At 72.7% G+C, this 57671-nt stretch carries 46 protein-coding genes (1 of these 46 cut by a window edge); 27 read left to right on the top strand and 19 right to left on the bottom strand.

Annotation, left to right across the window (positions count from 1 at the left end; genetic code table 11):
• Positions 1-458: the 3' portion of a ribonuclease E activity regulator RraA gene (gene rraA, locus ACWIX6_RS08800; protein ID WP_448616466.1), read on the top strand. It extends 19 nt beyond the left edge of the window; the window shows 458 of its 477 coding nt (coding positions 20-477); its start codon lies beyond the left edge, outside the window; the stop codon is at positions 456-458.
• Positions 459-1552: 1094 nt separating this feature from the next.
• Here the strand turns inward: rraA and ACWIX6_RS08795 are convergent.
• Both ACWIX6_RS08795 and ACWIX6_RS08790 read right to left on the bottom strand, forming a co-directional pair.
• A complete protein-coding gene (locus tag ACWIX6_RS08795) occupies positions 1553-2518 on the bottom strand; it encodes an alpha/beta hydrolase (protein ID WP_448616465.1) in 966 nt (321 codons plus the stop codon).
• A 2-nt stretch (positions 2519-2520) separates the two neighbouring features.
• Entirely contained in the window at positions 2521-3240 is a 720-nt protein-coding gene (locus ACWIX6_RS08790; RefSeq protein WP_448616464.1) for an alpha/beta fold hydrolase, read from the bottom strand.
• A gap of 14 nt (positions 3241-3254) precedes the next feature.
• Between ACWIX6_RS08790 and ACWIX6_RS08785 the strand changes: the two genes are divergently transcribed.
• Together ACWIX6_RS08785 and ACWIX6_RS08780 are read left to right on the top strand one after the other, a co-directional pair.
• Complete coding sequence (locus tag ACWIX6_RS08785) at positions 3255-6461, top strand: helix-turn-helix transcriptional regulator (protein ID WP_448616463.1); 3207 nt, start codon at positions 3255-3257, stop codon at positions 6459-6461.
• Positions 6462-7351: 890 nt separating this feature from the next.
• Positions 7352-7588 (top strand): hypothetical protein, encoded by a 237-nt coding sequence (locus ACWIX6_RS08780; RefSeq protein ID WP_448616462.1) that lies wholly within the window; start codon positions 7352-7354, stop codon positions 7586-7588.
• Between the two features lie 215 nt (positions 7589-7803).
• Here ACWIX6_RS08780 and ACWIX6_RS08775 read toward each other — a convergent pair whose 3' ends face one another.
• The gene (locus ACWIX6_RS08775) at positions 7804-8238 is read right to left on the bottom strand and encodes a potassium channel family protein (protein ID WP_448616461.1); all 435 of its coding nucleotides are present in this window, start codon (positions 8236-8238) and stop codon (positions 7804-7806) included.
• Between the two features lie 352 nt (positions 8239-8590).
• Between ACWIX6_RS08775 and ACWIX6_RS08770 the strand changes: the two genes are divergently transcribed.
• Complete coding sequence (locus ACWIX6_RS08770; protein ID WP_448616460.1) at positions 8591-9355, top strand: hypothetical protein; 765 nt, start codon at positions 8591-8593, stop codon at positions 9353-9355.
• A 185-nt stretch (positions 9356-9540) separates the two neighbouring features.
• Complete coding sequence (locus ACWIX6_RS08765) at positions 9541-10269, top strand: dienelactone hydrolase family protein (protein WP_448616459.1); 729 nt, start codon at positions 9541-9543, stop codon at positions 10267-10269.
• A gap of 86 nt (positions 10270-10355) precedes the next feature.
• Here ACWIX6_RS08765 and ACWIX6_RS08760 read toward each other — a convergent pair whose 3' ends face one another.
• Complete coding sequence (locus ACWIX6_RS08760) at positions 10356-11678, bottom strand: PP2C family protein-serine/threonine phosphatase (RefSeq protein ID WP_448616458.1); 1323 nt, start codon at positions 11676-11678, stop codon at positions 10356-10358.
• 435 nt (positions 11679-12113) lie between these two features.
• On the opposite strand from ACWIX6_RS08760, the gene ACWIX6_RS08755 reads away from it, so the two are divergent.
• Positions 12114-12521: a cupin domain-containing protein gene (locus ACWIX6_RS08755; RefSeq protein WP_448616457.1), complete on the top strand. Its 408-nt coding sequence runs from the start codon at positions 12114-12116 to the stop codon at positions 12519-12521.
• 835 nt (positions 12522-13356) lie between these two features.
• Here ACWIX6_RS08755 and ACWIX6_RS08750 read toward each other — a convergent pair.
• The 3 genes from ACWIX6_RS08750 to ACWIX6_RS08740 form a co-directional block, all read right to left on the bottom strand.
• Positions 13357-14061 carry an STAS domain-containing protein gene (locus tag ACWIX6_RS08750; RefSeq protein ID WP_448616456.1) on the bottom strand — a complete coding sequence of 235 codons (705 nt, stop codon included), beginning with the start codon at positions 14059-14061 and terminating at the stop codon, positions 13357-13359.
• Between the two features lie 413 nt (positions 14062-14474).
• A complete protein-coding gene (locus tag ACWIX6_RS08745) occupies positions 14475-15191 on the bottom strand; it encodes a GAF and ANTAR domain-containing protein (RefSeq protein WP_448616455.1) in 717 nt (238 codons plus the stop codon).
• The gene (locus ACWIX6_RS08740) at positions 15178-16017 is read right to left on the bottom strand and encodes a GAF and ANTAR domain-containing protein (protein WP_448616454.1); all 840 of its coding nucleotides are present in this window, start codon (positions 16015-16017) and stop codon (positions 15178-15180) included. The genes ACWIX6_RS08745 and ACWIX6_RS08740 overlap by 14 nt, the downstream gene beginning before the upstream one ends.
• A 445-nt stretch (positions 16018-16462) precedes the next feature.
• Between ACWIX6_RS08740 and ACWIX6_RS08735 the strand changes: the two genes are divergently transcribed.
• Positions 16463-16891 (top strand): hypothetical protein, encoded by a 429-nt coding sequence (locus ACWIX6_RS08735; RefSeq protein WP_448616453.1) that lies wholly within the window; start codon positions 16463-16465, stop codon positions 16889-16891.
• Positions 16892-16954: 63 nt separating this feature from the next.
• On the opposite strand, the gene ACWIX6_RS08730 is transcribed toward ACWIX6_RS08735, so the two are convergent.
• On the bottom strand, positions 16955-18409 hold the full coding sequence (locus tag ACWIX6_RS08730; protein WP_448616452.1) for a sugar porter family MFS transporter: 1455 nt from the start codon (positions 18407-18409) through the stop codon (positions 16955-16957).
• 325 nt (positions 18410-18734) lie between these two features.
• Here ACWIX6_RS08730 and ACWIX6_RS08725 point away from each other — a divergent pair, with 325 nt between their 5' ends.
• Entirely contained in the window at positions 18735-19976 is a 1242-nt protein-coding gene (locus ACWIX6_RS08725; protein ID WP_448616451.1) for an FUSC family protein, read from the top strand.
• Between the two features lie 464 nt (positions 19977-20440).
• Here the strand turns inward: ACWIX6_RS08725 and ACWIX6_RS08720 are convergent, their stop codons facing one another.
• Positions 20441-21178, bottom strand: a complete 738-nt coding sequence (locus tag ACWIX6_RS08720; protein WP_448616450.1) for a GntR family transcriptional regulator — start codon at positions 21176-21178, stop codon at positions 20441-20443.
• Between the two features lie 214 nt (positions 21179-21392).
• Here ACWIX6_RS08720 and iolC point away from each other — a divergent pair, with 214 nt between their 5' ends.
• The 10 genes from iolC to ACWIX6_RS08670 all read left to right on the top strand — a co-directional run bounded on the left by iolC (position 21393) and on the right by ACWIX6_RS08670 (position 31917).
• The gene (gene iolC / locus ACWIX6_RS08715; RefSeq protein ID WP_448616449.1) at positions 21393-22358 is read left to right on the top strand and encodes a 5-dehydro-2-deoxygluconokinase; all 966 of its coding nucleotides are present in this window, start codon (positions 21393-21395) and stop codon (positions 22356-22358) included.
• The gene (locus ACWIX6_RS08710; protein WP_448616448.1) at positions 22351-23274 is read left to right on the top strand and encodes a class I fructose-bisphosphate aldolase; all 924 of its coding nucleotides are present in this window, start codon (positions 22351-22353) and stop codon (positions 23272-23274) included. Before iolC ends, ACWIX6_RS08710 begins: the two co-directional genes overlap by 8 nt.
• An 88-nt stretch (positions 23275-23362) precedes the next feature.
• Positions 23363-24298 (top strand): 5-deoxy-glucuronate isomerase, encoded by a 936-nt coding sequence (gene iolB, locus ACWIX6_RS08705; protein WP_448616447.1) that lies wholly within the window; start codon positions 23363-23365, stop codon positions 24296-24298.
• Entirely contained in the window at positions 24295-26244 is a 1950-nt protein-coding gene (gene iolD / locus ACWIX6_RS08700; RefSeq protein WP_448616446.1) for a 3D-(3,5/4)-trihydroxycyclohexane-1,2-dione acylhydrolase (decyclizing), read from the top strand. The genes iolB and iolD overlap by 4 nt, the downstream gene beginning before the upstream one ends.
• Positions 26245-26272: 28 nt before the next feature.
• A complete protein-coding gene (locus ACWIX6_RS08695; protein ID WP_448616445.1) occupies positions 26273-27235 on the top strand; it encodes a TIM barrel protein in 963 nt (320 codons plus the stop codon).
• Positions 27232-28314, top strand: coding sequence for a Gfo/Idh/MocA family protein (locus ACWIX6_RS08690; RefSeq protein ID WP_448616444.1), 1083 nt, complete (start codon positions 27232-27234; stop codon positions 28312-28314). Before ACWIX6_RS08695 ends, ACWIX6_RS08690 begins: the two co-directional genes overlap by 4 nt.
• Positions 28311-29186: a sugar phosphate isomerase/epimerase family protein gene (locus ACWIX6_RS08685; RefSeq protein ID WP_448616443.1), complete on the top strand. Its 876-nt coding sequence runs from the start codon at positions 28311-28313 to the stop codon at positions 29184-29186. Before ACWIX6_RS08690 ends, ACWIX6_RS08685 begins: the two co-directional genes overlap by 4 nt.
• Before the next feature lie 31 nt (positions 29187-29217).
• Positions 29218-30216, top strand: coding sequence for a sugar phosphate isomerase/epimerase family protein (locus ACWIX6_RS08680; RefSeq protein WP_448616442.1), 999 nt, complete (start codon positions 29218-29220; stop codon positions 30214-30216).
• A gap of 7 nt (positions 30217-30223) precedes the next feature.
• A complete protein-coding gene (locus ACWIX6_RS08675; RefSeq protein ID WP_448616441.1) occupies positions 30224-31000 on the top strand; it encodes an SDR family NAD(P)-dependent oxidoreductase in 777 nt (258 codons plus the stop codon).
• 62 nt (positions 31001-31062) lie between these two features.
• Positions 31063-31917 carry a mycofactocin-coupled SDR family oxidoreductase gene (locus ACWIX6_RS08670; protein WP_448616440.1) on the top strand — a complete coding sequence of 285 codons (855 nt, stop codon included), beginning with the start codon at positions 31063-31065 and terminating at the stop codon, positions 31915-31917.
• 344 nt (positions 31918-32261) lie between these two features.
• Here the strand turns inward: ACWIX6_RS08670 and ACWIX6_RS08665 are convergent, their stop codons facing one another.
• The 6 genes from ACWIX6_RS08665 to ACWIX6_RS08640 form a co-directional block, all read right to left on the bottom strand.
• The gene (locus ACWIX6_RS08665; protein WP_448616439.1) at positions 32262-32972 is read right to left on the bottom strand and encodes a DUF4386 domain-containing protein; all 711 of its coding nucleotides are present in this window, start codon (positions 32970-32972) and stop codon (positions 32262-32264) included.
• 158 nt (positions 32973-33130) lie between these two features.
• The gene (locus ACWIX6_RS08660; RefSeq protein ID WP_448616438.1) at positions 33131-33910 is read right to left on the bottom strand and encodes a DUF4386 domain-containing protein; all 780 of its coding nucleotides are present in this window, start codon (positions 33908-33910) and stop codon (positions 33131-33133) included.
• Positions 33907-34206 carry a hypothetical protein gene (locus tag ACWIX6_RS08655; RefSeq protein ID WP_448616437.1) on the bottom strand — a complete coding sequence of 100 codons (300 nt, stop codon included), beginning with the start codon at positions 34204-34206 and terminating at the stop codon, positions 33907-33909. The genes ACWIX6_RS08660 and ACWIX6_RS08655 overlap by 4 nt, the downstream gene beginning before the upstream one ends.
• Before the next feature lie 282 nt (positions 34207-34488).
• Positions 34489-37245, bottom strand: a complete 2757-nt coding sequence (locus ACWIX6_RS08650; RefSeq protein ID WP_448616436.1) for a LuxR C-terminal-related transcriptional regulator — start codon at positions 37243-37245, stop codon at positions 34489-34491.
• Positions 37242-37925 carry a response regulator gene (locus ACWIX6_RS08645; protein ID WP_448616435.1) on the bottom strand — a complete coding sequence of 228 codons (684 nt, stop codon included), beginning with the start codon at positions 37923-37925 and terminating at the stop codon, positions 37242-37244. Before ACWIX6_RS08645 ends, ACWIX6_RS08650 begins: the two co-directional genes overlap by 4 nt.
• A complete protein-coding gene (locus ACWIX6_RS08640) occupies positions 37922-39091 on the bottom strand; it encodes a sensor histidine kinase (RefSeq protein ID WP_448616434.1) in 1170 nt (389 codons plus the stop codon). The genes ACWIX6_RS08645 and ACWIX6_RS08640 overlap by 4 nt, the downstream gene beginning before the upstream one ends.
• Before the next feature lie 175 nt (positions 39092-39266).
• Between ACWIX6_RS08640 and ACWIX6_RS08635 the strand changes: the two genes are divergently transcribed.
• Together ACWIX6_RS08635 and ACWIX6_RS08630 are read left to right on the top strand one after the other, a co-directional pair.
• Entirely contained in the window at positions 39267-39728 is a 462-nt protein-coding gene (locus ACWIX6_RS08635; RefSeq protein WP_448616433.1) for a hypothetical protein, read from the top strand.
• Between the two features lie 324 nt (positions 39729-40052).
• Positions 40053-42242, top strand: coding sequence for a SpoIIE family protein phosphatase (locus ACWIX6_RS08630; RefSeq protein ID WP_448616432.1), 2190 nt, complete (start codon positions 40053-40055; stop codon positions 42240-42242).
• Between the two features lie 55 nt (positions 42243-42297).
• Here the strand turns inward: ACWIX6_RS08630 and ACWIX6_RS08625 are convergent, their stop codons facing one another.
• Positions 42298-43044 (bottom strand): SDR family oxidoreductase, encoded by a 747-nt coding sequence (locus ACWIX6_RS08625; RefSeq protein WP_448616431.1) that lies wholly within the window; start codon positions 43042-43044, stop codon positions 42298-42300.
• Between the two features lie 14 nt (positions 43045-43058).
• On the opposite strand from ACWIX6_RS08625, the gene ACWIX6_RS08620 reads away from it, so the two are divergent.
• From ACWIX6_RS08620 to ACWIX6_RS08610, 3 genes are all read left to right on the top strand, one after another.
• A complete protein-coding gene (locus tag ACWIX6_RS08620; protein WP_448616430.1) occupies positions 43059-43838 on the top strand; it encodes a VOC family protein in 780 nt (259 codons plus the stop codon).
• Between the two features lie 299 nt (positions 43839-44137).
• Positions 44138-45871, top strand: coding sequence for a PHA/PHB synthase family protein (locus ACWIX6_RS08615; protein WP_448616429.1), 1734 nt, complete (start codon positions 44138-44140; stop codon positions 45869-45871).
• A 54-nt stretch (positions 45872-45925) separates the two neighbouring features.
• Entirely contained in the window at positions 45926-46432 is a 507-nt protein-coding gene (locus ACWIX6_RS08610; protein ID WP_448616428.1) for a hypothetical protein, read from the top strand.
• Between the two features lie 45 nt (positions 46433-46477).
• On the opposite strand, the gene serA is transcribed toward ACWIX6_RS08610, so the two are convergent.
• Together serA and ACWIX6_RS08600 are read right to left on the bottom strand one after the other, a co-directional pair.
• A complete protein-coding gene (gene serA / locus ACWIX6_RS08605) occupies positions 46478-47773 on the bottom strand; it encodes a phosphoglycerate dehydrogenase (protein WP_448616427.1) in 1296 nt (431 codons plus the stop codon).
• 26 nt (positions 47774-47799) lie between these two features.
• Positions 47800-48603, bottom strand: coding sequence for a PaaX family transcriptional regulator (locus tag ACWIX6_RS08600; RefSeq protein ID WP_448616426.1), 804 nt, complete (start codon positions 48601-48603; stop codon positions 47800-47802).
• Positions 48604-48756: 153 nt separating this feature from the next.
• Between ACWIX6_RS08600 and ACWIX6_RS08595 the strand changes: the two genes are divergently transcribed.
• From ACWIX6_RS08595 to ACWIX6_RS08585, 3 genes are read left to right on the top strand one after another with little or no spacing between them, the layout of a single operon-like run.
• Positions 48757-50349, top strand: a complete 1593-nt coding sequence (locus ACWIX6_RS08595) for an FAD-dependent monooxygenase (protein ID WP_448616425.1) — start codon at positions 48757-48759, stop codon at positions 50347-50349.
• Positions 50346-52427: an acetate--CoA ligase family protein gene (locus ACWIX6_RS08590; protein ID WP_448616424.1), complete on the top strand. Its 2082-nt coding sequence runs from the start codon at positions 50346-50348 to the stop codon at positions 52425-52427. Before ACWIX6_RS08595 ends, ACWIX6_RS08590 begins: the two co-directional genes overlap by 4 nt.
• Positions 52424-54124, top strand: coding sequence for a (2,3-dihydroxybenzoyl)adenylate synthase (locus ACWIX6_RS08585; RefSeq protein WP_448616423.1), 1701 nt, complete (start codon positions 52424-52426; stop codon positions 54122-54124). Before ACWIX6_RS08590 ends, ACWIX6_RS08585 begins: the two co-directional genes overlap by 4 nt.
• 126 nt (positions 54125-54250) lie before the next feature.
• Here ACWIX6_RS08585 and ACWIX6_RS08580 read toward each other — a convergent pair whose 3' ends face one another.
• Positions 54251-54445: a hypothetical protein gene (locus ACWIX6_RS08580; protein ID WP_448616422.1), complete on the bottom strand. Its 195-nt coding sequence runs from the start codon at positions 54443-54445 to the stop codon at positions 54251-54253.
• A gap of 362 nt (positions 54446-54807) precedes the next feature.
• Between ACWIX6_RS08580 and ACWIX6_RS08575 the strand changes: the two genes are divergently transcribed.
• Complete coding sequence (locus ACWIX6_RS08575) at positions 54808-57660, top strand: FAD-binding and (Fe-S)-binding domain-containing protein (RefSeq protein WP_448616421.1); 2853 nt, start codon at positions 54808-54810, stop codon at positions 57658-57660.
• The last annotated feature ends 11 nt before the right edge of the window (positions 57661-57671 follow it).

Here is a 57671-nt window from a genome sequence, read left to right as displayed (position 1 = left end):
ACCTGTACGACGAGCACGGCGACGAGCTGGCATCCTGCGACGTGCAGTTCCGCCAGTTCGGTGCCCACCGCAGCTTCGCCGGGCCGGTCACCACCGTCCGTTGCCTCGAGGACAACGCCCTGCTCAAGTCGATCGTGCAGCAGCCGGGCGAGGGCCGCGTCCTCGTCGTCGACGGCGGCGGATCGCTGCACCGGGCCCTGATGGGCGACAACATCGCCACGATCGCCGCTGACAACGGCTGGGCGGGAGTCATCATCCACGGTGCGGTCCGCGACGTCGCGGTGCTCGAGACCGTCCCCGTGGGCATCAAGGCGCTCGGCTCGAACCCGCGCAAGAGCACCAAGACCGGGTCGGGGGACCGTGACGTCCCAGTCACCTTCGGCGGCACCACGTTCCACCCCGGCGACCAGGTCTGGTCCGACGACGACGGCGTGGTCGTGCTGCCGGTCACTGTCTGAGAGGTCGAGCAACCGGCCCCTCCCCCGCCCCGCGACGCATCCCGGGACGACGGGCGCCCCAACCCACCATCTGTGGGTCCGGGCGTCCGGGATGTCGTGAGACATCACAACCAGGGCGCGAGAACTCGCCCGATAACCCACCCGCTCACACTCATGCGCGACCTGCGGCTTCACCGCCCTGGACAGCGCTTACGGGTCCCGCTCCCCGAAGATGCCTGGTGAGCCGATGCGGGTCCAGCCCAGCCGGGCCAGGCGTCCTGCCAGCGAAGACGCCTGATCCACGCCAAGCGCAGGGTAGGCACTGTGCTATTCGCCGGGAAATCCCGGTTCTCCAGTCATCCTTCAGAAGACCTCCAGTCAAGACCCGGTGGGGGAACCTGCGGACGTCCGAGAATGCCTATTGGACCCGGGCGCCCAGCCGGCCGGCTTCTCGGAGCCCGAGCGCTCCCCATGGGGCGCCTGCCGTGACAGTCGACGCCGCTCGGGCAGTCCTCGCCGCCATCGCTCACTCCGAGCCTGCCGCCCCTGCATGGCGGACACCGGCCGGCGCGACGATCTAGATCGCCATCCCTCGCGGGGCCTTCGGCAGTGGCGTCCGCCCCTCCCCCGGCGTCATGCGGTTCCACAGCCGCCGGCTGTCATCCCGTCGGCCGAGCCGTCACATCCGACGAGTGGCCCGCGTAGGGCGAGTACCGGATGACCCTCGCCAGCTCATCGACCGCAGCCGCGGAGGCATTGCTCCGTATGTCCCCAGGCGGCTTCAGTGCCTGGTCCTGATCCCCTCCGGCCTGGCTCGGAGCGCTGGGGTGACTCGGCAAGCGGACCAACGGCTTGCGCTTGACCGTCAGCGAGCTCCCGTCGCCACTCGTGCGCCCGGACGGTCGCGAGTCGATTGAGCAATCCGGCTCGCCTTGGCCACAGTCCCAGTGGCCGTCCTGGCTGCTCGTTGCGTGTCGTGCGTCCCCGTGGCCAGCGAGGGTCCAGTCGCGCGCCGGGAAGACCCGTGGCCGCCCTGGTCCATCGGGGTGGACCAGGGCCGCATCCCTCCGAGGAGCTCCGCATACCGCAGACCTAGTCGCGTGAGCCTCCCTCCGTCACCCGGTCCCGAGCGCCCCGCGCAGGATGCTGATGGCCTGTGCGATCGCCCCGCGAGTGGCCTTCGTGGCGCTGAGGGGGTTCAGCATCATGAAGTCGTGTGTGATGCCGTCGTAGCGGACGGTCGTCACCGCCACGCCGGCCGCTCTCATCGCGGCGGCGTAGGCCTCCCCCTCGTCCCGCAGCACGTCGGCCTCGTCGACGGCGACGAAGGCTGGCGGGAGCCCCGTCAATTGCTCCGGGCTGGCCCGTAGCGGCGATGCCGTGATCTCCCCTCTCTGGGCCACGTCCGGCACGTAGGCGTCCCAGAACCAGGCCATGGTCCTCGCGGTCAGGAAGTACCCGGTCGCAAACTGCCGGTAGGAATCTGTGTCCATCGCCGCGTCGGTCACCGGGTAGTACATGGACTGGTGGACGAAGGTGACGTCGCCCCGTTCCTTGGCCATCAGCGCGAGCGCAGCGGTCATGTTGCCGCCGACCGAGTCCCCCGCGACGGCGAGCCGGGACGTGTCGATCCCGTGCGCGCCACCTTCTCGGCCGATCCACTGAGCCGTCGCATAGCCCTGCTCGATGGCCACCGGGTAGCGGGCTTCAGGGGACCGGTCGTACTCGACGAAGACGATCGCCGCCTGGACGCCCACGGCCAGCTCACGCACCAATCGGTCGTGGGTTCCGGCGTTGCCGAGGATCCAGCCGCCGCCGTGCATGTAGAGAACTGCAGGCAAAGGCCGGTCCGCGCCTTGAGGACGCACGATCCGCACCCGGACATCGCCGACCGACGCCTCGACGGTGACCCACTCGTCGTCGACCGGCAGCTTGTCGACAGGAGCCGCCTGGACGTCGTCGAGGATCTTGCGGGCTGCATCCGGCGTCAGCTCGTAGAGCTGCGGTGGTTGCGCTGTCGCGTCAGCGAACTCCTGAGCTGCCTTCTCCAGGACGACGGGGCGGGTCATCTGCATGGTCATGGTCAGGCACCGACCGGCGACGAAGCGGACGCCGCCTCGAGGATCATCTGCACCGTCTCGGTTGGGTGCGACATGCCCACCACGTGGGAGGCACCGGCGATCTCCACCGTCCGGCGGGCCCCGGCCCGCTCGGCCATGATGCGGTGGGCCCCGACCGGGATGTTGAGGTCGAGTTCCCCGAAGATGAACCAGCTCGGGACGGTGCGCCACAGCGGCGTGTCCCCTGACGGTTCGAACAGCGCCGCCTCCGTCACCGGTCGCTGGGTCACCGCCATCACCGCCGTCTGCTCCTCCGGGAGGTCATCGGCGAACTGGTGGTGGTACTTGGCCGCATCGATGTAGGTGTCCACCGCGCCGTCCGAGAGGGGCACCCGCAGCAGCGCCGGCCCCAGGGTCCCTCCCGGCGCGAGGGCGGAGGCGTCGCCGCAGCTCTCGCCGGGGAGCAGCGCGTAGCCGGCCACGAAGACGAGCGCTTGCACGTCTCCGGCGTCTGCGGCGACGTTGGTCATCAGCGCCCCGCCGAAGGAGTGACCGACGAGGACCACCGGGCCCTCGACGCTGCGCACGAGGTCGCTGAGCGCGACGGCGTCCCGGGCCAGCCCCCGCAGTGGGGCAGCCCAGGCGATGACTCGATGCCCTTCGCTCTGCAAGGGGCCGATCACGTCGTTCCAGCTCGACGACTCGGCGTACGCACCATGCACCAGGACGACGGTCGACTTCATAGCGGCTCCTTGGCGTGACGACGGCGGCGCGGTCGGCCGCCCGGCTGTGTACGCAGCCGAGTCTTCTGCGACGGTCGCCAGGCAGACATCGGTTGGCTGACTCAAGGCCCGGGCAGCCCAGGCGGTCGACGGGCACGTGCCGACGCGTCCGCTCGGCTCCAGTTGTCCGGCCAGGACGACGCGAGGAAGCAGGCGGCTCGAGCCTTCGTCGCCGATGGCAGGGCGCCGATCCGACAAGCATCTGTCAACCGACCCAAGTTCTTGCCACGGTGTGCCTTGACCTGGTGAGCAGATCTGTGAATGCGAGAGACTCTCGCCACCTCCGCAGTACTCCTGCTGATCGGCGGTGCTTCGCCGGCGTCGCGCCAGCCAAGCGAAGACGTCTCCGAGGGGGTTCAGTGCTTGAGGTCCTGGCTTCCGATCGGAGCACCGGGCCGCCGCTCCTGGGTCGGGACGTGGAAAGCGCTGCCCTGCGGTCCTTCGTGCACAAGGCCGCCGACTTCGGGGCGGCGATGCTCGTGACCGGGGATCCCGGGGTCGGCAAGTCAGCGCTGCTCGACGCGGCAGAGCACGAGGGCCGGTCGGTCGGCGTGACGGTCGTCCGGGCCGCGGGTGTCGAGTTCGAGGCCGAAATGAGTTTCACCGGGTTGCACCAGCTGCTGTTGCCGCTCCTGGGGCACCTGGAGGACCTTCCCGCACCGCACCGGGAAGCTCTGACCGTGGCACTAGGACTCGGTGCGGGTCCCGCTCCCCGACGCCTCCTGGTGTCGGCCGCCGCTCTGGGGCTGCTCGGCCGGGCCGCCGAGACCCGCCCGGTGCTGGCGATCGTCGACGACCTGCCCTGGTTGGACGGTTCGAGCGTGCGGGTCCTCGGTTTCGCGGCCCGTCGCCTGGATGCCAGCCGCATAGGTTTCCTCGCTGCGGCGCGGACCGGTAGCGACTGTCCACTGCTCCACGCCGACCTCCCGCAGATCGATGTGCGACCTCTGGACCGGCAGGCATCGAGCGATCTCCTGCTCGCCGGCTTCCCGACACTCGAGAGCCAGCTTCGGGAGCGCGTCCTGACCGCGTCCGCGGGGAACCCGCTCGCCCTCCTCGAACTGCCCGCAGTACTCGGGGCCGAGCGGCGACGTGGCTTCGAGGGCCCGCCTCCCGCCTTTCCCCTCAGCGCCCAGGTGCACAAGGTCTTCGCGCGACCGCTCGCCGACCTGCCCGCTCCGACCCGCCGGCTGCTGGTGCTCACTGCGCTGGACGGGACCGGGGACCTGAACACGTTGCGAGCCGCTGCAGGGGACGATCGTTGGCTGGACGAGCTGGCACCCGCGGAGCGCGCCCGGCTGGTTCGCATCGATCTCGAGCTCGACCGCATCACCCTTCGACATCCGCTGATCGGGTCGACCGTGGTCGCTTTGTCGACCAGCGCTGAGCTGCGGCGCGCGCACGCGGCTCTGGCCGACGTGTTGATCGATCGACCGGAGGAATGCGCATGGCACCTGGCGGCGGCCGCTGTCGGTCCGGACCGACGGGCAGCCGACCTGCTCGAGGTGGCGGCCCAGCACGCCAGACGCAAGGGCGACGTCGTCCGCGCTGTGAAGGTCTTGCTGCAGGCGGCACAACTGACCCCGCCCGGCGCCGACCGCGCACGTCGCCTTGCCGCCGCCGCGTTCGAGGGCGCCGATTCCACGGGCGAGCTGCGGAACGTCCCGCTGCTGCTGACCGAGGCGCGCACCGCCGACCCGGACACCACGGGCTCCCTCGAGATAGCCGCCGCAGCGGCGCACCACCTGTTGAACGGAGAAGGTGACGTCGAAACCGCGCACCTGGTCCTCGTGGGAGCCATCGACCACGCCATGACAGAGGGGGCGTCCGCCGATCGCGTCAACGACGCTCTGCACAGCTTGATGCTGGTGTGCCACTTCGGCGGGCGAGATGAGTTCTGGCGTCCTTTCGAGCGAACACTCGACGCGTTGGGCTCGGATGCCCCGCCGGTCCTCGCTGTGTCGAGGACCGTTTTCGCCGATCCCATCAGCGCCGCACCAGGCGACTTCGCGCGGCTCGATCGACTCGTGGCCGAAGGCAACGCCGGCACCGACCCCAGCCACATCGTCCGGGTCGCCATCGCGGCCTTCTACGCGGATCGCCTGGCCAGCTCCCGTCCGGCCCTCCTGAGAGTCGTGAGAGACGGACGAGAGGGCGGCGCCGTGGCGTCCGCCGTCAACGCCCTGATGATGTTGTGCCACGAGGCCTTCGACGCGGGTCGTTGGGACGAGGCCGAGCGGACAGCGGACGAGGGTGTCGCGTGGGGCGAGGGCCTCGGGTATCGCATCATCACGTTGCCGGGCGTCTACTGCGAGGCCCTCGTCGCTGCGGCCCGCGGCGACGACGGGAGGGCGGAGTCCCTCGCGCGGGAGCTGGTCGACTGGGCGGTCCCGCGTGGCGTAGGGGTCTTCGTCGACTTTGCGCACCGGATCCGCGGATTGTCGGCCCTCACCCGGAGTGACTTCGAAAGTGCCTACCGGGAGATGACCGCGATCAGCTCCGCCGGCACCTTCGCCGCTCATGCCCCGGTCGCTCCCTGCGTCGCTCTCGACCTCGTCGAGGCAGCCGTGCACACGGGGCGCCACGCAGATGCGGTGGCACACGTCGCGGCCATGCAGCGGGCCACGCTATTCGCTGCACGCCCCCGCTTCGCTCTCCTCCTTGCCGGTGCGCTGGCCCTCGTAGCACCGGAAGAGGACGCTGCCGGACTGTTCGAGCGAGCACTCTCTGCGCCTGGAGCCGGTACCCACGTCTTCGAGCGGGCCCGGATCTCGCTGGCCTACGGCGAACACCTACGACGACAGCGGGCCACCGCTCTGTCCCGCATCCAACTGACCGCAGCCCTGGAGCTCTTCCGGAAGCTCGGCGCCCACCCGTGGGCGGACAGAGCCGAGAACGAGCTGCGCGCCACCGGAGTGACGCATCGGCACGACGGCCCGGAGCGTGGAGTGGCCGCCTTGACGTCGCAGGAGTTGCGCATCGCTCGTCTCGCGGCTTCCGGACTGTCCAACAAGCAGATCGGTCGCCAGCTGTACCTCTCGCCCCGAACAGTGGGTGCGCACCTCTACAAGCTGTTCCCCAAGCTCGGCATCGCGTCCCGCGCCGCTCTGAGGGATGCTCTGTACGAAGCCGACGGGGAACGGCCCGACGAGGGCCGTGCCCTCGGGATGCCAACGCCCTGACCCCCGCCTGGTGGTCTTGTCTCCCGGCTCCGCAGCGTCCGACGCCGACCGGCGGCACGCGCGTGCGTCGACGCGTTCGAACCTGGGCGATCACAGGAAGCGCTCCTTTCCGTTCGGGTCTTCACGTGGGCAGTTCACGGCTACGCCCAGACGGGACTGCTCCCGGTTCTGCCTGGTCAGGCGGGTGGGTCGAGATGCCTCGCCGCCTGTCCGGGAGTTGTCCGGACATCCAGCGGAGCCTGGCAGGCCGTCACAGCGCCGTTGGGGACTTCGGGGGCTCTGCGGATTCGCCCGATAACCTTCCGACTTACGCTCGCGGCCGACCTGCGCTTTCACCGCGATACACAGCGCTGAGGGGGTGTGCACCCCGAAGATGCCGGGCGAGCCGATGCGTGTGCAGCCCCGCCGGGCTAAAAAGCCGGCAGCCGACCCGGCCTGACTCAGCAGTGGAGTGCTCGCACTCCCAGCTCCGGGCCCTGACCGGACGGCACCGAGGATCCCCGAGTGACGAGGCGCTCACCGACTCGGCTGACGCCTCGCTCCTCGGCCTCGTCGGCGTACTCCGTGCTCGGCGAGCATGTGCGGACGGCGGGGTGCGACCGGTGGGCCGCTCGACGACCTCCGAGAGCGAAGGGCGAGCGGAGCGTTGCCGATCACGATTCGCTCAACTCGCGGCCGCACGCCCGGTTCGGGCGGGGGGCGGCGTTCCGGCGAACTCGGGCGGGGGTCGGCGTGTCCTGGACGACCCCGCTGTCGACGGCCGGACGACGGTGCCCAGCACTGTTCGGGCATCGGGCGCGTGGGAGGAGCAACGCCAGGCAAGCAGGAGTAGACGTAGTTGTCCGCAGGCGAGTAGACCGGGTGCCTCACTGAAGCGAAGGAGTGGGCACATGACCACTGGTGGCCAGGAGACCGGACAGGTGACCGGTACGCAGGACAAGGACTACAACCTCATCTGGTTCACCGAGCAGTGCCTGAGCAATGCGCTCCGGCTGGAGACCTACGTCCAGGACGCCGACCGCGATGGCGACAGCGAAGTCGCCGACCTCTTCCGCAAGGCGCAGGCAGAGAGCCGCAAGGGCGCCGAGCAGGGCAAGCAGTTGCTCAAGTCCCGGCTCAGCCGCTGATCGAGCCAGCTGATGAACGAACCCCTGAGGCGGCTGTGACGCCCCCTCAGGGAGTCGTGCTGTCCCGGCGCAGCCGCGCCGGGACACCACGACGACGTAGCGCGGTCCCGCGTAGGGCGAGGGCGGACCCGTCGCGGCTGATCCTGCGATCCCTGGCGACTCATCTGCCGGTCAGCACCGCGACCGTGGTCAGGAACGAACATCGCTGCGCTTGCTCACCGCTCGCGCCTTCCGTCGACGCTGCCGTCACCGAGGACATCCGGCGACCACGTTCGTAGGACCGCGTCCAGGCTGGCGAGTTGGGCCTCGATCCTGGCCAGGCGTACCTCGAGACGACGCTCGAGGACCTCCGCCTCCGCCTCCATCGCCCGCTCTTCCGCAACGGCGACTCGGAAGGCCACCGCCAAGGCGACGACCGCTGCCACGGCACCGATGATCGCCACTCCCGCCACCATCACACCGGTGGCGATCAGACGACCCGTCGTCGTCACGGGAACGTGGTCGCCGTAGCCCACTGTCGTCATGGTGGTCACCGACCACCACACCGCATCACCCCACGACTGCAAGGTGCTCCCCGGTAGCCCGCGCTCCACCCACCAGAACGCGGTTCCGCCGCCCAGCACCACCAGGCCCGCCACGATCGTCACCACGAGGGAGAGGCGAACGACCACAGTCCACGTCACTCGTCGCGGAGAGGTCACCCCACCATTCTCCGCGGACGGCCGCGAGGCACAGCGTCGGAGTGGTGGTCACCGCCTGCTACCTGGCAGGCATCGGTCCATCAGGACCGATCCCCCGAGGACACCCCGGCGAAGCGCCGCCGGGCGGGGGATCGCCCGAACCGGGGCACTCGAGGTCACGGGGGCGGCGACCTGCTGTGCGAGCCTTGCTGAGACGGCGTGGCGGGCGGCGGCCGCCCTGGCGTCGGGTCGGAACCTGCGGTCCGCGTCGCAGGTGGCCGGCTGACATCCTGATCGAGTCGCCATCTGACAGGAGGCCTACGTGACCGGCGGTTTCAACTTCCCGAAGCCCGAATTCGACATCGAGGCGACCGTCGACCGTGCGATGGCGTTGATCAACAAGACCTTGCAGCCCTCGCTCGAGGATGCTCAGAAGGCCGTCGACAAGGTCCGTGCGAGCAAGCCGCTGGTCGCGCCCAGGGACTTGGTCGACCAGGTGACGCGCGGGAACCGGATGAGGGCGGCTCGGGCCGTCTCCTTCTCGTTGCCCTCGATCCTCCCGGGTGTTGGAACGGTGATCTCGGCGGCCGCGGTCCCGATCGCCTTGAGGGAGGTCCTCAAGGAATCGGTGAGTGCGGCGATCAAGGTCGGACTGCTGTTCGACAGAGACCTCACCGACCCAGAAGTCACACGCGTCGCCGTCCTGCTGGTCCTCACGGAGGGAGCGGTCAAGCTCGACAAGACCGGGAGGATCCGTCCCGACGCTGTCCTCGGACGCCACGCATCGCTGTTGAGCAAGCCCGCCTCATACGAGGCTCTGGCAACCCTGACGGCGAAGGAGCGGCAGGAGATCGCCGCTTCGCAGTCGGAGATCCTCCGGGCCTGGGCACTGGCGGTCGGTCCGCCACTGCTGGCCGGGCTGTTGCCGTTCGGCCTGGGACCCATGGCCGCTGCGAACTACATGCAGTACGTCCTGAAGGGCACGGTCACGTCCGCCAGCAGGGTCTTCGGACCCGCTGGACCCGTGCCGGTGACTGTCGAGGAGATCCCCGAACGTGAGGTCCAGCAGGACGAGCCCGGGTCCTGAGCCATCACACGAGGGAGCTGTTTAGCGGAGCGTCCGGTGAGGACCCGGCGAGGCCCCGCCGTCGTCCGCCGCAGCCGCGGCTCCACGGCGCTGAGGTCGCTGGGCTCGTGAGCCCTAGCGGCCGATCGCGGTCCGCGCCAGAGTGGCCAGGGAGCGCATCCACGCCACGGGGGGACGAGTCACGCATGACGGCCAGCGACGTCAGCATCCCGGCGCCAGGGGGACCCCTGCCCGGCTACCTCGCCGCGCCCAGCGGGTCGGGCCCGTTCCCGGGTGTGGTGGTCCTGCACGACCTCGTCGGCATGAGCCACGACCTGCGCGAGCAGGCAGACTGGCTGGCGGGCGCCGGTCACCTCGCCGTTGCCCCGGACCTCTTCCGCGGCAGCCGGCGCCCGGCCTGCATCATCCGGATGATGCGCGAGACCCGGCGCCGTCGCGGCCCCACCTTCGCGGACATCGAGGCGACCGGCCGCTGGCTCGCCGAGCGACCCGACTGCACGGGCCGGGTCGGTGTGATCGGCTTCTGCCTGGGTGGTGGCTTCGCTCTGTTGCTCGCGGCCGAGCACCGGTTCGACGCTGCGAGCGTGAACTACGGGCCTGTCCCGAAGAAGACGTACAGCGACGAGGTCCTCAGCGGCGCGTGCCCGGTCGTCGGCAGCTACGGCGCCAAGGACCCTGGCAATCGCGGCGCCGGCGAGCGGCTCTCGCGGGTCCTGACCGCGGTCGGTGTCGACCACGACGTCAAGACCTATCCGGATGCCGGGCACTCGTTCATGAACGACCACGATCCCGCCGACCTGCCGGCGCTCTTGGCCGTGCAGTTCCGCCTCGCCGGGAACCCGTACCACGAGCCCTCGGCTCAGGACGCCCGCCGCCGGATCCTCGACTTCTTCGGCCGCCACCTGACGCAGTGATCCGCCCTCGCTCATGGACTGCGGAGAGGGGATCCGCGGCGTGCGGCCGGTTCTCGCGACGACCGGCCCGCAGCCTCATCGGAGGGTCAGCGGGGTCGGACGACGAGCAGTGCGACGTCGTCGTCGGCCGGCCCGGTGATCACACGGTCGAGGACCTCATCGCAGACCTCGGCGGCGGAGCGGCCCGCGAGACCCGCGAGCACCTCGGACAGCCGCCGGAGACCCTCGTCGATCCCGGTGCGCTGGTGCTCGAGCAGCCCGTCGGTGTACAGCACCACGGTGTCACCAGGGCGCAGCTCCAGCAGGTGGTCGCTGCGCCCCGTGGCAACGCCCGTGCCCAGGAGGCGTTCGGCCGGGCGCTCGAGCACCTCCACGCCGCCTCGCTCCGACAGCAGCAGCGGGGGCGGATGACCGGCCGAGGACCAGCGCAGCACCCACCGCCGGACGGCACCCGACGGTGGAGGCTGCTCCAGGGAGGCGACCAGCACGGTGGCCAGCGTGCCGAAGCCCAGCCCCGTCAGCGCCCGGTCGGTGCGCTGCAGTGTCGCGCCGGGACCGTCTCCGTGGTCGTACGCGAGGGCGCGCACGGTGCTGCGCAGCTCCGACATGGCCGCGGTCGCGTCGACGGAGTGCCCGGCGACGTCGCCGACGACCAACGACATCGCGCCGTCCGGCTGGAGGAATGCGTCGTAGAAGTCACCACCGACCAGGGTGTGCCGGCTCGCCGGCCGGTAGCGGACGGCGATGTCGAGGTCGTCGGTGCGCGGAGGAGCGGTCAACAGGCTCCGCTGCAACGTCTCGGCGACCCTCAGCTGGCGGCCGTACAGCCGGGCGTTGTCCAGCGCCAGTCCGCCGCGGCGAGCGACCTCGACGGCGGTCTCGACCTCGTCCGGGGTGTGCGGCGGCCGTTCGCCGGCGTTGACGAGCGACAGGGCGCCGATGGTCTCGCCGTGGACGATCAGCGGCAGCAGTAGGGCCGAGCTGGCAGCCAATCGCTGCCAGGCCGCCCTGACCGGCTCGCTCGGCAGCGCCGGACCGGTGAGCCCCGGGTCCACGCTGGTCAGCTGCACCGGCTGGCCGGAGAGCAGCGCCGTCATCAGCGCCGGGCGGTCCCGGGCGCCGCTCAGGCGACCGGCGAGGTAGGTGTCGAGGTCCTCGAGACGTCCAGGGTCACGGTGCGCGCGCGCTGTCCGGGGCGCCCCGCCGTCGTCGCCGAGCACGGTCACGGTCGCCCAGTCGGCCAGCCGGGGCACCACCAGCCGGGCCAGTCGGTCGGCCGTCTCCCCGGTGTCGAGACTACGGATCATCGCGTCGCTGACCTCGGCGAGGAAGGCGAGTCGATCGCGGTCGCCGGGCGGCCGATGCCACGGGCCTGCGAACGGGAGACCGCCCGTGGCGGCGTCGGTCACGATCCCTCCGTCCCGTTCCGCGTCTCGGAGTGCCCGACGAGCAGGGACCCTACGGGGCTGCGGCCGCACGGTCCTCACCACCCGCCGGGGTGGGTCCGACCCTTCTGCAGCTGCTGTAGACGCATGCCCACCGCTCGGTCGACGGTCCGATCCGGCGGAGCGCCATCCACGACGCGCGTCCGTCCGGTACGTCATGACAGTGGCCGGTGGACCATGCAGTGCTGGTCCATCAGCGCGAACACCGCCGCCGCTGCCAGGCGCATCCGCCGGCCGCGCCCCCCACCTCCACGGGGAGCTGGTCTCAGTCCGTCCTGGACATCCAGACTGTGCGCGCCGACACGTCCCGCCCGCGTGGAGATGACGGGTGACGGCGTGGAGGGACCGACCATCGCGACTCGGTGCGCACCGCCGGGCGACCCAGGAACGAGGCAATCCGTGTCACAGCCCCTGCAGCCGGTCGACCTGACCGTCGTCGACACGAACACCGCGGAGTGGCGGCTCTTCCCTGTGCCGTACCTCGGCGCGGAGCTCGAGCACATCCCGCTCCTCGCCGATCCCGACACCGGCATGATGATCCTCAAGATGACGTACCGGGCGGGCTTCACCAACCCGTGGCACAACCACCCCTGCGCCCACGGCTTCTACGTCCTCGAAGGGACCCTGAACACCCACAAGGGTCAGTACCCGGCCGGCAGCTTCGTGTGGTTCCCGGAGGGTGGGGTCATGGAGCACGGAGCGACCCAGACCGAGGACGTCACCTTCCTGTTCATCACGAACAAGCCCTTCGAGATCCACTTCGTCGGTGACGAGAGCGACCCCGGCGCGCCCACCATGGCCGGGTGAGCCGCCACCGGTGGGTCGGCGGTGCGCTGGACGACGTCCCGGCTCGTCACCCAGCTCCAGGGCTCGCGCCGGCCTCGCATCGCGGCGGCGTCATCGGCTGGGGCGTGCGGCGCGGCGCGCCGACACCACGAGTCGCTGCCGAGCTGCGAGACCCGGTCCCTTCCGCGCCACCGGCCAGACGCTGAGTCATGACGGCACGGCCCCATCCGCCCGTGACGCCGCCCCCCGCGGCTCCGGTTCCCCGGTCCCTGCGCTGACACTTCGGGGCGCGACCGGAGCGGGGTACTGGAAGGTGTGGCGCACGGGTCCTCGCCGAGCGAAGTCGGCAGGGCTGACACGGCAACCACCAGGACAGTCGACATGGACCAGGGTGCCGCCGCGCCATCCCAGTGCTGCCAATGTCCCGCAGCACGGGCAGACCTCCCACGTGACGCGCTCGCTCACGGCATCCTCGCCGACGCCACGGTCGCTGGACTTCCCGAGTGACGCGTGAGATGGACGACCCGTGTGGACACGACTGCTCCCGACCTCGCAGGGGCCGGGTCCAGGGCCACAGTGAACGACTCGTCGAGGTAACCCTTCCGGCGTCGCCTCAGCCACTCGAAAGCGGCATGGACAGCGGAGCAGTGACCTCGATGGCGAGTCAGTGGACCTCGCGCCACGGACTGCTCACGTTGCGTGGACCGGTGGGTGAGCCCAACGTCCTCGACGGGCTCCGGCGTCGTGCTCGCTGGGTCGGCGAGGAGCCTGTGACCGCCGCAGTTCTGCTCCACCGCGGCACAACGACGTCGCAGCTCCCGCCATCGGGCCTTGCGGGCAGCCTCCGTCCTCGCCATCACGGGAGAGGCGGTGCGGTCAGCTCCTCCGCCACCACGACGATGCTCTGATCCCGGCGCCTCGACGCATCCTCGCCACCGCCGGCCCGCTCGATGAACGCGCCGCGCCGATCCCCGTTCCTCCCCGCCATCGGCGCGGGCGGAGCGAGCCCGTGCTGGGCGGCGACCTGGTCCTGGCCGGCGTGCGCCGGGTTGAGGGCCAGGACCACCTGCAGATCGCCGCACCCCGCCTGGCCGGTGCCGGAGGCGGCTGCGGCATGCGCGTCCGAGTCGCCGACCTCCGTGGACGAGACGACTCGGATCACCGGCCGAGAGGCGTTCGAGTCTGTGGCGAGTCCGCCCTCGGGATCCCGCGAGGAGAGGGTCTGCTCCCTGAACCCGACCAGGGTCAGCAGCCGGGTGACCTGCCCGGGCCCGGCCTGCAGCACCAGCGGGACCCCCCGCACACGGGCCGTGCCGCTCGCCGCCAACAGGGTCCGCAGGCCGGCGGCGTTGATGAAGGTGACCTGGCGCAGATCGACGGTCACTGCGACCGGTCGCACCTCCCACGTCCGGGTCAACGTCGACCGCAGCAAGGGACACGTGGAATGGTCCACTTCCCCGACCACGGTGATGAGGACCCGTCGCGGCCCGACCGTCAGCTTCTCGACCTCGATCACGCGATCGCCATCGCTGAACAGAGACGTCACGCAGCTGTCGGACATGGCTCGCCTCTCACTATTGCGAGGGTCGCCGGGTCCGGGGCCACCTGGAGCGCGCTTGTGCGCTGCCCACAAAATAACGGCGGCCGTTCCAGGTCACAATGGGCGGAAACGGGTCGTTCTCGCTGCGGGGAGGCCTCCGCACGCCGCTCCTCTCAGTCACCGAGTTCTCACCGCCCCCCGCCCCTGTGAGTCGCTGCGAACGGCCGCCGTCGCGTCCCGAGGCGACTGGTCGGCCACCAGTTGCGTCCGTACGTCCTCGGTGGGACCGACCCGGATCAACAGCCAGTGGAGGCGGACGGTCTTGGTCGTGGGCCCTCGCTGGCCGACGACACAGACGCGGCAGGGGTGTGCACGCCAGCAGACGTCGTGTGCTGCCTGGCACCGACGGGCGACCTCGTCCGGCCGCCCGCGCCTCATCGTTGAGGAGGCCGCCCCCGTTGTTCGACCACGGCGGCTGCGACGTCGTGCAGCGACTGACCGCTGCGTCGGGCGTGGTCACGCATCCGGGCGAACGCCTGGTCCACACCGACGCCCGTGCGTTCGGCCAGCATCCCCTTGGCCTGCTCCAGCACGACCCGGCTGTTCAGTGCACCTTGCAGCTGGTCGGCCAGCAGCTCGCGAGCCGAGATGGTGCGCTCGGAGATGATCGCGACCGACGCCACGTCAGCCAGCGCCCTGGCCAGCTTGAGCTGACTGCCGACCAGGGCGCCTTCGGCGATGCGGAAGACGTTCATCGCGCCGATGACCTCGTCCCGCAGCCGTAGCGGCACGGCCTGTGCCGAGGAGTAGCCGATCGCCTGTGATCTCGCAGCGAAGGTCGGCCACTGCGACCGCATGGCGGGGAGGTCCGGCGGGGTCACCGGCTGGCCACTGCGGAAGCTGTCCAGACAGGGACCGGAATCGGCTTGCAGCTCGAACAGCTCCAGCAGCCTCACGTCGTGCGAGGTGGCGGCCAGCACCTGGAGCTGCCCACGCGAGTCGGCCAGCATGATCCCGGCTGCATCGGCGTCCAGGAGTTCCACCGCCCAGTTGACCAGGCGGTCCAGGAAGTCGGTGACGTCGAAACCGGACACCAGTGAATCGGCCAGTTCGACGAACGCATCGGCGATCAGGTCTTCACGTGTGCTCATCGGGTTCCCTCTCCTCGGAGCCATCGCCGTCATCAACCCGGTCCCGATCACCGTCAGGGTCGCCGCTGGCCGCGCCACCGGACTCGACACCTGCGCGGCTGACCACTCCGGCCTCAGTGTGGTCGAACCTCGTCCGCCGGGACACGACTTCTTCGGCGACTGCCCGCAGGGACCGCCCAGAGGCGAACGCGGCGCCCCGCAGCCGCACCAGCGCCACGTCCAGGGTCACGTCCAGTTGGACGGCGACCATCCCGGCGGCCTGGTGCACCACCGGCCGGATGTCGGCCAGCTCCATGAGGTCCCGCAGGGACCCGGCCGCCCTGCCGTCGTCGGTCATCAGCAGCAACACCGCAACGGCCGCCTCGGCGTGCACCCGCAACGCCTCCAGTGCGTCCACAGTGAGGGAACCCCGAGCACGGCGGTAGACGTCCAGCACACCCATCCGCACGACGCCCACCTGCAGTGGCGCACTGAATGCCGCACGGATGCCATGCCCGCCTGCCTGGCGGCCGTACTCCGACCAGCGGTGGTCAGCACCCAGGTCAGGGCTGTGCACCATCCGTCCCGTCGCGGACGCCATCTGACACGGCCCCTCCCCCAAGGCGAACTGGAGGTCCTCGCCCACCTGACCCATGCCCCGAGTGGCCGCGACCACCGCGACCGGGCCGCCGGCATCGGCGACCGCCAGCCCCACGCCGTCTGCTCCCAGGGCATGACAGCAGCTCTCGACGAGCGCCTGTGGCCAGGCCGGGCGATCGCCACGGCTCACGACCGCAGCGAGCACGCCAGCCACCCGCGGTGACATCGGCCTGTGGTCAGCGGTCATGTCCGACACCGGTGACGACGAGCGAGGCAGAAGAGCTCCGGCACCCGATGCGGAGAGGCGGTCAGCGTGCGCATGTCCATGTGCGGCCCTCAGTCCCTGGCGAGGTCTCACCACCGGGTCTCGGGCAGTGACCCGACCATATCCCGACGGCGCCCCGTCCGGGGAGGACGGTGCGCGGGGCGGCCGGGCACGCCGGCTCCCGTCCAGCCCCGGCGCTCCACACCCCACCTGTGCCGGGCGCCGATCGACCACCTGTCCCCGCGGTCGCGAGCGGAGTCCCCTGGTGGACCCCAGAGCGCTGCAGCCCGGTACATCCCGGCCAGGAGCCGCGCCACGGTGGTCTCGCCTGTGCCCGGGTCCCCGAGGAACACCAGGTGCTGGCACGTCGCCACCACGGGCAGGCGCCTGGTGTCCTCCCGGTCGCCGGGGACCTACGATCGCCATGATGGCCGACCGCTCGCACACCCAGGTCGCTGTCGGGCAGCAGCTGTATGCCGTGCTCGAGCAGTGTCGGAAGCCCGACGTGCTCTGGGACAAGCTCGCGACGGGCAACTACGACTGGCTCGGCGTCCGGCGCAACGGGAAGTACGTGCTGGGACGGCCCCGACTGTCCGCCGTCGACCCGGAGGAGCCCGGCCCGCCACCGGACGCCCGGGCACTGCACCGCATCGAGTCGCTGGGTCCGTTGCAGCGCACACCGCGGTGGGAGGCCTTCCCGACGCCCGAGGAGGCCCGGGAGACCTTCCACCGCCTGGTGCGGGGGGATCCGATCACTCCGCTGCGCACCTCCGGAGTGTGGCGGGCGCGCCTCGTCCTGGACGGCCACCCGGTCGAGGAGCGGCTGGTCGTCCGCCCGCTGCCGCGGCTGCTCTGACTCCGACGACGACGGTGCCCGCCACCCCGGCGAAGGAGTGGCGGGCACCGTGGGGCGGTGGGATCAGCCGCCGTGGACGCCGACCGGGGCCTCGCGGACCTCGGCCGGCGAGTGGGACCGGAAGTCGTCCTCCAGCTCCTCCAGCGAGCGCCCCCGGGTCTCCGGCGCGAACCTCTTGACGAAGGCGAGCGAGCCGACGTTCACCAGCGCGAACAACCCGAAGGTCGCGCTGGCCCCCAGCGCCGCCACCAGCGGCGGGAACGCGAAGGAGATGGCCGCGTTCACCGTCCACAGCACGAACACCGCGATGCCCATCGCGAAGCCGCGGATCGTCATCGGGAAGATCTCCGAGAGCAGCAGCCAGACCAGCGTGCCGATGAAGGTCTGCACGAAGAAGACGACCAGCAGCATCGCGGCGAGGATCAGGTAGCTCCGGAACGCGGACTCGGGCAGCAGGAAGGACAGCGCCAGGACGGCATGCCCGGCTGCCACACCGGTGAACCCGGTGATGAGCAGCGGCCTGCGGTTGTGCCGGCCGATCAGGACGATCCCGAGGACGGTGCCGATGATCGCCACGACCCCGACCGTGATGGTGAGGACGAGGGAGGCGCTCGCCCCCAGCCCGGTCGACTCGAGGATCGTCGGCGCGTAGTAGTTGACCGTGTTGATCCCGGTGGCCTGCTGCACCGTGGCGAGCCCGCAGCCGAGCCACAGGGTCCGGCGCATCCACGGGAACGCCCGCAGGTCACGCATGGCCGCGCCCTTGTCCTCGGACGTGTCCCGCTTGGCGTGTTCGGCGATCACGTTGTACTCCTCGGCCGCCTCTGCGGGATCCCGGCTGAGACCGAGGACCCGCCTGGTGTCGTCGAGCCGCCCGCGCACCGCGTACCAGCGGGGCGAGTCCGGGAGGAAGAACATGCCCACGAACAACGCCACCGCGGGGATCGTGGCGATCCCGAGCATCCACCGCCAGACGTTCGCGTCCTCGATGACGGCGTCGAGCACGGCGTTCATGGCGAAGGCGAGGAACTGCCCGGTCACGATCATGAGCTCGTTGATGGTGACCATGCGACCCCGCCGGTCGGCTGGGGCCATCTCGGCGAGGTAGAGCGGGCAGGTCACCGCGGCGGCGCCCACGCCGAACCCGAGCAGGACCCGGCCGGCGATCATGATGGGCACGTTGGGCGCGATGGCACAGATCAGGGCCCCGAACAGGAAGAGCCCCGCGCAGACGAGCAGGCTGCCCTTGCGGCCGAGCACGTCGGCCAGCTTCCCGCCCAGCAGCGCGCCGAACGCGGCTCCCGGGAAGAGCAGGGAACTGACCACCATCGCCTCGGTGAAGGTGGTCAGGGCGAGGTCGTCCCGCATGTACAGCAAGGCGCCGGAGATGACCCCGGTGTCATACCCGAACAGCAGACCGCCGAGGGTGGAGATCACCGTCAGCTTGACCAGGAACCTGTTGTGCGCAGGTGATCGCTGCGCTCCGGTGGACGTCCCGGAGGACGAGTGGATCGACATGGGCTGCTCTTTCAGAGAGGAGACCGTCATGGCCCCGGGTGTGGATGGCAGGAGGGTGAGGAGCTCCGGCGTCCCGTCGAAGCAGGGAGACCGGGCGCACGGACGGTCGGTCCGCGGGAGGGGTCGGGTGTCGGATCGACGTGGCAGCGGGATCCCTGCAACGCGGCCGGCCGCAGGGGGCGCGCCGGCGAGGGGGCGGCCGCGGTCGGCTCACCGGGCTCAGGCCCGGTGCCGGCCGGGACGGACGGAGGTGCGAGGCAGGATGGCGCATCGCCGGTCGGCGAGCCGGGTGCCGCCGCCGGTCGACGTCGCGGAGGATGGCGTCGTGGCTTCCAGCCGCCGGAGCTGGCCGGCGTCCGTCCGCGGACGCGCCACCGGGTTCGCGGACCAGGTGCGCCGACGCGGCCGGTCCGCTGCCTTCCGCGCCCTGCGGATGACCGGGGCGACCGTGGCCGCCTATCTCGTCGCCCAGCTCGCCGGGTTGCACGAGCCACCGCCGCTGATCGCGGCGCTCACCGCGCTGCTCGTCGTGCAGGCCACGCTGAGCAGCACCCTGGTCAACGGCTTCCAGCGGGTGTTGAGCGTGGTCGCGGGCGTGGCACTGGCGGTGGTGTTCGCCGCCGTCGTGGGGCTCACCTGGTGGAGCCTCGGGGCGCTCGTGGCGGCCGCCATCCTCGTCGGCCAGCTCCTGCGGCTGGGACCGCACCTGGTGGAGGTGCCGATCAGTGCGATGCTGGTGCTCGGGGTGGGCGCCGTGAGCGCGGAGAGCTTCGGTGGCGACCGCGTGCTGGAGACCCTCATCGGCGCGGCCGTCGGCATGCTCGTGAACGTGCTCTTCCCTCCGGCCGTCCAGACCAGGTACGCGCTCCGGTCGGTCGAGCGCTTCGCCGGCGAGATCGCCGCACTCCTGGACGAGGCCGCCGGTGCCCTGGTGGCCGGCCCGGTGACCCCGGAGCAGACGACGCGCTGGCTGCAGGCCGCCCGACGTCTCAACCGGCACGTCCCCCGGCTGGACCGGGCCCTCGCCCACGCCCAGGAGAGCCGCAAACTCAACGTGCGGGCACTCCGGTCCCCGATGGCGGCCGCCGAGGTGCGGGCCGGGTTGGACGCCCTCGAGTACACGTCGGTCTCCCTGCGCACCCTGTTCCGCGCGGTCGACGACGCCACCCGGGAACGCACCGGGGTCCAGGAGGACGGCGATTACGCCGACGCTGTCCGGCGCACCACGGCGAGCCTGCTCGAGCGCATGGGCACCGTGGTCCGTGAGTTCGGCCGGGGCCTGACGGCGGGGACCGGGGAGAGCCGGCGCACCGCAGACACCCAGCTGGTGGCGTCCCTCGCGGCCCTGGCCAGCGGCCGGACGCTCGTGGCGGACCTGCTCATCGGTGACCCGCGCAGCAGGACTGGCCTGTGGGAGCTCAACTCCGCGCTGCTCACGACCGTCGACCGCATGCTCGACGAGCTGGGCCCAGGACCGTCGGAGGACACCTCCGCCCTCCCCGTCCGGACCGGCGCCAGACCGCCGGCGGCGACGCATCGGCTGCGCCTGGGGCGCCGTCCGTCCTGACGACAGCGCAGGGGCCCCGGCGGGGACGACCGGGGGTTGTGGGGGCACGTCTTCCCTCCTTCCGGGAGGTGGCTGGACGGGGCGGACCTGGGGGCGGCGATCAGCGATCGCCGTCCGGGAACTGGGCCGGCTCGGCCGAGGGGGCCGATCCGCCGGGGTCCCGGCGACGACGGAGCCGCACGTCGCCTGCCGGTCGGGGATGCGCCGCTCCTCGACGACGTCGGTGCGGAGCAGCGGCACGAGTCCCCCTCGACGCGGTGTCGCCGGCGTGACACCGACCACATGGCCGAGGACTATGTCAGGACATTAGGACTTTGTGAAGGGCCGCTTTCGACCGGCCGATCGGCGACACGCCACCGGCGTCCAGCGCTCCGAAGCAGCCGTCCCGTCGGTACGGCGACATGCCGGACGAGGCGCAACCCGCACCTGCGGACCCGGACGCTCCGGATGCCGGCGCCCGAGCGTCAGCGGCCGACGAGCGTCGTCTCGAAGTCGTAGCGGGATGCGCGATAGACGTGGCGGCCGTGCTCGACGGGAGCACCCTTGTCGTCGAACGCCGTGCGCTGCATGGTCAGGAGCGCCGACCGCGGGGGCTCGCCGAGCAGCCGCGCCTCGTCGGCCCGGGCCAGGCGCGCCCCGATCCGCTGGTGCGCCACCCGGAGGTGGACGCCCTGACTGCGCAGGTACTGGTACAGCCCGCGCTCGGTAAGCTCCGCGAGCGTCGGCTCGAACCGTCCGGGCAGGTAGTTGGCCAGGATCGCCAACGGTTCGCCGTGCGTGCGGCGCAGCCGCCGCAGGGCGACGACCTCGCTCCCCGCAGGCACGTCCAGCTCCTGGGCGACGTCGGCAGGCGCCGGCACCCGCTCCAGCGAGATGACCTCCGTGGACGGCGCCTCCCCGCCCCGGGCGAGGTCGTCGTACAGGCTGGTGAGCTCGACGGATCGATGGACGTGGGGCTGAATGACCTGGGTCCCCACCCCGCGCTTGCGCACGAGCAGGCCCTTGTCGACGAGCTCCTGGACGGCGCGGCGAACGGTGGGACGGGAGAGCCCGTAGTGCTCGGCCAGGAGGAGCTCGTTCTCGAGCTTCTCCCCCGCCGGGATGCTGCCCTCCACGATGGCGCGCTCCATGGCCTGGGAGAGCTGGTAGTAGAGCGGGGTCGGGCTGGAGCGGTCGATGTCGAAGGCCGGCGTGACGGCCACCTCGTCCTCCTCCGGGCCCGGCGGGACGGCGCCCCCCGCGGCGGCACCCGCTGCATCCTCGCACCCGGTCACCTGTGCGCACCTCACCACGTCGGGGCATCTCGACGTATTTACCTAGTGTTGTCTTTATGTCCTAACAAACCCTTGACGCAGCTCTGTGTCGAGGAGCACAGTCCCTGGCACCGCACGACGACGCACAGGGACGGAGAACACCGTGCAGAACACACCCGAGGCGGTGGTCATGGGCCGCAGTGGCGTCGACCTCTACCCGCTGCAGGTGGGAGTCGGCCTCGAGGACGTCGAGACCTTCGGCAAGTTCCTCGGCGGCAGCGCCGCGAACGTCGCAGTGGCCACCGCGCGGCTCGGCCACACGGTCGGACTCGTCACCGGCGTCGGCGACGACCCGTTCGGCCGCTTCGTCCGCCGGGCGCTCCGCGAGCTGTCGGTCGACGACCACTTCGTCGTCGTCGACCGCGACCACCAGACGCCGGTGACCTTCTGCGAGATCTTCCCGCCCGACGACTTCCCCATCTGGTTCTACCGCCGCCCCACCGCGCCGGACCTGCAGGTGCGCCCCGAGGACCTCGACCTGGACGCCGTCCGGGACGCGCGGCTGTTCTGGGCCACCGTGACCGGACTGTCCGAGGAGCCCTCCCGCTCCGCCCACCACGTCGCGTGGCAGGCGCGCGGACGGCGACACCACACCGTGCTCGACCTCGACTACCGGCCGGTGTTCTGGTCCTCCCCGGAGGAGGCCACCGCCCAGGTCCGGGCGGCGCTGCAGCACGTGACCGTGGCCGTGGGCAACCGCGAGGAGTGCGAGATCGCCACCGGCGAGACCGACCCCGACCGGGCCGCCGACGCCCTGCTCGACGCGGGGCTCGAGCTGGCCGTCGTCAAGCAGGGACCCCGCGGCGTCCTCGGCAAGACCCGCACCCAGCGCGTGGTCGTCCCGCCCACGCCGGTCACGGTGGTCAACGGCCTGGGCGCCGGTGATGCGTTCGGCGGCTCCCTCGTCCACGGGCTGCTCACCGGACTGCCGCTGGAGCAGGTGTTGCGCAACGCCAACGCTGCCGGAGCGATCGTCGCCTCCCGGCTCGAGTGCTCGACCGCCATGCCGACCGCCGACGAGGTCGAGGCGCACGTCGCCGCGCACCGACTGGAGGACACCCGTGTCTGACACCGCCCTGGACCTGCCTGACGTCGCGACGAGCGCGCCGCTCTGCTCCTCCTACGCCGAGGTGACCGAACTGCGCAGCCGGCACCCCGAGGCGATCGCGCAGGCCCTGGCCACCCGCCGCCGACGCCCCTCGTTCCTCCCCGAGGACGGCCGGCTGATGCTGGTCGCCGCCGACCACCCGGCCCGGGGCGCGCTGGCCGCGCAGGGCCGGCCGGCCGCGATGAACAGCCGCACCGACATGCTCGACCGGCTGCGCACCGCGCTGGCGCGCCCCGGCGTGGACGGCCTGCTGGCCACCGCCGACATCGCCGAGGACCTCCTGCTCCTAGGCGCGCTGGAGGACAAGGTCGTCGTCGCGTCGATGAACCGCGGCGGCCTGGCCGGCTCGACCTTCGAGCTGGACGACCGGATGACCGCCTACGACGTGCGGGGCGTGGTCGAAGCCCGGTTCGACGCGGCCAAGATGCTCAACCGCTTCGACCTCGACGACCCGGGGACCGTGGTGTCGATGGAGGCGGCCGGCCGGGCGGTGACCGACCTGGCCCGCGCCGGGGTGATCGCCATGCTCGAGCCCTTCCTCTCCCGCCGGGCGGACGGGCGGGTGGTCAACGACCTGTCCCCCGACGCCGTCATCAAGAGCATGCACATCGCCCAGGGCCTGGGCGCCACCTCGGCCTACACCTGGCTCAAGCTGCCGGTCGTCGAGGAGATGGCGCGCGTCATGGACGCGACCACCCTGCCCACGCTCCTGCTCGGCGGCGACCCGTCCCGGCGCCCGGAGGAGACCTACACGCAGTGGCGCGACGCGCTCGCGCTGCCGTCCGTCCGCGGCCTGGTCGTCGGCCGGACGCTGCTCTACCCGCCCGGCGACGACGTCGCCGACGCCGTGGACACCGCGGTCGGCCTCGTCCACTGAAGAAGGACCACCCTTCCCCCCACGCCTCGCACGCTCGGCGCGGGCCCCTGAGGGGTGGCCGTTCCAAATGCTCACTGAGGAGCAGCACATGACCGCCACCACCCGGGCGCTGCACCTGACCGCCGGCAGCGCCGCCTACGGGGACTACAGCCTCGAGGTCACCCCCGAGTCGGCAGGCTGGAGCCACTCCGGCCTGCGGGTCCTGGAACTGGCCCCCGGCGGCACACACGCGCTGTCCACCGGGGACGACGAGGTCGTCGTCGTCCCGCTGTCGGGCGGGCTGATCGTCTCCTGCGAGGGCCGGATGCTGACCCTCGCCGGCCGGGCGCACGTCTTCGCCGGTCCCACCGACTTCGCCTACCTCCCCCGCGGCGCCACCGCCGAGCTCTCCAGCGAGGGCGGGGGCCGGTTCGCCCTCTGCGCGGCGCGGGCCCGCCGCAGCCTGCCGCTCCGCTACGGCCCGGCCGCCGAGGTCCCGGTGGAACTGCGCGGGGCCGGCTCGTGCAGCCGGCAGGTGAACAACTTCGCCACCGCCGGTGTGTTCGAGGCCGACTCGATCATCGCCTGCGAGGTGATCACCCCGGGCGGCAACTGGTCGAGCTACCCGCCGCACAAGCACGACGAGACCTCCGAGGTGGAGAGCGAGCTCGAGGAGATCTACTACTTCGAGGTCGCCCCGGGTCCGCAGGGCCAGCCGGGCCTGGCCTACCACCGGGTGTACGGCACACCTGAGCGGCCGATCGACGTGCTCGCCGAGGTCCGCGACCGCGACGTCGTCCTGGTCCCCCATGGCTGGCACGGTCCGTCGATCGCCGCGCCCGGCCACGACCTCTACTACCTCAACGTGATGGCCGGGCCGGGCCCCGAGCGCGCCTGGCGCATCGTCGACGACCCCGTCCACGCCTGGGTCCGCGACACCTGGACCGAGCAGGACGTCGACCCGCGCCTGCCCCTGCACTCCCCCGACCGCGCAGCCGCACATCACCCCACCCGCCCCGACCAGAACGGAGGGACCCGACCGTGAGCGCGCCGTCCCACCCCCCGGCCCGGACCGAGACGGTCCGGCTGACCGTCTCCCAGGCCGTCGTCCGCTTCCTGGCCCAGCAGCACACCGAGCGCGACGGCGTCCGTCAGCGGCTGTTCGCCGGCTGCTTCGGCATCTTCGGCCACGGCAACGTGGCCGGCCTCGGCCAGGCACTGCTGCAGGCCGAGATCGACGAGCCCGGTGCGCTGCCCTACGTGCTGGGGCGCAACGAGCAGGCCATGGTGCACACCGCCGTGGCCTACGCCCGGGCGAGGGACCGGCTGCAGACCTGGGCGGTCTCCACCAGCGTGGGTCCTGGCGCGACGAACATGGTCACCGGGGCCGCACTGGCCACGATCAACCGGCTCCCGGTGCTGCTGCTGCCGGCCGACACCTTCGCCACCCGCTCCGCCGGGTCCCTGCTGCAGGAGCTGGAGCTGCCCGCGTCCGGTGACGTCACCGTCAACGACGCGTTCCGGCCGGTGTCGCGGTACTTCGACCGCATCTGGCGGCCCGAGCAGCTGCCCGGCGCCCTGCTGGCCGCCATGCGGGTGCTCACGGACCCGGCCGAGACCGGGGCGGTCACCCTGTGCTTCCCGCAGGACGTGCAGGCCGAGGCCTTCGACTGGCCGGTGGAGCTCTTCGTCCAGCGCACCTGGCACGTGGGTCGGCCGCTGCCCGAGCCGGCCGCCCTGGCCCGTGCGGTCGAGGTGATCCGCTCGGCCCGCCGGCCGCTCGTCGTCGCCGGTGGGGGCGTCATCTACTCCCAGGCCACCGAGGCCCTCGACACCTTCGCCGCCGCCACCGGGATCCCCGTCGGGCAGACCCAGGCCGGCAAGGGCGCGTTGCCCTTCGACCACCCGCAGTCGGTGGGAGCCATCGGCTCCACCGGGACGACCGCGGCCAATGCGCTGGCCCGCGACGCGGACGTCGTCATCGGCATCGGCACCCGCTACCAGGACTTCACCACCGCGTCGCGGACCGCGTTCAGCGACCCGGACGTGCGCTTCGTCAACGTCAACGTCGCGTCGATCGACGCGGTGAAGCACGCCGGCGTGACGGTGCAGGCCGACGCCCGCGAGACCCTCACCGCACTGACCGACGCGCTGGCCGGCTGGTCGGTCGAGGACGCCCACCGGGCCCGCACCGCCGAGCTCGCCGCCGACTGGGAGCGCACCGTGGAGGCCGCCTACCACCCGCCGACGCCGAGCGCCGGCGAAGGCGGCCGGCTCACCCAGAACGAGGTCATCGGACTGGTCAACGAGGTGTCCGGCCCGCGCGACGTCGTGGTCTGCGCCGCGGGCTCCATGCCCGGTGACCTGCACAAGATGTGGCGGGTCCGCGACCGCAAGGGCTACCACGTCGAGTACGGCTACTCCTGCATGGGCTACGAGATCGCCGGCGGCCTGGGCGTGGCCATGGCCGACCCCGACCGCGACGTGTTCGTCATGGTCGGCGACGGCTCCTACCTGATGATGGCCACCGAGCTGGTCACCGCGGTACAGGAGGGCGTCAAGCTCGTCGTCGTCCTGGTGCAGAACCACGGGTACGCCTCGATCGGCGCGCTGTCCGAGCAACTGGGCTCCCAGCGCTTCGGGACGCGGTACCGCTCCCGCGCGGCGAACGGCCGCCTGGAGGGCGGCGTCCTGCCGGTGGACCTGGCCGCCAACGCCGCCAGCCTCGGTGTCGACGTCCTCACCGCCCAGGACGGGCCCAGCTTCGAGGCCGCACTCCGAAAGGCCAAGGCGAGCGACCGCGCCACCGTCGTCCACGTCGAGACCGACCCGCTGGTCGACGCCCCCTCCAGCGAGTCCTGGTGGGACGTGCCGGTCAGCGAGGTGTCCACCCTCGAGTCCACCCAGCGCGCCCGCGCCGTCTACGAGCAGTGGAAGGCGCGCCAGCACCCGTACCTGACGCCGTCCGAGCGCGGGACCGCCCGGTCGTGAGCGCCACCACCCCCGAGGAGAGGAAGACATGACCGTGCAGCAGTCGAGCCGCACCGGCCGGATCCGAGTGGGCTCGGCGCCCGACTCGTGGGGGGTGTGGTTCCCCGACGACCCGCACCAGGTGCCCTGGCAGCAGTTCCTCGACGAGGTGAGCGCCTGCGGCTACGAGTGGATCGAGCTGGGTCCCTACGGCTACCTGCCCACCGACCCCGCACGGCTGTCCGACGAGCTGGGGTCCCGGGGTCTGCGGGTCACCGCCGGGACCGTGTTCGAGCACCTGCACCGGCCGGCGTCCTGGGACGCCGTCTGGCAGCAGGTCAGCGACGTCGCCGCGTTGACGAAGGCGATGGGCGGCACCCACGTCGTCGTCATCCCCGACACCTTCCGCGACCAGAGGACCGGCGCGGACGTGGAGTCCCGGCACCTCACCCCGGAGCAGTGGACGGCGAAGACCACGGGCGTCGAACAGCTGGGCAGGGCCGTGCAGGAGGAGTACGGGCTGTCCATCGCCTACCACCCGCACGCCGAGACGCACGTCGGCAGGCAGGAGGACATCGAGCGGTTCCTCGCCGACACCGACGAGCGGTACGTGCCGCTGTGCCTGGACACCGGCCACGTCAGCTACTACCGGGGCGACAACCTCGACCTCATCCGGAAGTACCCGGAGCGGATCGGGTACCTGCACCTCAAGCAGGTCGACCCCGCGGTGATCGACCGCGTGCTCGCGGAGGACATCGACTGGCCCGAGGCCGTGCGGATGGGCGCGATGACCGAGCCGCCGAACGGCGTGCCGGCCTATCCACCGCTGTTCGAGGCCATCGAGGAGCTCGGCCTCGACGTCTTCGCCATCGTCGAGCACGACCTCTACCCGTGCGAGCCCGACGTCCCCCTGCCCATCGCCGAACGCACCCACCGCTACATCTCCGGGTGCGGGTTCCCCTCCCTCGAGATCGGCCGTCCCCGCACCGCCTCCGCCGGGGAGCAGGCATGACCGCCACCGAGGCACTGTCCGCCGTCCCGTCGGCCCAGCCGGTCCCCGCGGACCTGCGCGTGGCCGTCCTCGGCGTCGGCCTGATGGGCGCCGACCACGTCACCCGCCTGCACCGCCGGGTCGCCGGCGCCCGCGTGGCCGTCGTCAGCGACGCGGCCACCGACCGGGCGGACCAGGTCGCCGCCGCGGTCCCTGGTTGCCGCGTGGTCCCCGACCCGCTGGCCGCCATCGCCGACGCCGAGGTCGACGCGGTCGTCGTCGCCAGCCCCGGCCGGTTCCACGAGGAGCAGGTGCTCGCCTGCATCGAGCGCGGCATCCCGGTGCTCTGCGAGAAGCCGCTGACCATGGAAGCGGCGAGTTCGCTGGACATCGTCCGCGCCGAGGACGCGTACGCCGCGCGCACCGGTCGGCGGCTGGTGCAGGTCGGGTTCATGCGCCGCTTCGACCCCGAGTACGCGCAGCTCCGGGAGTTGATCGCCGCCGGCGGGCTCGGCGAGCCGCTGCTGGTGCACTGCGCCCACCGCAATCCTGCCGTGCCCCCGCAGGTCACCACCGAGATGGTGGTGCAGGACTCGCTCGTCCACGAGGTCGACGTCGCGCGGTTCCTCCTCGACGAGGAGATCGCGGCGGTCACCGTCCTGCGGCCGAGGGCGACCCGGCACGCCGGCGCGGGGCTGTCGGATCCCCTGCTGGTGCTCCTGGAGACGGTCGCCGGCCGGATGGTCGACGTCGAGTGCTTCGTGAGCACCGGCCTGGCCTACGAAGTGCGCACCGAGGTCGTCGGCGAGGACGGCAGCGCGATGATCGGCCTGGGGCAGGGGCTGGTCCGGCAGCACGCCGGTCCGGGCGGCGCCGTCCGCAGCACCGCGGTCACCCCGGGTTTCCGGGAGCGCTTCGGTCTGGCCTACGACCTGGAGCTGCAGCGCTGGGTGGATGCCGCCCGCCGCGGCACCGTCGACGGGCCCGGCGCCTGGGACGGCTACGCCGCCCAGGCGGTGTGCGCCGCCGGCGTCGAGGCCCTGCACACCGGCCGTCGCACCGAGGTCCGGCTGGAGTCACGAGGGGGCGGGCAGTCATGAGGATCGCCCTGGACCCGCAGATGCTGCGGACCACGCCGCTGCTGGAGCTGCCCGACGTGGTGGCCCGCATGGGCTATGAGTGGATCGAACTGTCCCCCCGCGAGGACCTCATCCCCTTCTTCAAGCACCCGCGGGTGGACACCCGCACCGTCCGGGCGTTCAAGGCCAGGCTGGCCGACGCCGGCGTCGGGGTCACCTCCCTGCTGCCGGTGATGCGCTGGTCCGGGCCAGGAGAGGTGGAGCGGCAGGCAGCGGTCCGGTACTGGCGGCGCGCCATCGAGATCTGCGTCGAGCTCGGCGTGGACACGATGAACAGCGAGTTCAACGGCCGGCCCGAGGAGCCCGAGCTGGCCGAGGCCATGTTCTGGCGGTCGATGGAGGAGCTGCTGCCGGTCTTCGAGCGCGAGGGCCTCAAGCTGGCGCTGGAGCCGCACCCGGACGACTTCATCGAGCTCGGACACCCGGCGATCGACATGGTGCGCGGGATCGATAGCCCCTGCGTGTCCTTCCTCTACTGCCTGCCGCACACGTTCCACCAGGGCGACGACGCACCCGGGATCATCGCGCACGCCGGCGATCTGCTCACCCACGTGCACGTCGCCGACTCGATGAACCACACCGCCTCCGACGGGCTCCGGTACATCACCAACCCGCCCGGCAATCCCGTCCGCGTCCACCAGCACATGGAGATCGGCCGGGGGGACGTCGACTTCGACGAGGCCTTCGCCGCGCTGGCCGGGGTCGGGTTCGACGGCGTACTGACCACCTGCGTCTTCGGCTGGGACGAGCAGGCCGAGGAGTCGGGCACGCGGATGCTCGCGGCAATCCGCGAACTGGTCACCAAGCACTTCACCGAAGGCACGTCCCCATGAGCCATCCCGTACTCGGAGAGGCAGCACCCGCATGGCCCTGAGACTGGGCGCCTACACCGCCTGCCTGCACGACCGCCCACTGACCGAAGCCCTCGACGTGCTGCAGGCCAACGGTCTGACCTCCGTCGAGGTCAACACCGGCGGCTTCATCCCCTCGCCGCACTGCCACGTCGACCTGCTGCTCACCTCCGAGCAGGCCCGGCGCGACTACCTGCAGACCTTTGCCTCCCGCGGGATGGAGCTGACCGGGCTCAACTGCAACGGCAACCCGCTCAACCCGCTCCCTGGCGTCGGCCCGAAACACGCCGACGACCTGCGCCGCACCATCGAACTGGCAGGCCTGCTGGGCGTGCGGAACGTCGTGACGATGTCCGGCACGCCCGGCTCGGACCCCGGCGCCCGGTACCCGTCCTGGGTGGTCAACCCCTGGGACGGCGTCTACATGGACGTCCTGGACTACCAGTGGGGCGTGGCCGCCGAGTTCTGGACGGGGATCGACGCCCTCGCCCGCGCCAACGACGTCCGGGTGGCCATCGAGATGCACCCGCACAACCTCGTCTTCTCCCCCGTCACGCTCGAGCGGCTCGTGCAGCTCACCGCCGCCACGAACCTGGGCGCGGAGATGGACCCGTCGCACCTGATGTGGCAGGGGATGGACGTCGTCGCCTGCATCCGCCGGCTCGGCCCGCTGGTGTTCCACGCAGCGGCCAAGGACGCGGCGATCACACCCGGCGTGGACGTCCGCGGGGTGCTGGACACCTCCTTCCGTCGGGTACCCGCCGAGGCACCGGACAAGGTGCCGACCGGCACCGGGTTCTGGTGCAACGCCTGGCCCGAGGACCCGGCGTGGCGGTTCGTGGCGGTGGGCACCGGGCACGACGTCGACTGGTGGACCGAGTTCCTCCGTGCGCTCGCGCAGGTCGACCCCGACATGGCGGTCAACATCGAGCACGAGGACGCCGCCTTCGGCCGGCTCGACGGGCTGGCCCTGGCCGCCGAGAACCTCCGGGCCGCCGCGGACAAGGCGTAGGACGTCGATGCGCACGCCGGTGCGGGCGGACCGCGACGGGTGCCCCGTCGCGGTCGTCACCGGCGCGGGCTCGGGGATCGGGCGGGCGACCGCGCGGCGGCTGGCCGCGGACGGGTTCCGGGTCACCCTCGCCGGTCGACGCCAACCAGCCCTCCAGCAGACCGCTGACCTCATCGGCACCCCCGACCCGCTGATCGCGGTGTGCGACGTCACCGATGCCGGTGCCGTCGACGCCATGGTGTCCGCCACCGGCCGCGCCTTCGGCCGTATCGACGTCGTGGTGAACAACGCCGGGATCTCACTCACCTCTGCGTTCGAGCAGGTGACGCTGACCGCATGGCGCGAGGTCATGGCCGCTGACGTGGAGTCGGTCGTGCTCGTCACCCAGGCCGCGATGCCGTTCCTCCTGGAGCGCGGGGGGAGCGTGGTCAACGTCGCGTCGGTCGCCGGTCTCGGCGGCGACACGGGGATGGCCGGCTACAACGCGGCGAAGGGCGCACTCGTCAACCTGACCCGGTCGCTGGCCGTCGAGTTCGCCGCCCGAGGGGTTCGGGTCAACGCCGTCGCCCCGTCGCTGACCTCGACCGACGCGACCGCGGACATCCCGGCCGAGGACGTCGCGGAGTTCCTTCGGCGCATCCCGATGGGACGGGCGGCGGACCCTGCCGAGGTGGCCGACGTCATCTCCTTCCTCGCGGGTCAGGACTCGCGTTTCGTCACGGGGGTCGTCCTGCCGGTCGACGGAGGACTCCGGGCCGGCAGCGGCCAGCCGCCGCACCGCTGACGGCCGCCTCGAGTCCACCGAGCGATCAACGAGAAGAACCGGAATAGAAGAGGAGTCACGTCATGACCGGAGCACCGTTCGACCCCCACCGCTTCGCGGGCCGGGTCGCCTTCATCAGCGGAGTCGCCCGAGGACAGGGCCGGCAGTTCGCCGTCGACCTCGCCGAGGAGGGAGCCGACATCATCGGCTTCGACATCTGCGAGGACATCCCCGGCGCCAGCACGCCGATGGCCACCCGAGCGGACCTCGAGGAGACCCGCGCCGCGGTCGAGGCCACCGGACGCCGGATGGTGGCCGAGCAGGCTGACGTCCGGGACTACGCCGCGGTCGAGGCCGTGCTGAACAAGGGGCTCGCGGAATTCGGCCGGGTCGACATCGTGGTCGCGAACGCCGGCATCCTGGCGGGCGCCGGTCCGTTCTGGGAGATCAGCCTGCAGAACTGGAAGGACACCGTCGACACCGACCTCACCGGCGCCTGGCACACCGTGCGGGCGGCGACGCCGGCCATGATCGAGGGTGGCCGCGGCGGGGTCGTCGTCATGGTCGCCTCCGCGGGCGCGACCAAGGGGTTCGCCAACATCACGCACTACGTGGCGGCCAAGACCGCGCTGGTCGGCATGCTCAAGCCGATGGCGGCAGAGCTCGGCCCGCACTCCATCCGGGTCAACGCGCTCTCACCCACCAACGTCAACACGGCGATCTACATGACCGACACCAACAAGCGGCTGTTCCTCCCGGACAACCCGCACCCCACGGACGAGGAGTACGAGATGGCGTCCCGGCCGCAGCACGTCCTGCCCATCGGGTGGATGGAGACCAGGGACACCTCTGCCGCGCTGCGCTGGCTGGTCTCCGACGAGGCCAGGTACGTCACCGGTCTCGAGCTCCGGGTCGACGCCGGCGTCGTCCTGCGCTGAGGCGACCCGGTCGCCCGGCGACATCGGGCCGCGGACCCGCGAGGACGACGCGGGTCAGGCCCAGTGGGGAGAACGAACGCTGGTTCCCGCCCGCAGGCGACGCCGGCCCAGGTCAGTGCGCTGCTGGCCGAGCTGACCGGCGACCTGCTGCGGTTCGAGGACTCTCCCGACACCCTGGAGGACGGGCAGAGGCCCGTGCAGCGCCGGCGCAGCCCTCCGGCTGACGCCCCGCCGGGCCCTCGGCACGACACCGACACCCGGGCAGTGACCGGTCCTGGTCCGCTCGACCTGACCGTCGCGGCCGCCCCCCGAGTGCGGGGCGGCTGGATCCTGGACCTGCGCTTTCAGACCGGCGACAGCCGGGAGTCCCGGTCGATCGAGGTGAGCGCGGCGACGGCGGCGGGCTTGAAGCCCTTGACGGTCAGGTAGACCCCGAGCGAGAGCTCCCACACGGCGATCGGGATGAAGGCGACAGCTGCGAACGGGGACACCCGGTCGATGACGCCGAAGAAGATCGCGATGTCGGAGGCGAGCAGCATCGGGGCGCCGATGAGCCCCAGGATGGGCAGGATGCGCGGTACCAGCCGCGACCGGTACATCACGTATCCCAGGCACAGCGCGTTGACGACCGGCATCAGGCTCTGGCTGAGCAGGAACGCCCAGTCGTAGCCGGCGAGATGGGTCTGGCCGATCGTGACCAGCGACTCGGGGTCCGCGCCGGCGGTTCCGGCCACGTCGGTCCGCAGGGAGACGATCGAGAGCAGCTTGACGACACCGACGATGATGAGGGCGGCTTCCAGGACCCGGGCGGTGACGAACCCGAGAGCCGCTGTCTCGCTCTGCCGCCTCGCCACCCGGAACAGCACCACGGCCGTGCCGATCCCGGCCAGCGCGACGACGACCTCGGAGAAGGCACCCCACAGCACGCCGGTGTCGCTGCCGGCGCCCAGGACGAAATCGGGGTCGCTCCGCACCGGGTCGTAGAGGACGAGGGTGGGGATCGACACGAAGGTGAGCAAGTAGAGGATGCCGGCGGCCAGGGAGGTCCGGCGCATCGAGTCAGGCGATGGTCGGGTCGCTGCGGGGGCGGGCGAGGTGATGGTCATGTCGCTTCCTTCGGGGGCTGACGGGGTGGGCTGGGCAGGTGCGCGGCCGGACCGGACCGATCTGCGTGGGCGGGCGCCGCGATCGGCCCGGCCGTGCCTTGCGACGGTCAGGCGTCGACGCCGCGGTACGAGGGCGTGGAGCCGGCGACCATCCCGGCGGTCACCGGCGAGGGCGTGAACCCCTTGAGGACCAACCAGACGCCCAGGGACAACTCCCAGACGAAGATGGGAGGCACGGTGAGCAGGAAGGAGGCCGAGCCCAGGCTGTGGAAGCCGAACAGCACGGCCACCGTGGACGCGATGAGCAGCGGGCCGCCGATGAGGCCGAGCATCGGGATGATCCGTGGCACGAGCCTGGACCGGTACAGCAGGTAGCCCAGGAGCAGCCCGTTCACGCCGGCCAGCAGGTTGGGCCCGAACAGCTGTGTCCACTCCCGCATCGCGGCGAGCGACTGGCCGGTGGTGGCCATGGCGGCATCTGCTCCGGCAGCAGTACCGGCCTGCCGCAGGCTCACGAGCGAGAGGAAGCTGACGACACCGCCAATGATGATGGCGGCTTCCAGGACGCGAGAGGTGACGAAGGCGAGGGCGACGCCCTCGTTCTGCCGCTTGACCACGGAGAACAGCGTGACCGCAGTGCCGATGCCGGCGAGGGCGGTGACCACATCGAGGAAACTGCCCCAGAGCGCCCGCGTGTCATCGGCGCCGGAGCTCATGAGGTAGCCGGCCGGATCGTCCAGCACGGGCGTGATGAGGAGGAGCGCGGGGATCGAGGCGGCGAAAGTGAGCACGTAGAGCCCGCCCGCGATGAACGCGGTCCTCCGCAGCGTGTCGGTCGACGGTCCTCGCGCTTCCGAGGTCCGGCTGGTTGGGACGGTGGTCGTCATGTCGATCTCCCTGTGTGGATTGACGGGTCAGCGAGGTTGGGTGCAGGGCACGTCGGGCCGGGCGGGTCCACCTGAGCGACCGAGATCAGCGGCAGGCCGGCGTCCCGGACCTTGTGGAGCAGGCCGTGGAGCGCGGCCTGGTCGACCACCAGGCCACTGAGGACGGTGGTGCCGTCGCTCTCGTGGGTGAGGCTCATCCCGTCGAACCAGGCGGCCCATCGGGGATGCAGGCGCCCCTGGAGGCGGATCTCGTACTGGCCGGGCTCTGGAGAACTGTCGGTCGACATCTCGGTCATCGACCTCCCTCGGTGATGGCTGCCCGGACGGCTCGCCCGGCGTCACGGGACGTGCTCTGCGGTGCGAGCGAAAGGTAGGAGGCGATGTGATGAGCACGGATCACCACATGTGTTGATCGACGTGGTGATCCGGCCGGTCGGGACCGGCGGCCTGCCCGGGGGTGCTGGTCACCGAGCTCGGCCGGCGGGTCCGCCGGCTCTGGACCGCACGGGCAGGAATCGGTGCCCTCGCTGCGGCGGTCGCCACCCTTGGAGCGCGTCCGACGAGCCCGGATCGGGCGCCTACCGGTCGTCGAGGGCGGCGCCGCTCGGGCGGTGACCGCGGGGGCGCGCCAGCAGGGCGAGTTCCCCGGCCCGGCGCACCGCTGCCCGACGGCTGTTGACCCCGAGCTTGGCGTAGATGTGGTTGGTGTGGGTCCGCACCGTGCTCAGGGACACGACGAGTTCGCGAGCGATGGCCGGGCCGTTCAGATCGCTCCCCAGCAGCCGCAGCACCTCCAGCTCGCGTTCGCTCAGTGGGTCGATCACCCCCTGGTCGACGGGCGGGCTGCCCGCGGTGCTCTGCAGGGCGGCCAGGAGCCGACGGACGTAGCCGGGAGCGGTCCCCTCCTTCGCGAGCGCTCGCAGCAGGGGGGCCAGGGGCGGGCCCTCGTCCAGGAAGACCCGGATGTAGCCCTCCGGCTCGGCCAGCGTCACCGCCTGCCGCAGGCTCGCCAGCGCAGCCGGGAGGTCTCCGTGCGCCTGGCGGGCCAGGGCCTGCAGCACCATGAGCTCGATGACGGTCCCGGCCCTCTCCCCCTCGTGCGCCGCCCGGAGGAGGCGCTGCGCGAACGAGTGGACCTCGTCGCCGGGTGACGTCGCCGTGGGCCGGGCCAGGAGCGCCCGGGCGAGTGTGACGTGTTCGAACTCCCGCAGGTAGCTGAGCTCGTCGTCGACGGACAGACCTCGCTCATGCGCCCAGGCGAGCGCCCTCGCCCACTCCCCCTGCGCGATCCACACCCGGGCCCTCAGCGCCGCGACCGGCCGCGCGTCGGGCGAGAAGTCACTGGTGTACAGGCGCTCGGCCTCGTCGAGCAGGTCGACTGCGGCGCCGAGATCTCCGCCGGCCTGGCGGACCCGGGCCATCCCGACGCGCCAGCGGTACCGGTTCTTGGGCAGACCGTTGTGCTCGCCCAGTTCCCTGCTCCGCTGCAGGTGCTGCACGGCGGCATCGAGGTCATTGCGCTCACGGAACAGGTCGCTCAGACCCACGTGCATGTCCGCCGCTCCCCGGAGCACGGGAGTCGCCTGTTCGGCTCGCTGCAGTCCCTGCTCGTAGGTGCTCATCGCCTGGCGGAGACGGCCCTGTGCGATCTCGATGTCCGCCAGGGTGACGGCACCGCCGACCACGTCGGAGAGGTATCCGGCCCGCTCGAGACTGGCCATGCCGTCGGCATACCAACGGTGCGCCGAGGCGAGGTCCCCGGTCGTCCAGTACGCGAGTCCCAGGAGGGCTGCAGCGGCTCCCCGGCTGAAGGGGTCGTCCTCGCCGACCAGGTCGAGCGCCCGCCGGGCGTGGCTCATGGTGCCGGCCACGTCGCCGAGGATGCGGGCCTGGCCGGCACGGAAGACGGCGATCGCACTCGGTAGACGGCGGAACTCCGCCTCGTCCACGACCACCATCTCCGCCGCGGCGGCCCCGGGAACCGTCCAGTCACCTGTCCCCGTGGCCAGCAACCGCTCGGCGTCGCGGAGCCGCGCCTCGACGCCCTCGAGCTCGCCGAAGACCATGAGCGCCCCGACGTACCCGACGCTCAGCACGGGCCTCACCTGCACCAGCTCGTCGGGAAGCGCCTCTAGCCAGCGACGCAGGGTGGCCTCCTGCCGCCCCTGGCGCAGTGCCGGGATCGCCAGCTCGACCAGGTCCGCCGCTCGCGGGAGGTCGCCGGCGGCCAGCGCGTGGTCGATCGCCTCCGGCCGCTCCCCGTGGTCCTCGTACCAGTCACTGGCCCGCCGGTGCAGCTCCGGAACCCGGCCGGGCTGCTCGTCCAGCACGCGCGCCCGGAGCACGTCGGCGAACAGGTGGTGGTACCGGTACCACCGGCGCTGGTCGTCCAGCGGGACCAGGAAGAGGTTCCCGCGGTCGAGCGCCTCCAGCACAGCCCGGCCGCCGTCCTGGCCGGTCACGGCGTCGCACAGCGACCCGGTCAAGCGGCTCAGGACGGAGGTCCGCAGCAGGAAGTCCCGGACGTGGTCGGGCTGGCGCTGCAGGACCTCTTCGGCGAGGTAGTCGACGATGTAGCGGTCGTCTCCGGCGAAGGCGGCGACGAAGCCCGCAACGTCGTCCCGCCCCTGCAGGGACAGCGCCGCCAGCTGGAGGGCGGCGATCCAGCCCTCGGTGCGTTCTGCCAACGCTGCGGCATCCGATGCCGTCAGCGTGAGCCCCATCGAGCGGTTGAGGTACTCGGCCGCCTCGTCGGACGTGAAGCGCAGGTCTGCGGCGCGCAGCTCGAGGAGCTCGCCGCGCGCCCGGAGCCGCGACAGTGGGAACGCGGGGTCGGCGCGGCCGGCGACCACCAGGTGCAGCTGCGGGGGCTGGTGCTCCAGCAGGAGGGCCAGGCTGTCCTGCACCTCGCGCGCCTCGATGACGTGGTAGTCGTCGAGGACCAGCACGACGTCGCCCGGGACGGCGCTCAGGTCGTTGAGCAACGTGGCAAGGACCTCGTCGGTCGACGGCTGGGGCGACTGCAGGAGTGAGAGCGCACCGGAGCCGGCCCCCGGCGCCGCCTTCTCCAACGCGGCGGCGAGGTACGTCCAGAACAACACCGGGTCGTTGTCGCGCTGGTCGAGTGACAGCCACGCCACGGACCGCCCACCGGCCGGAGCTGCGTCCAGCCAGTCCGCGATCAGCGTCGTCTTGCCGAAGCCGGCCGGAGCCGACACGAGCGTCAGCGCCGACTCCGCTCCCCGGCTCAGCCGCTCGTTCAGCTCCGGACGCCGGATCAGGCCGCGTCGCCGCCGGGGGACGTACAGCTTCGTCGCGAGGAGAGGGCCGGTCATGACCATGCGAGGCCGGCCTCGTGAACGCAGATCGCGATCTGCACCCGGTTCGTCACGTCCAGCTTGACGAAGATGTGGGAGACGTGGGCCTTGACCGTGGGCAGGCTCATGAACAGGTCACCGGCGATCTCAGCGTTGGACTTGCCCTGTCCGACCGCGACCGCGACGTCCCGCTCCCGGTCGCTGAGATCCGCCAACCGGGCGGCCGCGGCTCGCGCCCGCTCAGCGTTCACAGCGACCGTGGCGTGCGCGTCGACGACCCTTCGGATCAGTTGCGCGGTGACGCTGGGCGACAGCGTGGGCTCCCCCGCGGCGACCTTCTGGATCGCCTCGACGATCATCGGGGCAGAGGTGTCCTTGCGGAGGAACCCGCTCGCACCCTGGGCCAGGGCCCGGACGACGTGGTCGTCGGCGTCGAAGGTGGTGAGCACGATGACCTTCGGCGGGTCGCGTCGCTCGAAGAGGCGCTGGGTGGCGGTCAACCCGTCCATGCGCGGCATGCGGATGTCCATCAGCACGACGTCGGGGTGGGTCCGGGTGATCACCTCGAGGCCCTGGCCGCCGTCGCCGGCCTCGCCGACGATCTCCAACCCCGGCGCACCGCGGAGCACGAGGCCCAGTCCGGCGCGGACCCAGGGGTCGTCGTCGACGAGGACGACGCGGATCGGCGCGGCGCTCATCGGTCCCACGGGAGCCAGGCCCGGAGGACGAAGTCGCCCCCGGCCCCGACGCCGTGCTGGCAGTGGCCGTGGCTGGCAACGGCCCGCTCGGCCAGTCCGACGAGGCCGAAGCCGGTGGCCTCGGTGCCGTGATGGCCGTCCTCCACCCGGACGGGGTTCCGGACGGTGAGGTCGACCCCGGCCCCCGGACGACCCGTCAGTGCGACGGTGACGGCGGCATGCGGGGCGTGCTTGCGGGCGTTCGTCAGGCCCTCCTCCAGGATCCGGTAGGCGCTGCGGCCTGTCGACACCGGGAGCGCGTTGCCGTCCGCGAGGTCGGAGTGCACCGTGATACGCGCCCCGGCGGCACGCTCCTCGTCGAGCAAGGTGTCCAGATCGCCGAGGGTGGGCTGCGGCCGGTGGTCGGCCACGTCCTCGCCCTGTTCGGTGTCCCGCAGCAGACCCAGGATCTCCCGCAGGTCGGCCAGGGCGGCCTGGGAGTTGGCCTGGATGACGCCCGCCGTCTCCTGGGTCTCGGCCACGCTGAGATCGCTGCGGTAGACGAGCGCCCCGGCGTGCAGCGCCACCAGGGACATGCGGTGTGCCAGCACGTCGTGCATCTCGCGGGCGATGCGCGCCCGCTCCCCCGCCTGGGCAGCGGCAACCCGCAGCACCTGCTCGCGCTCGGCGCGGTCGGCCCGGTCGCGCAGGGACGCGACGAGCTCGCGACGCGCACCGACGTACATGCCGACGGCCACGACGACGCCCGTGGCGAGAGCCGTGAAGACGAGGTTCACGTACCAGGGCAGCGTCTGATCGGGCTGCACGGCGTAGAGGACCTGTCCGGTCGCGACCGACAGCACCGCGGTGGGCAGGATCTCCCGCCAACGCCGGCGGGCCGACAGCGACACCAGGCAGACGACCCACGCACCGATGGCACTGGCCGAGACCGCGGTCGCAGCCACGGTCAGGAAGGTGACGGCCAGCGGCCGGCGACGGCGGAACGGCATGGCCGCGACGGAGGCGACGCCGAGGGCGACGTCGATCCACAGGAGCGCCCCAGCCGAGCCCCACTCGTCCCGCGCGACGATCAGCCACAGCGCGCCGCCGGCGACCGCGAACAGCGCCCCATGCCACCTGCCGTGCCCAGCCATGCCCGGCCGTTCAGCCTCGCCGGCGGAGCCCACGGTCGGAGCGTAGAGCGGGGCGGCCTGTGCGACCGACCAAAGTCGCTGGGAAGCCGACTTCGGTCGAGTCCGCACCGACCGCAGCCGGATGTGCCAGCTCCGTCACGGCCGCAGGGTGGACATGGACGCAGGCGCCCGAACCGACGTCACCGCCACGGATCGAAGGAGAGCTGTCATGACCAGCCACACCACGGACACCGGGCAGGACCGAACCGACCGGACGGGCACTCCGGCAACGACCGAGGTCTCGCTGCCCCGCCTCCACCTGATGAGGCTCGGCTATCTCGTCATGGCCGTCGGACTCGCCGTGACGAAGTGGCCGTTGCTCATCGACGACAGCAGGCCATGGCCGCTGATGGAGGGGGTCGTGACGTGCATGCTGGTGGCGCTGTCGGTCCTGTCGTTCGTCGGGCTCCGCCACCCGGTGAAGATGCTCCCCGTGCTGCTGTTCGAACTGGCCTGGAAGGTCATCTGGGTGGCCGTCGTCGCTCTGCCCCTGTGGGTCGGCGATCAGCTGGACCCGGCCACTGCGGAGGTCTTCACCTCCTGCCTGGTGGTCCTGATCGTCCTCGCCGTCATCCCCTGGCGCTACGTGTCAGCGCAGTACGTGCAGGCGCGTGGGGACCGGTGGCGCTGACGTCGGTTGGAGCTGGAGCCCCGTCCAGGGCGCTTCTGGCGCGGGTCTCGACGTTCTGGTCCCCCACCTCCCGCGCCGCCGCGAGGACGCTCCGCAGGTCCGCTTCGGAGAGCGGATGGCTCGCGTCACGCCCACGGTGACGACCTCTGCGCCGGCGGCATGGGCCTGTGGCTCGCACGCCAGCTCTGTGACCACGTCGCCATTCGACGCGACGAGCGCGGCAGCAGCGTCCGGTCGACCACCCACTGGACCGGGAGCACGGTCGGGCACAATCGGCCGGGGCCGCAGGAACCAGAGCCCGACGGCGCGGGGGAACGAGTGGGTGTGGTGGTCCAGGGTCAGCCGGACGCTGTCGGCTCCATCTCGTCCCAGGACCAGGCTGGACCGCCGGTCGCCGGAGCGGTGCTGGACGGGCCCGGCGCCCACGGACAGCTGCTGGATCTCGCTCGGGCGGCGGCCGGCATCGGCACGTTCGACTGGGACCTGGGCACCGGGACGCTGAGCTGGGACGAGCGGCTGCTGGAGCTCTTCGGCCTGGACGAGGCCACCTTCGACCAGACCATCGAGGGGTTCAACGCCCGCCTGCACCAGGACGACCTGGGCCGGGTCACCGAACTGCTGCAGCGAGCGATCGAGAGCTGCGGGGACTACGAGGCCGAGTACCGGATCGCCCTCCCCGACGGCACGCTGCGCTGGGTGGCCGCCCGTGGCCGCGCACTGTGCAACGAGGCCGGCGTCACCGTCCGGGTGCTGGGCGCTGCCTGGGACGTGACCGAACGCCGCCAGGCCCAGGAGCGGGTCGCCGGCGTGCTCGAGGACATGGCGGTGGCCTTCCTCGCGATGGACGACGACTGGGTGGTCACCCTGGTCAACGCCGAGGGCGAGCGCATCTCCGGCTACCAGCGCCAGGACCTGATCGGGCAGTCCTTCTGGGAGGTCTTCCCCGCCACCGTGGGCAGCGAGTTCGAGGAGGCCTACCGGCGGGCGCGGGCGACCGGTCAGGTGGTGGCCTTCGACGCCTACTACCCCGCACCCCTCGACATCTGGGTCGAGGTGCGGGCCGTGCCCAGCCCGGACGGCCTGGCGATCTACTTCCTCGACATCACCGACCGAAAGCGGGCGCACGAACGCACCGAACGCGCAGCCGCCCGCGAGCGACTGCTCAGCCGGATCACCCAGGAGCTCAGCGCCAGCCTGGACGGCGGGGAGGCGCTGGGCCGGCTGGCGCAACTGGTCGTCCCGACGGTGGCCGACTGGTGCGTCCTGACCATGGTCGACGACCAGGAAGAGGCCGGCTCCCGCCGCCGGCTGCGCAACGCGGGCTCCTGGCACGCCGACCCGCAGCTGCGCCCGGTCACCGAGGGCTACGCCGAGGCCCGGCTGCCGGCCCTCACCGACGACTCGATCACCCTGCGGGCGCTGTCCACCGGGCAGCTCCAGATGCTGCCCTCCGGCGCGACCGCCACCGGGCAGCAGATGGTGGCCCCCGGCCCGGCGCGCGACCTGATCGCTGCGCTGGCTCCCGAGGCAGCAGCGGTCGTCCCGCTGCCGGGTCGCACCGGCCCGGTCGGGCTGCTGACCATCGCCAACGGCGCCGACCGCGGTCCCTTCACCCCCGACGACCTGGTCACGGTGCGGCACGTCGCCGCCCGGGCCGGCCTCGTCCTGGACAACGCCCGCCTGTACCGCCAGCAGCGCAGCCTGGCCGAAGGGCTGCAGCGGTCCCTGCTCACGCCCCCGCCCGAACCCGACCACGCCCAGGTCGTCGTCCGCTACGTCCCCGCCGCCCAGGCCGCGCAGGTGGGCGGGGACTGGTACGACGCGTTCCTGCAGCCCGACGGCGCGACCGTCCTGGTCATCGGCGACGTCGTCGGGCACGACATCCACGCCGCCGCCGCGATGGGACAGATGCGCACCATCGTGCGGACCCTCGGTGCGGAGGACGGCCACGGCCCCGCCGAGATCCTGCGCCGCGCCGACGCCGTCATGGAGACGCTCATGGTCGACACCGTGGCCACCGTCGCCGTCGCCCGCCTGGAACAGACCCCCGGCGAACGCGACCGCGGCATCACCCGCATCCGCTGGTCCAACGCGGGCCACCCGCCGCCATTCGTGATCAACGGCGACGGCACCGTGCTGCCGCTCACCGGGCTGCGAGCCGACCTCCTGCTGGGCGTGCGCCCGGACACCCGGCGCCGGGAACACGAAGTCGTCCTGGACCGGAACTCCGTCGTGCTCATGTACACCGACGGTCTGGTCGAGCGACGCGACCAGGACCTCGACCGCGGCCTCCAGCGCCTGCAGGACACCCTTGAGGAACTGGCCGGCCGTGACCTCGACGAGCTGTGCGACCAGCTGCTCGCCCGGATGCTCCCCGACAGCCCCGAGGACGACGTCGCGCTGGTCGCCGTCCGGCTGCATCCCCAGAACGAGCTACGTCCACCCGAGGCCGGCCCCAACGTCGTACCACCCAACGTGCCCGACAGCCCAGCCGTGGTGCCGCAACCCGACTGAACCACTACCGGCGTCCTGGAACCGTGGAGTCGGGCTGCCCGGCGCTCGGGTGGGCTCAGCCGCGGCCGAGGAAGGGCATGCCGGTGGCCAGCACCGTCGTGAACGGGACGCTGACGTCGAGCGGCAGCCGCGCGATGTGCACCACCGTGCTGGCGACGTGCGCGGGGTCGAACGTGGCCTCCGGCCGGACCGAGCCGTCGGCCTGGCGGGCGCCGGTGGCGATGCCGGCGGTCATCTCGGTGGCCGCGTTCCCGATGTCGACCTGCCCCACGGCGATCCCGTGCGCACGGCCGTCGAGCGCCACGGCCCGGGTCAGCCCGGTGACCGCGTGCTTGGTGGCGGTGTAGGCGACGCTTCCCGGCCGGGGTACGTGCGCCGAGATCGAGCCGTTGTTGACGATCCGCCCGCCGGATGGCTGCTGCGCCTTCATCAGCCGGACGGCGGCCCGGGTGCAGAGGAACATCCCGGTCAGGTTGACCTCGACGGTGGCCCGCCAGTCTTCGACGGTGATCTCGTCGACCTCGCCGGACGGGCCGAACGTGCCGGCGTTGTTGACCAGCAGGTCCAGCCGGCCCCAGGCGTCGCGCACCGCGCCGAAGGCCTCGTCGACGTGCCGCTCGTCGGTGACGTCGGTGGGCAGCACGAGGCTGGTGCCGCCGGCGGCCGCCGTCCCCTCCAGGGCAGCGCGGGTGCGGCCGAGCAGCGCCACCGACCACCCGTCGTCCGTCAGGGCCCGGGCGATGGCGCGGCCCAACCCGGAGCCGGCGCCGGTCACCACCGCGGTGCGGGAGGGCTCGGCCACAGGAGGAGCCTGCCATGACCGCACGGCCGGCGCGGCTGTGCCAGCCTGGGTGGGTGCCGGTCCCGTGGGTGCACGCCTTCGTCGACGCGCCGACCGACCGCGTGGGCGCCGCCCGGACGTTCTGGTCGGCGGTGGCCGGGTGGCCACCCGGCGAGCCGTGGCCCCACCACCCGGAGTTCGTCTCGCTCCTCCCGCCATGGGGGGCGCCCTACCTGCACGTGCAGCGGATCGGCGGGCCGCCGCGGGTGCACCTGGACCTGCTCGGCTCGCCCGCCGACGACGTCCCCCGGCTCGCGGGTCTGGGTGCCGAGCCCGGACCGATGGGCGACGGTTGGCAGGTGCTGACCTCGCCGGCCGGCCTGCCGTTCTGCGTCTGCGAGGAGGCCTGGCCGCACGAGCGCCCGGTCGCGGTGGCATGGCCCGACGGCCACCGCTCCCGGCTGGTGCAGCTGTGTGTCGACGTCCCGGCCGACCGGCACGACGCCGAGCTGGACTTCTGGCGTTCCGCGACCGGGTGGGCCGACGAGCCGGTGGACTCCCCGGAGTTCTCCCGGCTGGCACACCGCTCGGAGAGCCCGATGGCGTTGCTTATCCAGCGCCTCGGGGACGGTGACGGCGGCACGCACGCCCGGGCGCACCTGGACCTGGGGACCGACGACGTCGACGCCGAGGTGGCCAGGGTGCGTGCGCTCGGCGCCGAGCTGCTGTGGCCGGGCGACGGCTTCGTCGCGCTGCGCGACCCGGTCGGTCTGCCGTTCTGCGTGACCGCCAACCAGCCCGACCGCGGCACCTGACCGATGTCGCCGCCCGCGGGAGGACCCATTCTGGAGCCGTTCCTGACGCGGCGGCCCGACCTGTCGTGGGCCTGGGGCTGGTCTCCCTCTTCACGCTCGTGGCCCACTCGCCTCCGTGGACACCGAGCACGTGCACGACCTGCTCGACACCCGCCTGGGAGGAGGGGCCCGGCGAGGTGGGAGGCGCAGGCCTCGACGGCCGTGGCAGCGGCCCGGAAACCGCAGTCCGATCTAGGACCCGACCGCTGTGATCGGCTACCGTCGGCCCCGTCCAGTGACCTACGTCACAGGGAGCCGGGATGACCACTCTGACGTCCGCGCCGCGGCACACCCACTCCAGCGCGGAACGGCGCGCCCCGATACCGGAGACCGAGAACGAGGCGCTGGGCTCGGTGGAGGGCGCGGAGCCAGTGCCCGTCCCCTCGCCACGCGGCATGGCGCGGGCAGTGCTCGCCACCCTCGCCCAGCCGGGACCTCTCGCGCGGGAGGCAGCCCGGCTGGCACGGACCACGGCGAGCATCGTCCGCGGCACGGACGACATCGCCCCGGCCCCGAAGGACAAGCGCTTCGCCGACCCGACGTGGTCGCTGCACCCCGGCTACCGCCGGCTGGCCCAGTCCTACCTGGCGGTCACCGGGTCACTGGAGGGCCTCGTCGACGCCTACGAGGCCGGCGGGGCGGACTGGCGCGAGGTCGAGCAGGCGCGGTTCTTCCTGAACGCGTTCACCAGCGCCCTGTCGCCGACGAACACGCTGCTGGGCAACCCGGCCGCGGTCAAGCGCGCCTTCGAGACCGGCGGCCTCAGCGTCCTGCGCGGCATGGGCCACATGCTCCACGACCTGCGCCACAACGGCGGCCTGCCCACCCAGGTCGACCGCAGCGCCTTCGCCGTCGGCCGGAACCTCGGGATCTCCCCCGGTGCCGTCGTCCACCGCGACGAGGTGATCGAGGTCATCGAGTACGCGCCGACGACGGCCCGCGTGCGGCAGCGCCCGCTGGTGATCGTGCCGCCACCGATCGGCCGCTTCTACTTCCTGGACCTGCAGCCCGGGCGCAGCCTCGTCGAGTACGCGGTGAGCCGTGGCCTGCGGGTCTTCATGATCAGCTGGCGCAACCCGACGAGTGAGCAGGCGGACTGGGGCCTGGACACCTACGCCGGCGCCGTCCTCGACGCGATCGACGTCGCCCGGGAGGTCACCGGCTCCCCCGACGTCACCACGCTCGGCCTCTGTGCCGGCGGGCAGATCATGACCACGGCGCTCAACCACCTCGCCGCGACCGGCGACGACCGGGTGCACGCCGCCGGCTACGCGGTGACGCTGCTCGACTTCTCCAGCCGGGCGCCGCTCGGCGCCTTCTCCGGCCCGCGGCTGGTCGAGCGCGCCCGCCGCAACTCGCGCCGGCGCGGCGTCATCAGCGCCCGCGAGATGGGGTCGGTCTTCAGCTGGATGCGTCCCGACGACCTGATCTTCAACTACCTGGTCAACCAGTGGCTGATGGGCGAGGACCCGCCGGCGTTCGACATCCTCGCCTGGAACGCCGACGGCACCAACCTGCCCGCCCGGCTGCACGAGCAGTTCCTGGAGATCTTCGGCCGGAACGCGCTGGTGCGAGCGGGCGCCATGCGCGTGCTCGGCACCCCGGTCCACCTCAGCCGCATCACCGTGCCGACGTTCGTGAGCGGAGGGCTCACCGACCACATCACCCCGTGGGACGGGTGCTACCGCACGACCCAGCTGCTGTCCGGGCCGAGCACCTTCGTGCTCAGCCACAGCGGGCACATCCAGAGCCTGGTCAACCCGCCGGGCAACCCGAAGGCGCACTACTGGACCGACGGCGAACCCGGACCCGACCCGTACGCCTGGCGCGCGTCGGCCCAGCGGCACACCGGCAGCTGGTGGGAGCCGTGGGCGGAGTGGATGCTCGAGCGGTCCGGCGACGAGGTGCCGGCGCCGACGGCCCAGGGCAGCGCCGCGCACCCACCGCTGGAGCCGGCCCCAGGCTCCTACGTCCTGGACGGTCGACCGGGCTGACGACGTCGGCGCGCGCCGCCGGCCCTGCGACCGACCGATGGAGCAGGTGGACCCATGGGCACGAGGTTCCGAGCACCGGCACCGGGCGTGCGGAGCAGTGCCGACCGGCGGAGCCTGCTCGCCGTCGGTTCGGTCACCACGGTCCTCGCCGGTCTCCACTTCGCCGACCACGTGCTCCGCGGCCGGCAGGTCCACCACGCAGACCTCGACCCGACCTGGGACCACAGCGGCTGGCCCTTCACCGGCAGCGTCACGCCCTTCACCGTCAGCCTGGTGGTCGTCTCGCTGGTCCTGCTCGGCGGGCTGCTGCTGACGGCTCGCGGGAAGGCGTGGGCCGGCTACTGGCTCGGCGCCTCACTGGTCCTCGGGGCGATCGTCACGGTCGTCCACTTCGTCCCGACAGCCCGTCAGGAGAGCCCGGCGGTCATCTACGGGTCCTGGCCCGGCCGGCCGGTCATCGGCGTCCTCGCAGTCGCGAACACCTTCGCCGTCGTCGGAGTCCTCGTCCTCATGGGCGTCACGGCCGTGCACGTCCACCGGCGGTCCGGGACCTGGAGGTGAACCTGCGGGCCGGAGCCGACGGCCGACCCGACCCGGCCTCCCCGCTCAGCCGGGTGGGGGCAGCGTCGCCAGGCGGACGGTCTCCGGCAGGGCCCGGAGCGCGGTCAGCAGGGGCGGGGGCAGTTCGCCGTTGACGTCGGTCACCACGTAGCCGAGCTCCCCGCGGGTGGCCAGCACCTGCCCGTCGACGTTGAGGCCGTGCTCGCCGACCAGCGCGTCGACCCGGGCCAGGACGCCGGGCACGTTGCGGTGCAGCAGGGCGAACCGGGCCGCCGATGACCCGTGCAGCGCCACGTGCGGCAGGTTGACGCTGAGCGTCGTCGTCCCGGTGCGGGCGTAGTCGGCCAGCTTGCCGGCCACGAAGCGCCCGATGTCGTACTGCGCCTCCTGGGTCGACCCACCGACGTGCGGGGTGAGGACGACGTTGGGCAGCCCGCGCAGCACGGAGTCGAACGGGTCCCCCTGCTCGCGCGGCTCGTCGGGGAAGACGTCGACCGCGGCGCCGGCGATGTGGCCGCTGAGCACGTGGTCGCGCAGCGCCTCGTGGTCGACAACGAAGCCGCGGGAGAGGTTGAGGAACAGGCTGCGCGGGCGCATCCGGGCGAACTGCTCGGCGCCGAACAGCCCGGCGTTGCCGGCCCGCCCGTCGACGTGCAGGGTCACCGTCTCCGCGCGCTCGAGCAGCTCCTCCAGGCTGCCGCAGGGCTGCGCGTTGCCCAGCGCGAGCTTGTCCTCGAGGTCGTAGAACAGCACCCGCATGCCCAGCGCCTCGGCCAGCACCGACAGCTGGCTGCCGATGTTGCCGTAGCCGACGATGCCCAGCGTCCGCCCGCGGATCTCGTGGCTGCCGGTCGCCGACTTGTCCCACACCCCGGCGTGCAGGGCCCGGTCCCGGTCGATCAGCCGCCGGGCCAGGCTGATGACCTCCGCGATCGCCAGCTCCACGACGCTGCGGGTGTTGGAGTACGGCGCGTTGAACACCGCCACCCCCGACCCGGCCGCCGCGGCCAGGTCGATCTGGTTGGTGCCGATGCAGAACGCGCCCACCGCCGCCAGCCCCGGACGGGCCTCCAGGACCGCCCGGGTCACCTGCGTCTTCGACCGGATGCCCAGCACGTCGACGCCGTCGAGCGCGGCGGTCAGGTCCGCCTCGTCCAGCGCGCCCCGCAGCGTCTCCACCTCGTAGCCCGACGAGGACAGCAGCTCCACCGCCACCTGGTCGATGTTCTCCAGCAGCAGCGCTCTAGGCATGTCCGGCTCGTCCCCCTCGTGGTGCGCGTCGGCGACGATCCTCGCAGCCCCGGTCGCGGCGGCCTGCGCCGGCAGGGCGGACCGCCGCACGGCGACCACGTCCGCCCGGGTCGGGCTCAGGACCCGTGCCGCTCCAGCACGCTCGCCACGTGGGCGTCGGCCGGCCCGGCCAGCGCTTCGTGGGCAGCCACGAAGAGCTCGTGCGCACGGGGACCGGGCCACCCCTCCGGCAGCAGCTCGCGCGGCAGGTCGGGGTCGCGGAACGGGAAGTGCCGGTAGTCCGAGACCAGCCCGATGCGCAGCCGGAGCGCGTCGGGGCCGGGCAGGCCGGCGAGCTCGGACGCCGCGGGCAGCCCCTCCAGGCGGGCGACGAGGACCTGGTAGTCCCGCCCGAGCGCCTCCAGGTCCCAGCAGCGCTCGACCATGTCCAGGTCGGTCGCCCGGTCCCGGGAACGGCAGGTCAGCAGGTCCAGCCGGGCCGACGTGTCCGGCAGCGCGCGCTCCACGTCGTCGAGCCGCTCGTGCGGGCTCAGCCACGTCGCCGTCGCCAGCGGTCCGAACCCCAGCCACGACAGCGTGCGCCGCAGCCGCTCGCGCTCGGCCCGGTCCTGCTCGGAGACGGCGTAGATGACCATGCGCCACTGCCCGTCCCAGGACGGGTGGGTGCGCTGGAAGATCCTGGTCCGCCCCTCGTCCAGCAGCCGCCAGGTCCGGTCGGTCAGCGAGTAGACGACCTGGCGACCGTCCCGGCGGGTGTCGAACCAGCCCTCCTTCCGCAGCCGCGCGAGGACGATGCGCGCGGTGGGCTCACCGACGCCGAAGACGTCGAGCAGGTCCACCAGCGCCTGGGTCCGCGCCTCGCCACCGTGGTAGCGCAGATGGTCCCCGAAGAGGTCGAACACGACCGATCGTGGCTTCATCCGGCTCCGGTCCCACTGTTCGACGTGCCTCCGACGGAGGGCCACATCGACGGGCGTCCACAGCCTGACGGTCGTTGCCCACGCTCCTCCACGTGTGTCAGTCTGAGGCACCGGGACGTCGACATGACACACGAATCCGCTGGGAGACCTCCGATGCGCATGGCTGTCGTGGGGGGCGGTCCGGGAGGGCTGTTCGCGGCCACCCTGGCCAAGACCGACGACCCCGCTCGTGAGGTCACCGTCTTCGAGCGCAACCGGGCCGAGGACACCTTCGGCTTCGGGGTCGTCTTCTCCGACGCCACGCTCGAGCAGATCCACGCCGCGGACCCGGTGCTGCGCACGGCCCTGACCGAGCACGGCGTGCACTGGGACCCGATCGAGGTGCGGCTGCACGGCGAGCGGTTCCGCTGCGCCGGCAACGGCATGGCGGCCGTCGAGCGCCGGACGCTGCTGCGGCTCCTGCAGGAGCACGCCGCCGAGGCCGGCGTCGACCTCCGCTTCTCCACGGAGGTGGACCCCGACGAGCTGCTGGCCGCCGGCTACGACCTCGTGGTCGCCGCCGACGGCGCCAACTCCCGGCTGCGCGGGCTGTTCCCCGACGTCTTCGAGCCCGGCGAGGAGACGGCCACCGCCAAGTTCGTCTGGCTGGGCACCACCTACCCGTTCCAGGGGCTCACCTTCGTCCACGAGCGTGGCGAGCACGGGGTCTTCGCCGTCCACGGCTACCCCATCGGCAACGGCGTCTCGACGTTCATCGTCGAGACCGACGAGGCGTCCTGGCGGGCGGCCGGACTCGACGAGTTCGACGTCACCCAGCCGCCCGGCCCCAGCGACGAGAAGACCAGGGAGTACCTGCAGCGGCTGTTCGCCGACCAGGTCGAGGGGCACCCGCTGCTGGCGAACAACTCGCGCTGGGGCAACTTCCGCACCCGTCGGGCGCGCCGCTGGCGGCACCGCGTCGGGGACACGGCGATCGCCCTGCTCGGCGACTCGGCGCACACCGCGCACTTCTCCGTCGGGTCCGGGACCAAGATGGCGATGGAGGACGCCGTCGCCCTCGTCGCGGCGCTCGACGAGCACGGCGCGGACGTCGACGCCGCGCTGGAGACCTACGAGTCCGTCCGGCAGCCGCAGGTCGCCCGGATCCAGGGGGCGGCACGGCCGAGCCTGTCGTGGTGGGAGACGTTCGGCCGCTCGCACGACACGCTGCCGCCCTGGCAGTTCGCCTACCACTTCTTCACCCGCAGCCTGACCGACGCCAAGCTGCGGCGTCGTGACGGGTCGTTCGTGGCCTCGGTCCACCAGCGCTGGCAGGAGGTGCACGGCGCCGCGCCGCTGGACAGCCCGTTCGAGGTCGCCGGCCGGCGGCTGACCGGCCGGCGCGTCGCGCTCGGCGACGGGTGCGTGCGCCTGCCCGGCGGCGACCTGCCGCTGCGCACCGGGCCGGCCGAGGACGGCAGCGCCTGGGGCGTGCAGGTCGCCGCCCCCGACACCGAGGACGCCCTGCCACCCGTGCTGGACACGGTCGCGAAGGCAGCCGCCGCCGGGACCTCGCTGGTCGCCGTCGGCGGAGGCACCCCGCTGACCCGGCGCCTGCTGTGTGAGGCCGCGCGCCTGGAGCACGCGACGGTGGCCCTGCTGGTCGAGGAGGCCGACCCGGCGGCCGCCGACGACGTCGCCGTCACCGCGGTGCTGTCCGGCCGGACGGACCTGGTCAGCGCCCCCGCCGGAGAGGACGTCCGGTGAGCCGTCTCGACCCGTTGTTCGCCCCCCGCGGCATCGCCGTCGTCGGGGCCTCCCGCGACCCGGCCAAGCTGGGCGCGGTCATGGCCCGGTCGCTGGCCGGCTCCCCCGGGACGGTCGTCGGGGTCAACGCCCGCGACGCCGACCCGGCGGCCGGGCGGTTCGCGACCGTCGCCGAGGCCGCGGCCGCCTCCCCCGACCCGATCGACCTGGCGGTGCTCTGCGTCCCGGCACCGGTGTCCGCGCAGGCGGTGGCCGACGCGGCCCGCGCCGGCGTGCGGGCGGCCCTGGTCTGCTCGGGCGGCTACGCCGAGGCCGGCGGCGCCGGCGTGGGACACCAGCAGGACCTGCTGGCCGCCGCCCGGGACGGCGGCATCGCACTCCTGGGTCCGAACACGTCCGGGTTCCTGGTCCCCGCCCGCGGCCTCACCGCCACCTTCGTGCCCGGTGCGGGCGCGGTGCCGGCGGGCCCGGTGGCGGTGGTCGCGGCCAGCGGCGGGGTCAACCACGCGCTGGCCTTCCTGCTCGCCGAGGCCGACGTCGGCGTCTCTCTCGCCGTCGGGCTCGGCAACGCGGTCGACGTCGCGGCCGCCGACGTGCTGACCCACCTGGCCGGCGACGAGCACACCCGGGCGGTGGCCCTGCACGTGGAGACGGTCGCGGACGGCGCGGCGCTGACCGCGGCGGTGCGCAGCCTGACGACGCGGGTCCCGGTCGTCGCCCTCGTCGTCGGACGCAACGATGTGGCCGAGTTCGCCCGATCGCACACCGGCGCCCTGGCCACCTCCTGGCGCACCACCCGGGCCGCGCTCCGTGCCGCCGGCGCCGTGCTGGTCGACGACGAGCGGGAGCTGGTGGACGCGGTCACCGCACTGTCGGCGCTGCGGCTGCCCCCGGCCGCCGACCCCGGCGTCGGCGTGGTCACCGCACAGGCCGGACCCGCACTCCTGCACGTCGACGGGCTGCGCGGTCGCGGCGTCCCGGTGCCGCGGCTGGCCGAGGCCACGCAGACCGGGGTGGGCGCGCTCCTGCCGCCGCTCACCTACCAGGCCAACCCCGTGGACACCGGCCGCCCCGGCCCCGGCTTCGGACAGGTGCTGGCCACCGTCGCGGCAGACCCGGGGATCGACCTGGTCAGCGTCTACGCCCTCGCCGAGCCCGACGCGCTGGACCTGCCGGCAGCCGTGGAGAGCGCCCTGGCGCAGGGCGCCGGACCGCTCGTCGTCGGCCTGGGCGGCCCGTCGGACCAGGTCACCCCGCAGCGGCAGGCGCTCCGCAAGCTGGGCGTGCCCGCCCTCGGCGGCCCCACCGCGCTGACCGTGGCGGTCACGGCCCTGGTCGAGGACGCCCGCGCCCGCGGCCGTAGCGACCGCGACACCGGCCACCAGCCCCGACGGGTCCCCGTCCCGACCCGCGACCTGGACGAGGACGAGGCCAAGTCGCTCCTCGGCCGGCTGGGCATCGCCACCCCGCCCCGGCGGGCCTGCGCCGACCGGGCGGAGGCGCACCGCGCGCTCGCCGAGCTGCCCGGCCCGCTGGCGGTCAAGCTGCTGGACGCCGCGGTTCCCCACAAGTCCGACGTCGGCGGCGTGCACCTGGGTGTCCGGGACGCCGCCGGCCTCGACCGGGCCCTCGACGCGCTGGAGTCGATCGGCGCCTCCCGGTTCCTCGTGGAGTCGATGGCACCCCCGGGGGTCGACCTCATCGTGGGGGCCTCCCGGGACCCGGTCTTCGGGCCGGTCGTGCTCGTCGGCCTCGGTGGCGTCGTGGCCGAGGCGCTGGCCGACGTCGCCATCGCCCCGGCTCCGCTGAGCGCCGAGGAGGCCGGGGAGCTCGCCGACGACCTGGCCGGCCGGGCACTGCTCGACGGCTTCCGCGGCGGGCCGGTGGCCGACCGCTCCGCCCTCGGGGGCATCCTCGCCGCCCTCGGCGACCTGCTCGTCTCCTGTCCCGGGATCGACGACGTGGAGGTCAACCCGCTGCGGGTCACCACCGACGGGCTCCTCGCCCTCGACGCCGTCCTCACCCTCGGCACGTCCGCCGAGGGCGACCACATCAAGGGCGAGGGAGCCCGTCCATGACGCCCGCGCGCACCGCCCCGCCGCTCGCCGAGGGCACCGTCCCGTGGCCGGCGGAGGCAGTTCGGGAGTACACCGACCGGGGCTGGTGGCGCGGGGTCGCGCTCGGCGCGGAGCTGCTCGCCGCGGCCGACGTCTCCCCCGACGCCGTGGCCCTGATCGACGGGGACGTCCGGCTGACCTACCGGTCGCTGGCCGCGCGGGCCGACGCGCTGGCGAGCCGGCTGGTCGACGACCTGGGCCTGGTCCGGGAGGACCGCGTCGTCGTCCAGCTGCCGAACTGCTGGGAGTTCGTCGTCCTCACCCTGGCCTGCCTGCGGACCGGCATCGTCCCGGTGATGGCCCTGCCGGCGCACCGCCGGCACGAGCTCTCCCATCTCGTCGAGCACAGCGCGGCCGCGGCGATCGCCGTGCCGGCCACGCTGCGCGGCTTCGACCACGCCGAGCTGGCCGAGGAGCTGCGCGCGGGGTCGGACACCCTCCAGCAGGTGCTCGTGGTCGGCGGGCCGGTCCGCGACGGCCACGTCGACCTCACCGAGCTGTGCGCCGAGCCCGACGAGGCCGCGGCGCACCGGGCCCGCTGGGACGCCGACCAGCCCCCGAGCCGGTCGGTCGCGGTGTTCCTGCTGTCCGGCGGCACGACCGGCCTGCCCAAGCTCATCGCCCGGACCCACGACGACTACGCCTACAACGCCCGGGCCAGCGCGGAGGTCTGCGGTCTGGGCCCGGACACCGTCTACCTGGGCACGCTGCCTGCCTCGCACAACTTCCCGCTGGCCTGCCCCGGGATCCTGGGCACGCTGCTGGTCGGCGGGCGGGTGGTCATGCTCCCCTCCCCTGAGCCGGAGCGGGTGTTCGCCACCGTCGCCGCCGAGGGCGTCACCGTGGCAGCGGCGGTCCCCGCGGTCGCCCAGCGGTGGCTGGCGCACGCCGCCGAGCAGGGCAACGACCAGCTCGCCACCCTCCGGCTGCTGCAGGTCGGCGGTGCCCGGCTGGCCGACGAGGTCGCCCGCACCGTCCGCCCGGTGCTCGGCTGCACCCTGCAGCAGGTGTTCGGCATGGCCGAGGGGCTGCTCAACTACACCCGGCCCGACGACCCCGAGGACGTCGTCTGCACCACCCAGGGCCGGCCGCTGAGCGAGGGCGACGAGGTCCGCGTGGTCGACGAGCTCGACCGGGACGTCCCCGACGGCACGCCGGGCGCGCTGCTCACCCGCGGCCCGTACACGCCCCGCGGCTATTACCGGGCACCCGAGCAGAACGCCCGCGCCTTCACCCCCGACGGCTGGTACCGCAGCGGCGACGTCGTGCGCCGGCGTCCCGACGGCAACCTGGTGGTCGAGGGGCGCGACAAGGACATGATCAACCGCGGCGGCGAGAAGATCAGCGCCGAGGAGGTCGAGAACCTCGTCTACCAGTTGCTCCCGCAGGTCGCCTCGGTCGCGGCCGTCGCCATGCCCGACCCGGTGCTCGGCGAGCGGGTCTGCCTCTACGCCGTCGTCAAGCCCGGCAGCAGCCCCCTGACCCTCGACGAGGTCCGCGGGGCCATGGCCGGCGCCGGGGTCGCCACCTTCACCTGGCCCGAGCGCCTCGAGGTCGTCGGGGAACTGCCGACGACCAAGGTCGGGAAGATCGACAAGAAGGCGCTGCGGGAGGACGTCGCCCAGCGCCTCGCCGCACGGGACGACGCCCGGCCCTGACCCGGACGGTGGACGCGGACTACCGGTCGCCGGGCCCGGACCGGCCGTCCGCGTCCACCGTTCCCGGCGCCGGGCCGCGGGTCCTCCCGCGGCGCCGGCCCCGGTCGTCGGACGACCGCTCGCGGGTCAGGCCGGCACGCTCAGCACCAGTCCGGCCGTGGTGAGCGCGGCCAGCAGCCGGTCGGCCCGCTCCCGGAGCAACCCGTCCGTGGCCGCGTCCAGCGCCGGGGACCCGTCGTCCAGGCACTGCGCGAGCAGGGCCAGGACCTCCGGCGGGGGGCCGACAGGGGTCCGCTTCCGGGCCGGGATGCGGGTGACCATGCCGCAGGGGCACGACCCACCGGTCTGCGGGGCCGAGTGCTTACCACCAGAGCACTTGCGAGTGACAGACATCGTCGAACCACTCCTCATTGAGCAAGGCCCCTACGCCGTCCGTGATGGGCCGTGTCACAAGAGTCACGTGTGTCACACCGGTCACACGGCGCGGCACACCGGAGCGTGTCCATGTCGTGACTTTTCCCACATCCGATGGCACCGCGGACGTCGACTCCACCCGCGGTGCGAGCCCGACCGGCGCGGATCCCCGGACCGGTGGCGACAATGGGCCTCCCGCCGCTGCTGAGCCGCCCGCACCCAGCAGCGCGCCTCGACGGGGAGGCGCGCCGCACGAACCGGAGGTCCCGATGACCGTCACCGACCGGCGCACCCGGCACGCCCTCGCCCAGGACCGGGACGACGACCTCCTGCACCCGGCCGGGTCGCTGCTGGCCGTGCTCGAGCAGGCGGCGCCGGGTGCGGTCGCCGCCCGCGCCTCCGACCGGCTCTCCTTCGCCCACGACGCGTCGCACTACCTGCTGGTGCCGCAGGCGGTCGTCACGCCCCGCGACGCCGGCCAGGTGGCCGCGCTCCTCGAGGTCAGCGCGACGCAGGGCGTGCCGCTGACCTTCCGCTCCGGCGGCACCAGCCTGTCCGGCCAGGCCACCAACGACGGCGTGCTGGTCGACACCCGCCGCAACTTCCGCGGCGTCGAGGTCCTCGACGACGGCGCCCGGGTGCGGGTGCAGCCCGGCGCCACCGTGCGGGCGGTGAACGCCCGGCTGGCGTCCTACGGGCGCAAGCTCGGCCCCGACCCGGCCAGCGAGTCCGCCTGCACGATCGGCGGGGTGGTGTCCAACAACTCCAGCGGCATGGCCTGCGGCACCGAGCTCAACACCTACCGGACCCTGGAGTCCGCCGTCCTGGTGCTGCCCAGCGGCACGGTGCTGGACACCGGGGCGCCCGACGCCGACGAGCGGCTGCGCGCCCTCGAGCCGGAGGTGTACGAGGGCCTGGCCCGGCTGCGCGACCGGGTGCGCGGCAACCCCGCCTCGGTCGACCGGATCCGCACCCTGTTCTCCATCAAGAACACCATGGGCTACGGGGTGAACTCGTTCCTCGACCACACCCGGCCGGTCGACGTCCTCCTTCACCTGGTCGTCGGCAGCGAGGGCACCCTGGCCTTCGTCGCCGAGGCGACCTTCCGCACCGTGCCGGCCCACCCGCACGCGGCCACCGCGCTGCTGATGTTCCCCGACCTCGCCGCGGCCACCGGGTCGCTGCCCGCCCTGGTCGAGTCGGGCTTCGCGACCATCGAGCTGCTCGACGCCACCAGCCTGCGGGTGGCCCAGGGCGACCCGGAGGCGACCGCCGAGCTGCGGGCGCTGGAGGTGCGCGACCACACCGCGCTGCTCGTGGAGCACCAGCAGCCGACTCCCGAGGAGCTGGCCGACCGGGTCGCCGCGTCCGCGTCGGTCTTCGGCGGGCTGCCGCTCGCCTCCCCCGCCGGCCTGAGCAGCGACGCTGCGACCCGCGCGGCGCTGTGGCACATCCGCAAGGGCCTGTACACCGCGGTCGCCGGTGCCCGGCCGTCGGGGACGACGGCGCTGCTGGAGGACATCGCCGTCCCGGTCGAGCGGCTGCTGCCCACCTGCGAGCACCTCACCGAGCTGTTCGACCGGCACGGGTACACCGGCAGCGTCATCTTCGGCCACGCCAAGGACGGCAACGTCCACTTCATGCTCAACGAGGACTTCGACCGTCCCGAGATGATCGAGCGCTACCTGGCCTTCACCGACGACATGGTCGACCTGGTGCTCGGCCACGACGGCACGCTCAAGGCCGAGCACGGCACCGGCCGGATCATGGCCCCGTTCGTGCGCCGGCAGTACGGCGACGAGCTGTACGAGGTGATGCAGGAGGTCAAGCGGCTGATCGACCCGCGGGGGCTGCTCAACCCCGGCGTCCTCCTCGACGAGGACCCGTCCGCGCACATCAGCCACCTCAAGTCCACCCCGACCGTCGAGGTCGAGGTCGACCGGTGCGTGGAGTGCGGCTACTGCGAGCCGGTCTGCCCGAGCAAGGACCTCACCACCACGCCCCGCCGGCGGATCGTGCTGCGCCGCGAGATCGCCCGCGCGCGCGACGCCGGTGACACCGCGCTGCTCGAGCGGCTGGAGGACGAGTACCAGTACGACGCGATCGACACCTGCGCGGTCGACGGCATGTGCCAGACCGCCTGCCCGGTGCTCATCGACACCGGCGACCTGACCCGCCGGCTGCGCGGTGAGCAGGCCGGCCGGGTCGAGCAGAAGGTGTGGCGGACCGCGGCGCGGCACTGGGAGGGGACGACGCGGGCCGCTGGGGCCGCGCTCACCGTCGCCCGGACCGTGCCCGCTCCGCTGCCCCGTGCGGCCACCGCGGCCGGCCGGGCGCTGCTGGGCGCGGACACGGTGCCGGCCTGGTCCCCGGAGCTCCCCGGCGGCGGCAGCCGGCGCCGTCCCCGCCCGGCGCCGGACGCGCAGGCGGTCTACTTCCCGGCCTGCATCTCCACGATGTTCGGCCCGACCAGCGGGCCCGGCGTGCAGGACGCGTTCCTCGCGCTGTGCGACCGGGCCGGCGTGCCGGTGCGGGTGCCCGACGCGATCGGCGGGCTGTGCTGCGGCACGCCCTGGAAGTCCAAGGGCCTGACCGAGGGCTGGGAGGCCATGCGCGCGCAGGTGGGTCCGGCGCTGCGGGAGGCCACCGACGGCGGCGCGCTGCCGGTGGTGGTCGACGCCGCCTCCTGCACCGAGGGGCTGATCCGGCTGCTGGGCGAGTCCGACGGCATCCGGGTCGTCGACGCGGTCGCGTTCGTCGACTCCGCCGTCCTGCCGCAGCTGCCCGCGGGGCGGCGGGTGCCGTCGGTCATGGTCCACCCGACCTGCTCCTCGACCCAGCTCGGGATCAACCCGGCGTTGCTGCGGGTGGCCGCGGCGGCCGCGGAGGAGGTCCTGCAGCCGGACGACTGGAGCTGCTGCGCCTTCGCCGGCGACCGCGGACTGCTGCACCCGGAGCTGACCGCGGCGGCGACGGCGCCGGAGGCCAAGGCCGTCGGCCGGCGCCCGGCGAGCGCCTACGCCTCGGTGAACCGGACCTGCGAGCTCGGCATGACCCGGGCCACCGGGCACCCGTACCAGCACCTGCTCGAGGTGCTCGAGGAGGTCACCCGCCCGGTGTGACCCCGGCCGGA

This window comes from Modestobacter sp. URMC 112, assembly GCF_053502575.1.
Note: the sequence above shows the minus strand (reverse complement) of the source record. Positions and strands in the feature narration are given on the sequence as shown.

What these genes read in the sequence shown, in the direction of transcription:
- ACWIX6_RS08600 (WP_448616426.1), bottom strand. Translation starts at nt 48,603, where the DNA reads ATGAAGCCACGATCGGTCGTGTTCGACCTCTTCGGGGACCATCTGCGC.
- ACWIX6_RS08575 (WP_448616421.1), top strand. Translation starts at nt 54,808, where the DNA reads ATGACCGTCACCGACCGGCGCACCCGGCACGCCCTCGCCCAGGACCGG.
- ACWIX6_RS08620 (WP_448616430.1), top strand. Translation starts at nt 43,059, where the DNA reads ATGACCGCACGGCCGGCGCGGCTGTGCCAGCCTGGGTGGGTGCCGGTC.
- ACWIX6_RS08655 (WP_448616437.1), bottom strand. Translation starts at nt 34,206, where the DNA reads ATGACCGAGATGTCGACCGACAGTTCTCCAGAGCCCGGCCAGTACGAG.
- ACWIX6_RS08675 (WP_448616441.1), top strand. Translation starts at nt 30,224, where the DNA reads ATGCGCACGCCGGTGCGGGCGGACCGCGACGGGTGCCCCGTCGCGGTC.
- ACWIX6_RS08730 (WP_448616452.1), bottom strand. Translation starts at nt 18,409, where the DNA reads ATGTCGATCCACTCGTCCTCCGGGACGTCCACCGGAGCGCAGCGATCA.
- ACWIX6_RS08610 (WP_448616428.1), top strand. Translation starts at nt 45,926, where the DNA reads ATGGGCACGAGGTTCCGAGCACCGGCACCGGGCGTGCGGAGCAGTGCC.
- ACWIX6_RS08695 (WP_448616445.1), top strand. Translation starts at nt 26,273, where the DNA reads ATGACCGTGCAGCAGTCGAGCCGCACCGGCCGGATCCGAGTGGGCTCG.
- ACWIX6_RS08745 (WP_448616455.1), bottom strand. Translation starts at nt 15,191, where the DNA reads ATGAGCACACGTGAAGACCTGATCGCCGATGCGTTCGTCGAACTGGCC.
- iolB (WP_448616447.1), top strand. Translation starts at nt 23,363, where the DNA reads ATGACCGCCACCACCCGGGCGCTGCACCTGACCGCCGGCAGCGCCGCC.
- ACWIX6_RS08680 (WP_448616442.1), top strand. Translation starts at nt 29,218, where the DNA reads ATGGCCCTGAGACTGGGCGCCTACACCGCCTGCCTGCACGACCGCCCA.
- ACWIX6_RS08740 (WP_448616454.1), bottom strand. Translation starts at nt 16,017, where the DNA reads ATGACCGCTGACCACAGGCCGATGTCACCGCGGGTGGCTGGCGTGCTC.
- ACWIX6_RS08690 (WP_448616444.1), top strand. Translation starts at nt 27,232, where the DNA reads ATGACCGCCACCGAGGCACTGTCCGCCGTCCCGTCGGCCCAGCCGGTC.
- ACWIX6_RS08735 (WP_448616453.1), top strand. Translation starts at nt 16,463, where the DNA reads ATGGCCGACCGCTCGCACACCCAGGTCGCTGTCGGGCAGCAGCTGTAT.
- ACWIX6_RS08780 (WP_448616462.1), top strand. Translation starts at nt 7,352, where the DNA reads ATGACCACTGGTGGCCAGGAGACCGGACAGGTGACCGGTACGCAGGAC.
- ACWIX6_RS08585 (WP_448616423.1), top strand. Translation starts at nt 52,424, where the DNA reads ATGACGCCCGCGCGCACCGCCCCGCCGCTCGCCGAGGGCACCGTCCCG.
- ACWIX6_RS08580 (WP_448616422.1), bottom strand. Translation starts at nt 54,445, where the DNA reads ATGGTCACCCGCATCCCGGCCCGGAAGCGGACCCCTGTCGGCCCCCCG.
- ACWIX6_RS08670 (WP_448616440.1), top strand. Translation starts at nt 31,063, where the DNA reads ATGACCGGAGCACCGTTCGACCCCCACCGCTTCGCGGGCCGGGTCGCC.
- ACWIX6_RS08765 (WP_448616459.1), top strand. Translation starts at nt 9,541, where the DNA reads ATGACGGCCAGCGACGTCAGCATCCCGGCGCCAGGGGGACCCCTGCCC.
- ACWIX6_RS08685 (WP_448616443.1), top strand. Translation starts at nt 28,311, where the DNA reads ATGAGGATCGCCCTGGACCCGCAGATGCTGCGGACCACGCCGCTGCTG.
- ACWIX6_RS08790 (WP_448616464.1), bottom strand. Translation starts at nt 3,240, where the DNA reads ATGAAGTCGACCGTCGTCCTGGTGCATGGTGCGTACGCCGAGTCGTCG.
- ACWIX6_RS08660 (WP_448616438.1), bottom strand. Translation starts at nt 33,910, where the DNA reads ATGACGACCACCGTCCCAACCAGCCGGACCTCGGAAGCGCGAGGACCG.
- ACWIX6_RS08795 (WP_448616465.1), bottom strand. Translation starts at nt 2,518, where the DNA reads ATGACCATGCAGATGACCCGCCCCGTCGTCCTGGAGAAGGCAGCTCAG.
- ACWIX6_RS08665 (WP_448616439.1), bottom strand. Translation starts at nt 32,972, where the DNA reads ATGCGCCGGACCTCCCTGGCCGCCGGCATCCTCTACTTGCTCACCTTC.
- ACWIX6_RS08650 (WP_448616436.1), bottom strand. Translation starts at nt 37,245, where the DNA reads ATGACCGGCCCTCTCCTCGCGACGAAGCTGTACGTCCCCCGGCGGCGA.
- ACWIX6_RS08635 (WP_448616433.1), top strand. Translation starts at nt 39,267, where the DNA reads ATGACCAGCCACACCACGGACACCGGGCAGGACCGAACCGACCGGACG.
- ACWIX6_RS08750 (WP_448616456.1), bottom strand. Translation starts at nt 14,061, where the DNA reads ATGTCCGACAGCTGCGTGACGTCTCTGTTCAGCGATGGCGATCGCGTG.
- ACWIX6_RS08615 (WP_448616429.1), top strand. Translation starts at nt 44,138, where the DNA reads ATGACCACTCTGACGTCCGCGCCGCGGCACACCCACTCCAGCGCGGAA.
- ACWIX6_RS08595 (WP_448616425.1), top strand. Translation starts at nt 48,757, where the DNA reads ATGCGCATGGCTGTCGTGGGGGGCGGTCCGGGAGGGCTGTTCGCGGCC.
- ACWIX6_RS08645 (WP_448616435.1), bottom strand. Translation starts at nt 37,925, where the DNA reads ATGAGCGCCGCGCCGATCCGCGTCGTCCTCGTCGACGACGACCCCTGG.